Genomic DNA, 56,328 nt, shown 5'->3' with positions numbered 1-56,328 from the left:
CTGGTTCACTTCATCGAAGTGGCCCATGTTGGTAATGAAAACCCGTGACTGCACCACGTACTCGAAGCTGCTGCCCACCTCTTCCAGGACGATGGCCAGGTTCTGCATGACTCGATGGGTTTGTTCGGTAAAGGTGCCCAGCAGCATTTCGTTGGTTTCCGGCACGGTCGGCATCTGGCCGGTGATGAACACCAGGTCGCCCACGCGGCAGGCGTGAGAGAACGGCGCAATGGGCTGTGGGGCGCGGTCGATGAACAGTTTTTCCATGATGACTCTCTGGTGTGATGTGGGGTATTCAGAAGGGCCATGAAAATGGGCCTCAGCTGAGGCCCACGTTACGCATTATGACGCGCTGGCAGTCGAATCAATGCCCCAGAATCTGGCTCAGGAAGAGCTGGGTGCGCTCGGACTGCGGGTTGTTGAAGAACGGCTCTGGAGCGTTTTCTTCGATGATCTGGCCCTGGTCCATGAAGATCACGCGGTCGGCCACGGTCTTGGCGAAGCCCATTTCATGGGTCACGCAGAGCATGGTCATGCCCTCTTCGGCCAGTTCGATCATGACGTCCAGTACTTCCTTGATCATTTCCGGGTCAAGGGCCGAGGTCGGCTCATCGAACAGCATGACGTCCGGGTGCATGCACAGCGAGCGGGCAATGGCGACCCGCTGCTGTTGACCACCGGAAAGCTGGCCGGGATATTTCTTGGCCTGTTCGGCGATGCGTACCCGCTGCAGGTAGCGCATGGCCTGCTCTTCGGCCTCTTTGCGCGGCTTTTTCTGTACCCACATGGGGGCGATACAGCAGTTCTCCAGCACGGTGAGGTGAGGGAACAGGTTGAAGTGCTGGAACACCATGCCAACGCTGCGACGAATCTGCTCGATACGCTTCACGTCCTGGGTCAGCGGCACGCCGCCAACCACGATCTCGCCCTTTTGATGCTCTTCCAGATGGTTGATGCAGCGAATCATGGTGGACTTGCCCGAGCCGGACGGCCCGCAAATGACGATCCGTTCGCCGCGCTTCACTTCCAGATAGATGTCGCGCAGCACGTGAAAATCGCCGTACCACTTGTTGACGCCGCGCATTTCGACCATCAGATCCGAAGTACCGGTGCCAGGGTTATGGGAAGCTGCTTGTGTCATGTCACTATCCTGCTAAAAAATCGTTGATAAAAGCGGCGTTAACGCCTGTGGCCGGTGTGTAGCCTGCGTTCCAGATACTGGCTGTAGCGCGACATGCTGAAACAGAAGATCCAGAACATGAAGGCCGCAAAGACATAGCCTTCCAGCGAGAAGCCCAGCCAGCGCGAGTCGGCCAGTGCCGCTTGCACGATCCCCAGCAGATCGAATAGCCCGATGATCATGACTAGGGTAGTGTCTTTGAACAACGAAATGAACGTGTTTACGATACCAGGAATCATCATTTTCAGAGCCTGGGGCAGTACGATCAGACCCATGCGCTTCCAGTAGGTCATGCCGAGGGCGGCGGCGGCTTCTTCCTGGCCTTTGGGAATGGCCTGCAAACCACCGCGAATGACTTCGGCCATGTAGGCGCTCTGGAACAGCGTCAGGCCGATCAGGGCGCGTACCAGACGGTCCACGCTGACCCCGGTAGGCATGAACAGCGGCAGCATCACCGAGGCCATGAACAGCACCGTGATCAGCGGCACGCCACGCCAGAACTCGATAAAGATGACGCAGAAGCTCTTGACGATGGGCATGTTCGAACGCCGCCCCAGGGCCAGCACGATACCGATCGGCAGCGCACCTACCATGCCCACGGTAGCCAGCAGCAGGGTCAGCATCAGGCCGCCCCAGCGATGGGTCGGCACACGCGGCAGGTCGAAATAGCCGCCGTGCAGCAGCACGTAGGCGATCACGGGGAAGCCGACCAGCGCAAATACGGCCACCCAGCGCTTGAAGGGCAGGCGTGGAATCGCCAGCCAGGCAATCAGGGTGAAGAACCCGGCAAAGACGATATTGGCACGCCAGATTTCCGAGCGCGGGTACAGGCCGTAGATGAACTGGGTGAAGCGTGCGTTGATGAACACCCAGCAGGCGCCTTCCCGGGAGCAGTCTTCGCGGGAGGTGCCTACCCAGTCGGCGTTGATGAACGCCCATTGCACCGTGGGAACCACGAGCAGGTAGAGAATATACAGGCCGATCAGAGTAAAGATCGTGTTGATCGGGCCGTTGAACAGGTTACTGCGTAGCCATGCCACAGGGCCCACGGAACTGCTGGGCGCCGGCTTTGGCTCGATCATCGTTCGGTTGTGAATCATGGGAATGTCCTCGCCAACGGCCTAGCGTTCAACCAGCGCCACACGGGCGTTGAACCAGTTCATGAACATGGAGACCAGCAGACTGATGGTCAGATAAACCGCCATGGTCATGGCAATGACCTCGATGGCTTGGCCTGTCTGGTTCAGCGTGGTGCCCGCAAAGACCGAAACGAGGTCCGGATAGCCAATGGCGGTGGCCAGCGACGAGTTCTTGATCAGGTTGAGGTACTGGCTGGTGAGCGGGGGAATGATGACCCGCAGTGCCTGCGGAATGACCACCAGACGCAGCACCAGGTTACGCGGCAGGCTCAGCGCTTGTGCGGCCTCGGTTTGGCCATGGGAAATGGCCTGAATGCCGGAGCGCACGATTTCGGCAATGAACGCAGCCGTATAAATCGAAAGCGCGAACCACAGCGCCAGGAACTCTGGAATGACGGTGACACCGCCGCGGAAGTTGAAACCGCGCAGCTCGGGGACATCCCAGGTGATCGGCACGCCGGTGGCAAACATCACCAGCAGGGGCAGGCCGAAAATCATCGCGAAGGAGATCCAGTAGGCTGGCAGGCGCTTCCCCGTGGCCTCCTGACGGCGCTTGTTCCAGATCACCAGCGCAATGCTGGCGATGATCGCCGCAATGAAGGTGGCTGGAATCAGCCCGAACCCGGACTCGAATAACGGCTCGGGAAGATACAGGCCGCGCACGTTGAGAAAGATGACCTCACCGAATGCCAGGCTGTCACGGGCGCTGGGCAGCGTACGCAATACGGCAAAGTACCAGAAGAAAATCTGCAGTAGCAGCGGGATGTTACGGAAGGTTTCGATATACGCCGTGGCCAGTCGTGCGATCAGCCAGTTGGGCGACAAACGGGCAATCCCGACGATGAAACCGATGATGGTGGCGGCAATGACCCCCAGTGCGCCCACCAACAGGGTATTCAGCAGGCCCACGAAGAAAGTGCGGCCATAGGTGCTTTGGGAGGAGTAGTCGATCAGACTTTGAACGATCCCGAAGCCTGCGGTGTTGTTAAGAAAACCGAACCCGGTAGTGATCCCGCGAGAGGATAGGTTGTCTTGAACATTACCGACGATATAGAACAGGAACGCAATAACGGCAGCAATGAGTAAAAACTGAAAGATCAGCGCACGCTTTGCGCGGTCTCGCCAGAACGGAGGCTTTTGGCCAACGGGGCGAGCGTTAGGTCTTACGGACATGGATGGCGTCTCCGCTACACGGAAGGTCAATCAAATGGCCCGCCGATACCCTTGAGTGTTGATGGCAAGGGCCGGCGGGCCGGGGTCAAGCGAGACGCTTAGCGAATCGGCGGTGCGTACTGGAAGCCACCCTGGTTCCACAGAGCGTTGACGCCCCGTTCGATTTCCAGCGGTGAATCCATGCCGACGTTACGTTCGAAGCTTTCTGCGTAGTTACCTACCTGGCTCAGGATGTTGTAGGCCCACTCGGCATCCAGACCCATGCCTTCACCGTAGTTGCCGTCCTGACCCAGCAGGCGAGCCACGTCCGGGTTGTCGGAGCCGCGCATTTCTTCGGCGTTTTCGCTGGTCACGCCGTACTCTTCACCGTTGATCATGGCGAACAGAGACCACTTGACGATGTTGAACCACAGGTCGTCACCCTGACGTACCACGGGGCCCAGCGGCTCCTTGGAGATGACGTCGGGCAGGATCATGGCAGCAGACGGGTCGTCCAGCTGAATACGCAGTGCGGCCAGCTGAGAGGTGTCAGAGGTCAGAACGTCACAGCGTCCCGCCTGGAAGCCACCCACGGTTTGCTCGGACGTATCGAAAACGATGGGATCGAATTCCATGCCGTTGGCGCGGAAGTAGTCCGCCAGGTTCAGCTCGGTGGTGGTGCCGGACTGGATACAGATCGCAGCGCCATCCAGCTCGGAGGCGTTGGAGATGCCCAGGTCGGTAGAGACCATGAAGCCCTGGCCGTCGTAGAAGTTCACGCCGGTGAAGTTCAGGCCCAGCGTGGTGTCACGGGTGGTGGTCCAGGTGGTGTTACGTGACAGGATATCGACTTCGCCAGACTGCAGCGCGGTAAAGCGCTCGACGGCGTTCAGGGAAATGTAGTTAACGGCGTCCGCATCGCCCAATACGGCGGCAGCCACGGCACGACATACGTCAACATCAAGACCTTGCCACTCGCCGCTATCGTCCGGCGCGGAAAAACCTGGCAAGCCATCACTAACGCCACACTGTACGGCACCGCGAGAGCGCGTTTCTTCTAATGTGTTCGCTTGCGCGGTAGCGATACCGGCCAGCGTAATTGCACCCGCAGAGGCAAGCAGTACCAGGTGTTTCTTGTTAACCATGTGTGTTCCCCTTCCTCGATTTAATGATGTTATGCATGTCGATGCATGCCTAAAAGCTAGCAAGGAAGGTGCCAAAAAAGATATGTCGGCAAATTCAGCGGTTTTCAACGTAAAATCAGCGAATTTAACGAAAGTATTGGTGCAAAAAAGTGCTCCAGCGGCTACGCGATGCTCCGTTTTGGTGCGTAGCCGTTGGTGTGGGCAGGTGGCCGCAGGCTCGTCGGTCAGCGAATCGGCGGGGCGTACTGAATACCGCCGTCTTTCCAGAGCCCGTTGAGGCCTCTGGCAATGTTGAAGTCCGACCCTGAGCCGACATTGCGGTCATAGACGTCGGCATAATTACCTACCTGCTTGACGACCTGGTAGGCCCAGTCGGCGCTGATGCCCATGGGGCTGCCGAAATCGCCATCCTGGCCCAGCAGGCGCTGTACGTCAGGGTTGTCGCTGTCGAGCTGCTCGTCCACGTTCGCCTGGGTGACTTCCAGCTCTTCGGCATTGAGCATGGCAAACAGCGTCCATTTGACGATATTGAACCACTGGTCGTCGCCCTGGCGCACGGCCGGGCCCAGCGGCTCCTTGGAGATGATCTCGGGCAGCACCACGGCCATGTCGGGGTCGGCCAGCTGCATCCGCTGGGCATAGAGCTGTGAGGCATCGGAGCTCAGCACGTCGCAGCGGCCTGCTTCGAACCCGGCAATCGACTGCTCGGGAGAGTCGAAGACCACGGCGTCGTAGGTCATGCCGTGGATTCTGAAGTAGTCGGACAGGTTCAGTTCGCTGGTGGTGCCCGATTGGGTGCATACCGCGGCGCCGTCCAGCTCCTTGGCACTCTGTACGTTCAGGTCGCTGGCGACCATGAAGGCCTGGCCGTCGTAATAGCTGACGCCGGTAAAGTGCATGCCCAGCGTGGTATCGCGGCTGGAGGTCCAGGTGGTGGTGCGCGACAGGACATCCACTTCACCGGACTGAAGGGCCGTGAAGCGCTCCACGGAGTCCAGCGGCACGAAGTCCACCTTGTTGGCATCGCCTAGCGCGGCGGCGGCAATGGCACGGCAGATGTCGGTATCCAGGCCCCGGTACTGGTCGTCGTCATCCAGTGACGAGAAACCGGGCTGGGCGGCATTCACGCCGCAACGCAGGCTATCGCGATTCTGGACGGTGTCCAGCGTGCTGGCCATGGCGATGGCCGGTGCCAACAGGCTGGCCCCTACTCCCAACCAACGAACACTCTTCATGTGTTATTCCTTGACGTCGAAGCGCGCCGATCTGCGCGCATAAAAAAAGCCGAGCAGCGCCCGGCTTTTCCACTAACGATGCCCGATCTCACGCAAAGGCTTTGCGCATGAAGGGGGGCAGCGTCAGGGCTCCACGATGGGCCTCTGCTGTGTAGTACTGTAGCGGCATTTCGTGGCTGGCGGCAGCTTCTTCGCGGAAGCTTTCAACGCTGGTGCCTTTACCTGCCAACGTCACGCTCCACCAGCCAGAGGGGTAGACCGGTTGGGGGAAGGGCAAAGTGGCCACGCTGTCGAAGCCCGCTTCGCGCATGTCGTTGCGCAGTTCGCGAATGATCGAACCGCTATGGTAAAGCGGCGACTCGCTCTGCTGCACCATCACTCCGCCACTTTTCAGAATACGGTGGCAGCGTTTCAGGAAGTCGGTCTTGAACAGGCCTTCGGCCGGGCCGACCGGGTCGGTGGAGTCGATGATCAGCAGGTCGATGCTCTCGTCGGCCGCGTCATCCACCCACTTCACGCCGTCGGCAAACAGCAGCTCGGCGCGGGGGTCGCCGTTGGCTTCCACGAGTTCGGGGAAAAAGCGCTCGGCGGCCTTGGTGACTTCCTCGTCGATATCGATCTGGGTGACCTTCTCGACGCCCGGATGGCGCAGCACTTCTTTCAAGGTGCCGCAGTCGCCGCCACCAATGATGACCACGCGCTTGGGGTCCTGATGGGTGAACAGCGCCGGGTGGGCGATCATTTCGTGATACAGGAAGTTGTCGCGGTCGGTGAGCATCACGCAGCCATCCAGCACCATCAGGTTGCCGTAGGTCTCGGTGGCGTACACTTCCAGGTGCTGGTAGGGGCTTTGCACATCCAGCAGTTTTTCAGAAACTTTCAGCGAGAAAGCGCTGCCGTGGCTATCAAAGACTTCGGTAAACCACTGGTCGTCGCGTAGGTCGCTCATTGCTTGGCTCCTGGGCATGAGTCGTTCGATTGAGTCGGAATGCCCTGATGGTACTGCGGGCTCAAGTCGTGCAGCGCCTCCATGAAGGCGGTGACATGATCAGGGTTGGTGAACTGGCTGATGCCATGGCCCAGATTGAAAACGTGGCCAGGGCCGTGGCCGTAGCTCTCCAGTACGCGAGCCACTTCCGCACGAATGGCCGAAGGGCGCGCAAACAGCACGTTGGGGTCCAGATTGCCCTGCAGGGCCACCTTGTGGCCCACGCGGGCGCGGGCGTCGGACAGCTCGGTGGACCAGTCGATGCCCAATGCGTCGGCACCGGCACAGGCAATGTGCTCCAGCCACTGGCCACCGTTTTTGGTGAACAGAATCACCGGTACGCGACGGCCATCGTGCTCGCGGATCAGCCCGGAGACGATCTGCTCCATGTAGCGCAGCGAGAACTCCAGGTAGGCCGGTGTGGACAGCGCGCCGCCCCAGGTATCGAAAATCTGTACCGCTTGAGCGCCTGCGCGAATCTGAGCGTTCAGGTAGTCGGTGACCGCTTGCGCCAGGGTGTCCAGCAGCTGGTGCATGGTGTCGGGCGTGTCGTACAGCATGGTCTTCAGGTGACGGAAGTCCTTGCTGGAGCCGCCTTCGACCATGTAAGTGGCCAGTGTCCAGGGGCTGCCGGAAAAGCCGATCAGCGGCATGCGGCCGTTGAGCTCACGACGGATCGTGGAGACCGCCCGCATCACGTAGTCCAGGTCGCGCTCGGCATTAGGCACGGTGAGCGCGGCGACTTCTTCGGCGGTGCGTACGGTCTTCTTGAATTTGGGGCCTTCACCGGTTTCGAAGTACAGGCCCAGCCCCATGGCATCGGGGATGGTCAAAATGTCCGAGAACAGAATGGCGGCGTCGAGCGGGTAGCGCTCCAGCGGCTGCAGGGTGACTTCACAGGCCAGGTCATGATTGCGGCACAGGTCCATGAAGCTGCCCGCATCGGCGCGGCTGGCGCGGTACTCGGGCAGGTAACGGCCCGCTTGACGCATCATCCACACCGGAGTGCGGTCGACAGGCTGGCGCGCCAGCGCGCGAAGAAAACGGTCGTTCTGCAAAGGTGTGGTGGTCATAAACACTTGCTCTTGGAAAATTTGCCCGCATTGTAAGGGAGTCAGCACATCCGACGATAGGAATTGTACGTGAAGTTGGGCAGCGGTGGCGCCTGTTGGCTGGCCAACATCGTCGCACCCCGGCCAATCGTGAGGCTTGCGCCACTTCCTGTTAGACTATGCGCCCACTTGCCAACACTGATGTGGATAACTGGCCTGGTTCATCTGTGAGGTAATCCGTGACCATTCGCTTCATCGCCGCTTCCCGGCTGCCCACCCCTTGGGCCACGTTCACCATGCATGGCTTCGAAGACGATGCCACGGGGAAAGACCATATTGCGCTCACCCTGGGCGATGTGAGCGATGGCGCGCCGGTGCTGGGGCGGGTGCACTCCGAGTGCCTGACGGGCGATGCGCTGTTTTCCATGCGCTGCGACTGTGGCTACCAGCTGCAGGAAGCCCTCAAGCGCATTGCCAGCGAAGGCCGCGGGGTGCTGCTGTACCTGCGTCAGGAGGGGCGCGGTATTGGCCTGCTCAACAAGATTCGCGCCTACCACTTGCAGGACCAGGGGGCGGATACCGTGGAGGCCAACGAGCAGCTCGGCTTCGGTGCCGACATGCGCCGTTATGATCTCTGCGTGCCGATGCTCGAGCATCTGGGCGTCACGGCCCTCAAGCTGATGACCAACAATCCCCGCAAGGTCGATGCGCTCACCCGCGATGGGGTCAACGTGGTGGAGCGTCAGCCCATCACCACCGGCCTCAACCCGCATAACGAGCAGTACCTGGCCACCAAGGCGGGCAAGCTGGGCCACATGATGGCGCTGGATGACTTCACCCAGGCCAGCGATGTGGATATCGAGCGCAAGGGGTGATGTTGGTGGGGCGTCAGAGGTCGGGAGCGCCCCAGTATGAAAGCTGTACGAAAAGAATCGTATGTCGGCGTGGGTGAACCGCCGCTTGAAGAGCAGGGGGAGTTCAGCCCCCTCGAAGAGTGGCTGCACAGCGTTACCCATGGCATTGGTGCGGTGCTCAGCTTGGTGGGTATGGTCATATTGCTGGCGGCGGCCAGCGTAGCTGCTCACGTGGATGCCTGGAAAGTGGTGAGTCTGAGTCTTTACGGCTCAACGCTGCTACTGCTTTACACTGCCTCGACCCTTTACCACGGCATTTCTCATCGCCGCTGGAAGCAGCGTTTTCAACTGCTTGACCATTGTGCGATTTACCTCCTTATCGCAGGCACCTACACCCCCTTTCTGCTTTGCCGTTTATAGCACCGTATTGCCCAACGCTTCGGCGGCGTAATGGTTATTTACTGGCAGCACGGCTGCCCAGGGTCTTGGCAGGCCTGGCGCAAACGGCCATGATCCGGCTGTTGAAGAGTACTGAAGACGATCCCCCTGGATACAGCAGGTGCTGCACTTATGGCTTGCATCCGGGAGGGAAAGTTAGCAGATAAGACTTTTCGTACAAACCCCAAGCCGAAAAACTCACGCTTCAAAATATTAAGCCTAAAGTAGTATTAGGGGTAGCTCCTGTCCTGGATGTAGGTAATGCTGTGTGGCCTGAACAATCACGGCGGGTTGGCATAGCGATGCCTATCGCCACACCCGTAACGACATTCAACAAGATTTTTCCAACAAGAGGATTGTCATGAGCACTGTTAACAACGCCCACGACACGACCATGCCGTCGGTGCTGGGCAAAAAAGACAGTACTGATGAGATGGTGCAGCGCATAGGCCACTTGACGCGACTGCTGCGGGACAGCATGAAAGAGCTGGGCCTGGATCAGCAGATCACCCAGGCGGCGCAAGCGATACCGGATGCCAATGACCGTCTAAACTATGTCGCCTCCATGACGGAGCAGGCCGCAGAGCGGGCATTGAATGCCGTTGAGCGTGCTCAGCCGTTACAAGACGGTCTTGAGGAAGAGGGCGCCGCACTTAATAAGCGCTGGCAGTTGGCGACAGCGAAGCTGGCGACGATAGAGGGTGATCCCAGTCTCCTCGAAGACACCCAGGACTTTTTGAACAACAAACTTCCCAGCGCAACCGGGGCGACGCAAAAAGAGCTGCTTGAAATCATGATGGCTCAGGACTTCCAGGATCTCACCGGGCAGGTGATCAAGAAAATGATGGAGGTCATCAAGCTCATCGAAGAGCAGCTTGTTCAGGTGCTTGTCGATAATGTGCCCCACATCACCGATGGCGTTAAGGTGGAAGATAGCCGAGATGAGCATGCCAAGCTGCGGAACGGACCGCAGGTGAACCAAAATAAGGCAGATGTGGTAGCAGGGCAGGAACAAGTAGACGATCTGCTGGATGAGCTGGGCTTTTAGACCAAGCCAAGCGACATCGAGCCAAAACCATTGCCATGCGTTGCCAGCAACGGTTTTGAAAGCGTTTAGCGATGGATCAATGCTTTGCTGCGGCCTGCTCCTTCTCCGCGGCACGGGCCAGCGCCGGGCGGTTGGCATGGCGGGCGCGGTAGGCCACCAGCGGTTCCGGCAGGCGGTGTTTCATGCTCGCTGCCCAGCTCAAGGTGTGGGTCAGGAAGAGGTCCGCCAGTGTGAAGGTATCGCCCACCAGCGTCTCCTGGCCGTGGTAGCGGCGCTCCAGGGCGGTCAGGGCGCGCTGAAATTCCCAGGCGGCGGTGGGCAGTACGGAGGGCACGCGCTTGTCCTGAGGCAGGGCGAACTTGTGCTTGGCCTGCAGCCACAGCGGCTGCTCGATTTCGGTGACGATGAAGCTTAGCCACTGATCTACCTGGGCGCGTTCCTCTACGCTGTGTGGCAGCAGTTGGCCTTCGCCATACCGTTCGGCGAGATAGCGGCAGATGGGCGCGGATTCGAACAGCGTCAGTTCGCCGTCTTCCAGCACGGGTACCTTGCCATCCGGGTGGCGAGCGAGATGCTCGGCGCTTTGCCCCGCGCCCTGGTCCAGGGCTACGTGGTGGCACTGGTACGCCAGGCCCAGCTCTTCCAGCGTCCAGGCGGCACGCAGCGAGCGGGAGTTGGGGAAGCTATAAAGGGTGATCATGGGGCGGCTCCAGGCAGTACCGTGAAGCCTTCACTGTAGCCACTGCCTGAACGCCTGTCACGGGGCTACTGGCCCCGCGCTGCGCGGATGCGCTCGTAGGCATTGCCAATCTCGCTGGTGCGGGCCTGCGCCACTTCGCGCATGCTCTCCGGAAGCCCCTTGCCCGCCAGCTTGTCCGGGTGATTCTGGCTCATCAGGCGACGATACGCTTTCTTGATCTCGGCATCGCTGGCGTCTTCGGCCACGCCCAGTACGCGATAGGCATCCTTCAGAGCTTCCTCGCTGGCGCCTTGAGAGTTGGCCGCCGCGCCATGCAGCATGGCTTCGATCTGCTGTACTTCGGCCTCGCTGCAGCCAACGCCCCGCGCCACGCGCAGAATCATCTCATGCTCGGCGGGGTGCAGGACCCCATCGGCGGCAATCGCGCTGAGCTGAACCTGCAAAAATACCTGGCGCAAAATGGGCTGACGCTGGGTCAGGCGATTGACCTTGGCCAGCTCGGCCTCCAGGTCGAAGTCGTCGGCACGGCCCCGTTCGAAGGCGGCCCGCGCCTTGGCGCGGTGCTCGCCCTGCAAACGCATCTGATCGAACAGCTTTTCGGCCACGCCCAGCTCACCTGGCGTGACCTTGCCATCGGCCTGGCAAAGGCAGCCCATCACCGAAAAGATCGACTCCAGGAAACCTTCCTGCAAACGCGTGCGGGCGGCATTCAAGCGGCGCCCCAGCTGGCGTGCCAACCACCAGCCCAGACCCGCTCCCACCAGCAGGCCCACGGGGCCGCCGCTGGCAAGGCCAATCAAACCAAACAGAATCATCAAAAAAAGCATAACGGTCTCAACAAGTTAGTCAGTAGGCTCAAGGCGACGGCAGGCGCGAACGAATGGCTGCTTCGATGCCGGCAGCATCCAGTCCGCAGTCGCGCAGCAGCTCGGCGGGGGTGCCGTGCTCGACGAAGCTGTCCGGCAAGCCCAAGTTCAGTACTTCGACCTGAACGCCTTCGCTGTGGAGCAGCTCATTCACCGCGCTGCCCGCGCCGCCCGCAATCACGTTCTCCTCCAGCGTGACCAGCAGCTCGTGTTCGTCGGCGGCGTGCAGCACGGCCTCGCGATCCAGCGGCTTGGTGGAGCGCATGTTGATATGCGTTGCATTGAGCTTCTCGGCCACCTCGGCGGCGGCACCATTGATGCTGCCAAAGGCCAGCAGGGCGATGCGCATGCCGTCGCTGGTGCTGGTGCGACGAACCTCGGCCTGGCCAATCGCCATGGGCTCCAGATGGTCTGGGATGGCCACGCCGGGGCCGGTGCCACGGGGGTAGCGAACGGCGGCCGGGCCCGGGTGGTGGTAGGCGGCGCTGAGCATGGCGCGGCACTCTGCTTCATCGGCGGGTGCCAGAATCACCATGCCGGGCACGCAGCGCAGGAACGACAGGTCCATGCTGCCGTGGTGCGTCGGGCCGTCTTCTCCCACCAGGCCTGCTCGGTCGATGGCGAAGGTGACATCCAGGTCCTGCACGGCCACGTCGTGGATCAACTGGTCGTAGCCACGCTGCAGAAAGGTCGAGTAGATGGCGACGACGGGCTTCATGCCCTCGCAGGCCATGCCTGCGGCCAGGGTGACCGCGTGCTGTTCGGCAATCGCCACGTCGAAATAGCGTTCGGGGTAGGTCTGCGCAAAGCGAATCAGATCCGAGCCCTCGCCCATGGCGGGAGTGATGCCCATCAGGCGCGGGTCGGCGGCGGCCATGTCGCACAGCCAGTCACCAAACACATTGCAGTACTTCTTCTTGGGCGCAGCGGGGGGCTTCACCGGGGGCGCACTGGACGCGGGTACTTTTTCCAGCTTGGTGATGGCGTGATAGCCGATCTGGTCGGCCTCTGCCGGCAGGAATCCTTTGCCCTTGACCGTCTTGATATGCAGAAACTGGGGGCCTTTCTGGTCACGCAGGTTGCGCAGAGTCTGGGTCAGTGCGTCCAGGTCGTGGCCGTCGATGGGGCCCACGTAGTGAAAGCCCATCTCTTCGAAGAGCGTTGCTGGGCTTACCATGCCCTTCATGTGCTCTTCGGTGCGCTTGGCAAACTCCAGCGCGCCGGGCAGATGCGAGAGCACTTTCTTGCCCTCTTCGCGCATTTTCAGGTAAGGCTTGCTGGAGAGCATCCGCGCCAGATAGGTGGCGATACCGCCGACGTTCTCGGAGATCGACATCTCGTTGTCGTTCAGCACCACCAGCATGTTGGCGTTGACGTGCCCCGCGTGGGCCAGCGCTTCGAAGGCCATGCCCGCGGTGAGCGCGCCATCGCCGATGATGGCGCACACGCGGCGCGGGTCGTTTTGTGCCTGGGCGGCCAGGGCCATGCCGAGCGCCGCCGAGATCGAGGTGCTGGAGTGACCAACGCCGAAGGTGTCGTACTCGGATTCGGCGCGGCGGGGGAACGCGGCCAGGCCGCCGTGCTGGCGGATGCCGAGCATGGCCTCACGGCGACCGGTAAGGATCTTGTGGGGATAGGCCTGGTGGCCTACGTCCCATACCAGGCGGTCCCTGGGGGTGTGGAAGGCGTGGTGCAAGGCCACGCTGAGTTCCACCACGCCGAGCCCTGCGCCAAAGTGGCCGCCGGTGACACCGACGCTATACAGCAGGTAGGCGCGCAGCTCGTCGGCCAGCTGCGCCAGCTGGCCAGGACTCATGGCCCGCAGGGCCGCGGGGTGGTCAAAGGAGTCGAGCAGCGGCGTCGCCGGGCGCTCGCGGGGTATCTCGTCGAACAGCTTCATAGGCGGCATGTTTTCATGGGTATGTTGTGAAAGGCATCGTTAGTGGTCGCGCTCGATCATGTAATGGGCAAGATCGGCCAGGGGCGCGGCGGGCTCGCCAAGCGGGGCGAGCGCAGCAATGGCCTCGTCGATCAATGCGTTCGCTTTTTGCTGGGCGCCCGCCAGCCCGAGCAGGCTGGGATACGTGGGCTTGGCGCGGGCAGCGTCGGCACCGGAGGTTTTGCCCAGCGTGGCGGTGTCTCCGGTGACGTCGAGAATGTCGTCGTGAATCTGGAAGGCTAGACCAATGGCGCGTGCATAGCGAATCAGTGCCGCCAGGCGTGGGTCATCGGCCTCGACGGCGATCAGCCCACCCATCCGGACCGCCGCCACGATCAGCGCGCCGGTCTTGTGGGCGTGCATGTGAGCCAGTGCCTCGACATCCGGATGGCCGCCCACGGCTGCCAGGTCCAGCGCCTGGCCTGCCACCATGCCATCGCGGCCAGCGGCCACCGCCAGGGTAGATACCAGTGCAGCCAGGCGCGGGTGCGGGCGGCTGGCCATGACTTCAAAGGCCAGCGCCTGCAGGGCGTCACCTGCCAGAATGGCCGTGGCTTCGTCGTAGGCCTTGTGCACCGTGGGCTGGCCACGACGCAGGTCGTCGTCATCCATGGCGGGCAGGTCGTCGTGGATCAACGAGTAGGCGTGGATCAGCTCGATGGCTGCTGCGGGGGCGTCCAGGGCGTCGTCTTCTGCTCCCAGGGCACGCCCCGCCAGATAGACCAGCAGCGGGCGCAGGCGCTTGCCGCCCACCAGCAGGCCGTGGCGCATGGCTGCCTCCAGGCGCGCCTCGACGGCGGGCCGAGACTCGAACAGCGCCGCCAGGGTGGCATCGACGCGGGCGTTGCTGGCGCGGCGCAGCGTGGCCAGCGGTGTGTCGTGGGCCGTTACCATGGGGGCGTTTCCTCGCTGTCGTCGTGTCCCTGAGCGGCTGACGGCTCTGGTGCGGCATGGAAGGGAGCCACGTCCAGCTTGCCTTCGGGGGCTTCGCTGAGCGCGCGCACTTTCAGCTCGGCACTGTCGAGGCGCTGCTGGGCATCGCGAGTGAGCCGCACGCCCTGCTCGAAGGCGGTCAGGGCATCTTCCAATGAGAGTTCGCCTGATTCCAGGCGTTCCACGATGGTTTCAAGCTCGGTCACCGTGGCAGCAAAATCTTGGGGAGGGGTGCTCATGGTCAATGCCTACCGTTTGTCGTGGGCCCTGTGCTCGGTGCGGGCGGCGAAAGTGGCCGGATGCCAGTCAAATAAACGCACAGTATACACCGAGGCAAGGGGGTGGCGTCTGCCTCCCGCTGGCGGGATTCCCCGACGTGTGCCGGGTTCATCTTCAAAACGCAGACTTTTCATCATCCGGGAGCGCTGAGAAAGGCGGGGGCTGTGCTACCATACGGGCCTTCCGTGAACCGATACACGGCGCCTGCCGCCGACCATAGAGGTTGATTCAGCCATGGCCAAAACGTCCCTGGAAAAGAGCAAGATCAAGATCCTGCTACTCGAGGGCGTCCACCAAAGCGCGGTGGACAATTTTCACAACGCGGGTTACGAAAACATCGAGTCTCTTTCTACATCGCTGGATGAAGAGGCACTGATCGAGAAGATCCGTGATGTTCACTTCCTCGGCATTCGCTCCCGGACGCAGTTGACGGAGCGCGTGTTCGATGCCGCCGAGAAACTGGTCAGCGTGGGCTGTTTCTGTATCGGGACCAATCAGGTCGACCTGGATGCGGCGCTCAAGCGCGGTATCGCGGTCTTCAATGCGCCGTATTCCAACACTCGCTCGGTGGCCGAGCTGGTGCTGGCGGAAGCCATCATGCTGCTGCGTGGCATTCCCGAGAAAAACGCGCTGGCGCACCAGGGGGGCTGGTTGAAATCGGCCAAGAACTCCCATGAGGCGCGCGGCAAGACGCTGGGTATCGTGGGCTATGGCAGCATTGGCGCTCAGCTGTCGGTGCTGGCGGAGTCACTGGGCTTCAACGTGATCTACTACGATGTGATCACCAAGCTGGGCATGGGTAATGCCAGCCAGGTCGCCAGCCTGGAGGAGTTGCTGGGTCGTTCGGACGTGGTCAGCCTGCACGTGCCGGACCTGCCCTCTACCCGCTGGATGATGGGTGCGAAGGAAATCGCTGCCATGAAGGATGGTGCGATCCTGATCAACGCCGCCCGTGGCAGCGTGGTCGAGATCGAAGCGCTGGCCGACGCCGTGAAGGCTGGCAAGCTGAACGGTGCTGCCATCGACGTCTTCCCGGTCGAGCCGAAGGGCAACGATGAAGAGTTCCAGAGCCCGCTGCGTGGCCTGCACAACGTGATCCTGACGCCGCATATCGGCGGCTCGACGCTGGAAGCGCAGGAGAACATCGGTATCGAAGTGTCCGAGAAGCTGATCACCTACTCGGATAACGGCACCACGGTGACGTCGGTCAACTTCCCCGAAGTGGCGCTGCCTGCCCACCCGGACAAGCACCGCCTGCTGCACATCCACGACAACGTGCCCGGCGTGCTATCGCAGATCAACCGCGTGCTGTCGGAAAACGGCATCAACATCTCCGGCCAGTACCTGCAGACCAACGACAAGGTGGGCTACGTGGTCATCGACGTCGACAAGGCCTACGGCCCGCAGGCGCTGGAGGCATTGAAGCAGGTAGAGCACACGCTGAAGATTCGTGTTCTCTACTCGGCGCAGAACAGCTGATCTCGCCCCTTCGTGCAATAAAAAACGGCCCCTCTGGGGCCGTTTTGCCTATCAGGCCAGGTCGAACAGCAGTACTTCGCTGGCCTCGGTGCACGCCAGCGCAACGTCCTCGCTGGGGGTGAAGGCCGCCGCGTCTCCGGTGCGCAGGGTTTCTCCGTTCACTTCAACGGCCCCTTTCACCACATGCAGCCAGGCGTGGCGGGAAGGTGGCGCTGCCAACTGATCACCCGCGCTCAGCAGGCTGGCATACAGGTTGACGTCCTGATTGACGCCCACCGAGCCGTCGCGGCCATCCTGAGAAGCGACCAGGCGCCACTGGCCCTGGCGTTCGGCCGTGGGGAACGCCTTCTGCTCGTAGCTGGGCGAGATGCCCCGCTGGGCCGGTTCGATCCAGATCTGCAGGAAGTGCAGGCCGTTTTGCTGGGAGTGGTTGAACTCGCTGTGCAGCACCCCGGTACCCGCCGACATGCGCTGTACGTCGCCAGGGCGCATGACCTCGCCGTTGCCCATGTTGTCCTTGTGCTCCATCTCGCCTTCGAGCACGTAGGAGATGATCTCCATATCCCGGTGGGGGTGAGCGCCAAAGCCGTGGCCCGGGGCGACACGGTCTTCATTGATGACCCGCAGGGCACGGAAGCCCATGTGCTCGGGGTCCATGTAATTGGCAAACGAAAAGGTGTGATACGAGCGCAGCCAGCCGTGGTCTGCATAGCCGCGCTCGTTGGAACGACGAATCTTCATGAACGGTACCTCGTTATTCAGTCAGGTTGTTGCCTTCTATATGTCTCCTACTATACGACCGAGTGCGCCTGGCGTGGGGTGAAGCTTTCTCAATGGTGGCGTCGAAATAATCGACGATTGAGGGCTGTCAGGAGGGTGGCTGGCAGGTGCGTGCAGATGCACGCGCGGCGCGCTTTTTGCTATCATGCGCGGGTTTATTCACCCGGTCCGCCCTTTACGAGGGCGACTACCAGGAGCACTTCATGACGACCCCCACTTCCACGCCGCCCATCGTGGTGGCTGCGCTATACAAATTTGTCACCCTGAACGACTTCGAAGCGCTGCGCGAACCGCTGCGCCAGACCATGCTGGCCAACGACGTCAAAGGCACGCTGCTGTTGGCCAAAGAGGGCATCAACGGCACCGTGGCCGGCAGCCGTGAAGGCATCGATGCGCTGCTGGCCTGGCTGACCGCCGACCCGCGCCTTGCCGATATCGACCATAAAGAGTCCTTCTGCGACGAGCCGCCGTTCTACCGCACCAAGGTGAAGCTGAAAAAGGAGATCGTGACGCTGGGCGTGCCGGGCATCGACCCCAACGACACCGTGGGCACTTACGTCGAGCCGGAAAACTGGAACGACGTGATCTCCGACCCGGAAGTGCTGGTGATCGATACCCGTAACGACTACGAAGTGGCGATTGGCAGCTTCGAAGGCGCGGTCGACCCCAAGACCACCACCTTCCGCGAGTTTCCCGAGTACGTGCGCCAGCACTACAACCCGGAGCAGCACAAGAAGGTGGCGATGTTCTGCACTGGCGGTATTCGCTGCGAGAAAGCCTCCAGCTTCATGCTGAAAGAGGGCTTCGAAGAGGTGTACCACCTGAAGGGCGGCGTGCTCAATTACCTGGAAAAGGTGCCGGAAGCGCAGTCGCTGTGGCGCGGCGAGTGCTTCGTGTTCGATAACCGCGTCACCGTGCGCCATGATCTCACCGAGGGCGAGCACGAGCAGTGCCACGCCTGTCGCATGCCGATCTCTCAGGAAGACATGCAGTCGTCGGCCTACGAGCCCGGCATCAGCTGCCCGCACTGTATCGACTCGCTGCCCGAGAAGACCCGCGCCGCTGCCCGCGAACGCCAGCGCCAGATCGAGCTGGCCAAGGCCCGCGGTGAACCCCATCCGCTGGGCTACAACCCTCGCCAGGCGGCCCACGACAAAGCGTAACCCGACCCCGTGGCCGCTTGCCCTGCAAGAGGCCACTTTGGTCGTAGTGAGCGATCAGCGCGTCGGGCAGGCGCTAGACTGAGCAGCACGTTTTGCTCAGGAGTCTGCCATGCCCTCTTCACACGTTGCTTCCCTCGACGACTGCCTGCTGCGCACCGCGCAGGACGGCGTCGTTACCCTCACGCTCAACCAGCCGGAGCGCTTCAATGCGCTTTCGGAAGCCATGCTGGAGGCGCTGCAAACGGCGCTGGACGAGATCGCCCAGGATGACCAGGTACGCTGCGTGGTACTGGCTGCCAATGGCCGAGCGTTCTGCGCGGGGCATGATTTGAAGCAGATGCGCGCGCACTCCGAGCAGGCCTATTACCAGGCGCTGTTCGCTCGCTGTGGCAAGGTAATGCAAACCATCGTTCACTTCCCCATACCGGTGATTGCCAAGGTGCAGGGGATCGCCACCGCCGCGGGCTGCCAGCTCGTTGCCAGCTGTGATCTGGCCGTGGCGGACAGCAGCGCGCGTTTTGCGGTCTCTGGTATCAATGTCGGCCTGTTTTGTTCGACCCCTGCCGTGGCGCTTTCACGCAACGTATCACGCAAGCGAGCCATGGAGATGTTGCTGACCGGCGACTTCATCAATGCTGACCAGGCGGCGGAGTGGGGGTTGATCAACCGCGTCGCAGAAGAGGGAACGCTGGACTCGGCAGTGGAGGCGCTCACATCGAGCATCTGTGCCAAGAGTGCGGTGGCGGTGCGCACCGGTAAAGCCATGTTTGCGCGCCAGCTGGCGATGCCGTTGGAAGAAGCCTACGCCTTTGCCGGAGACACCATGGCCTGCAACATGCTGGCTGAGGACGTGGCCGAGGGTATCGATGCGTTTATCGAAAAACGCCCGCCGGTCTGGCGGCACCGCTAGCGATCCATTGGTGGAATTTGTTTCCGTAAACGCGACATGGCCGCCGGGCCGCGTTATCCTGCTGATTTATGAATGTTAACGCGCCCTCAGGAGAGTGCCAGGTGAGTGAAGTCAAGCGCAGGTCAGTCGGACGTCCGGCGGGAGCCACCAAAGCCAGCGGCGGGCATAGCCAATCGTTGGTACGCGGCCTCACGCTGCTCGAATACCTGGCGGCCAGCCCGCTGGGGATGGCGCTCTCGGAGCTTTCCGAGCAAGCGGACCTGGCACCTTCCACGACCCACCGGCTACTCCAGGCACTGCAAAGCCAGGGGTTCGTCACCCAGGAGAGCGAGCAGGGCCTGTGGCGAATCGACGTAAAAACCTTCCGCATCGGCAACAGCTTTCTGGAAGCGCGTGACGTGGTGGCGAAAAGCCGTCCGTTTTTGCGCCGCCTGACGGCAGAGACCGGCGAAACGGCCAACCTGGGCATTCGCGATGGCGCCACGGCGGTGTTCCTGGCCCAGAACGAATCGCCGCAAATGATGCGCATGATCACGCGGTTGGGGTCGCGGGCACCGCTGCACGCCTCTGGGGTAGGCAAGGCGCTGCTGGCCTGGATGAGCGAGGAGGAGCGCGACGCGCTGTTGGCGGGTGGGTATGAGCTGGCGCGCGTCACGGAAAACACGCGCTATCAGGTCGATTCGCTGTTGGCAGAAATGGCCGCCATTCGTGCTCAGGGCTTTGCCTGTGACCGTGAAGAGCATGCCATTGGCCTGCACTGCGTGGCCGCGTGTATTTTCGACGAGCACACCACTCCCCTGGCGGCCATTTCCGTTTCCGGGCCCATGGCGCGCATTCCGGAAGATCGCCTGCTGGCGCTGGGGGCGCTGGTGCGCCGCACGGCGGATGACATCACCCTGCAAATGGGCGGCCAGCTGCCTCGTTAATTGCCGATGATTGCTCATGTTTAGTCTGTTTTGGGTGGCGCTTGCCAGTGCCACCCTGCTGCCGGGCGGCTCTGAAGTGTGGCTGGCCAGGCTCTGGTGCCTGGGTGAGCCCGCGCTGGGGCTTTGGCTGGTTGCCACGGTGGGCAATACGCTGGGTAGCATGATCAACGTGGCCATGGGGCGCTATGCGCGCCAGTTCCAGGATCGCCGCTGGTTCCCCGCCTCGCCCCAAGGATTGGCCCGCGCAGAGCGCTGGTATCACCGCTTTGGCGAGTTCAGCCTGCTGTTGTCATGGCTGCCGGTCATAGGCGACCCGCTCACCGTTCTGGCAGGCGTCATGCGGTTGGCCTGGTGGCGGGCGCTGCTCTGGATCGTGCTGGCCAAGGGCACGCGCTATGCGCTGTTGATCGTCATGGCCCAGCAGTGGCTGGCCCCTTACTGCCAATAAGGCACTGCTATGCGATTGCCTGAAAACTGCGCGAGGATGTCTTCGTTGGCGCACCAAAAGCAGTCGCGATAACGTCTCTGACAGTCAGGCATGTTACCCTAGCGTATGTTATGTCAGGTTTGCATTCCTGATGGATGCACTATTCTGTGTGGACGTGTCTGTGTGGGCACGCATAGACAGGTTCTTGGCGAGTCGCAGGATCGCAAAAACTCACCCAAAGGGAGGTTATGGTGTGACGTCACTACGTTTACTACCTTGGCTAGGCGTCTGGATGCTGACGCTGTTCGCCTTGCTGGCCGGGCCAGCCATGGCGCAAACCACGCTAGGCGCTGACAATGAAGCGTCGAATACGAGTGCCGAGCAGCCGCCCTCGTATTCGGCGCTGGCGGATCTGCTGGAAGACGAACAAGCCCGTCAGGAGCTGATCGAACTGCTGCGCCATCAGGCATCGGCGCTACCTCCCGCACTGGCCAACGAGCTCTCCCCGGAAGCCGCGGCTGCCGGTGGAAACGTCTCTCCTGAAGACGTCTCGCTGCCGCGCCAGCTGGCCGAGTTGACCAGCCGCACGGTGAGCGATGTGGGTGGGCAACTGGAGCAGGCCGTCTCGATCGTGGGCAACCTGTTCACGGGGCAAGGTGGCGGCACCTTCAACATGGCCGACTTCACCAATGCCGCGATCAATCTCGGCATCGTCATCATTGCCACGTTTGCCCTGTTCTTCACCTTCCGTCGTCTCGCCAAGACGCTGTTTACCAAGCTCAGCGCCTGGTCGCTGGCCGGTGGCAGTTTGACCCCGGTGCTGCGTCTCGTGCTGTGCGTGGCGTTGGCCACGGTGGTGGATGTGCTGCTGGTGGCGCTGGCCTACGTGGGCGGCAACCTGATCGCCACGTTCGCGGTGGGCGAAGCGGGCGAGCTGTCTACCCGGGCCTCGCTGTTCCTGAACGCGTTCCTGATCATCGAGCTGCTCAAGGCGGCAGTGCGCATGCTGTTCTCCTCCCGCTATGAGGGGCTTCGGCTGCTGCATATTTCTGCCCAGGAAGCCTCCTACTGGAATCGCTGGATCGCCCGTCTGATCGGTATGGTGGGCTATGGCCTGATGGTGGTCGTACCGCTGGTCAACTATTACCTGGCCCCGACCTTGGGGCAGGCCGTGGGCACCTTCATCATGCTGCTGGCCTTCGTCTATGCCGTGGCGGTGGTGCTGAAGAACCGTGTTCGACTGCGTGATAACTTGAACCTGATGGGCGACCGTTCGACGCTCATGGCCAGCCGCGTGTCGCTGCACCTTTTTGCCCGTACATGGCACCTGTTTGCCCTGCTGTACTTCCTGATGGTGTTCGTGCTGACCCTGACGCGCCCAGGCGACGCACTGCCCTTCGTGCTCATGGCCACGCTGAAAACGCTGGTGGCGGTGGTGGTCGGCCTGCTGCTCTCCACCTTCCTCACCCAAACCATCGGCCGTCGTATTCAGCTGTCGGATGACCTGCGTCGCAAGCTGCCGCTGCTGGAAACGCGCCTGAACAGCTACGTGCCCAATGCCCTGCGCGTGCTGCGCACCATCATTGTCGTGGCTGTGATCATGGTGGTGCTGGATGCCTGGGGAGCGTTCAATCTCGCCGCCTGGTACGCTTCCGAGCGCGGTGCCAACCTGGTGGGCAACCTGATCAGCGTGGCGGTCATTCTGATCGTATCGCTGGGCGTATGGCTGGGGCTGGCAAGCCTGATCGAGCACAAGCTGAACCCCGAGACGGGCGACGGGGAGCCCTCGGCGCGTGCCAAGACGCTGCTTAGCCTGTTCCGCAATGCACTGGCCATTGCCATGGTGACCATTACCGGCATGATCGTGCTGTCGGAGATCGGCATCAACATCGGGCCGCTGATTGCCGGTGCCGGTGTGCTGGGTCTGGCGATCGGTTTCGGTGCCCAGAAACTGGTGCAGGACGTCATCACCGGTGTCTTCATCCAGGTCGAAAACGCCATGAACACCGGCGATGTAGTGACCGTGGGCGGCGTTACCGGCACTGCTGAGCGGTTGAGCATACGTTCGGTGGGTATTCGTGACCTGGCGGGGGCTTACCATATCGTGCCGTTCTCCAGTGTGGACACGGTCTCCAACTACATGCGTGAGTACGGTAATCACGTGGGCGAATACGGTATTGCCTACCGCGAGAACATCGACGATGCCATTGCCCAGCTCCAGTTGGCCTTCGAAGACCTCAAAGCCAGCACAGAGCACGGTCACAAGCTGCTGGCAGACATGACCGTGGCGGGCGTTACTGCGCTGGCCGACAGCTCGGTCAATATCCGTGTGGTCATCAAGACCACGCCGGGTGACCAGTGGGGCGTTGGCCGGGCATACAACCGCCTCGTCAAGATGCGCTTCGACTCGGCGGGTATCGAGATTCCGTTCCCGCATACCACCCTGTACTTCGGGCAGGACAAGTCCGGCTCTGCGCCGCCTGCCAACCTGCGCATCATGCAGCAGGACTTCACCATCGATGGTAGCCCGGCAGGGCAGCCCAAACGAGCAGAGCTCGAAGTGGATGACCGCCATCGCCCTCGTCGTGGAAAATCACCGAGTGAGCAAGAGGCTGAGCACCACAAGCCTGACGATGAGGAAGTGTGATCCTCGATGCATCAACGACAAGGCCGCCTTCGGGCGGCCTTGTCGTATGCGCAGAGTCTGCCAGGCTCACTCGCCCGGATAGTTTTCGGAGTGACGCCCCACCAGGTTGATGGACTCCCCACCGTCCACGAACAGCACCTGCCCCGTGACGAACGCATTGTCCAACAAGTAGTACAAAGCTTGTACGAGATGCGCTGGGTTCCCCTGATGATCGACAGGAATGCCTTCGATCCGCCACTGGACATAGTCACTGCTGCGCTGCGATGCGGGCAGCACGACACCAGGGGCGATGCCATTGATACGCAGGCGAGGTGCAAACTCCAGCGCCGCCATGCGCGTCATGTCTGCCAGGCTTTTCTTGGACAGCAGGTAGGCCGCATAAGGGTACTGATGGTAAGCCACCTTGTTGTCGATGATATTGATGACCTGGCCGTGTTCGACCACCTCGGCAAAGTGGCGCGTCAATAGCAGCGGGGTAAACATATTGACCCGAAACTGAGTCTCCAGCATCGCCAGGTCTGTCTGGGCGATAGGTGCAGGCGCGTAGGCACTGGCGCTGTTGAGCAGTACGCAAAGCCCTGGGAAACGAGCCTTGGCGTGGGCAATCAACGCGTCCAGCGGGTCTTCCAGAAAGTTGCAGGGCAAGATCTCGCAATCACGCCCCTTGCTCCGGATGCGTTCCGCGACCTCTTCGGCCTCGGTTCGCGAGCTGTTGACATGCAGCGCGATATCGAAGCCCTTGTCGGCCAGCGCTTCGGAAAAGTGGCGGCCAAGGCGGGTGGCGCCACCGGTGACGAGTGCAGCAGGGTTTCCCATGGGTTGCTCCCTATACGGAAGATTATTATTGGGTGGTCAGCTGACTTTCTGCGTGTAAGCAGCGTTTGTCAATAACTTATACAGATGTTGAACATAATGCTGAAAACGCTAGGCTTGGAGGGTGCCGCTCGTTTCCCGTGGGCAAGTGGAAAAAGGCGGCGGGTACGTTTCAACAGAAACCGTCTTTCTGCTCAAGTCCCGAGGGCTTGCCATGACAGCCATAGCGTCTCATGAGTGCATCATTTCGTTAGGAACCAACATCGAGCCAGAACACCATTTTGCGCAAGCGCTGGAAATCTTGAGCCGCGAGTGTGAGCTGGTGGCCCGCTCCGAAGCTGTACGAACAGCGCCCGTGGGGTTTCAGCAGCAGCCTGACTTCCTCAACGCTGCGTTGGTCGTTCGCACCTCGCAGACCCGTGATGCCTTCAAAGCTTATCTGAGGGATGTCGAGCAGCGTCTGGGACGTGTGCGAGGACCGATCAAGTCAGGCCCGCGTACCATGGATCTGGATATCGTGGCGTGGGATGGTGAAGTGGTCGACGAAGGCTATTTCCAATATGACTATGTACGTGGACCCGTGGATGCCGTATTGGCTTCCTGCCATCGCGCTTTGGGAGGGCAAGCGCCCCAGCAGCCGTGAGGGGAGCAGTGTTGCAAGCCTTGTGGTCGTTTTGTTGCTGGACGCGCTCATGTATTGGCCAGGTCGGCCGATAATAACGTTACCCCGTACCTGTTTCGTTGACGCCTGAGGTCACGCCCTTGCTTAGCCTTGCGACCAACATCACGTCGCTGTTGGTGATGAACAATTTACGTACTAGCCAGCAGGCCATGCAGACCTCCATGCAGCGCCTGTCGTCTGGCTTGCGTATCAATAGCGCGAAGGATGACCCCGCCGGTCAGGCCATTGCCAACCGCATGGGCGCGCAGATTCGAGGCATGAACCAGGCCATTCGTAACACCAACGATGGCATCTCCATGGTGCAGACGGCGGAAGGCTCGCTGAATCTGATCAACGACAACCTGCTGCGAATCCGTGAGCTGAGCGTTCAAGCCCTCAACGGCACCAACTCTTCCGAAGACCTTGCTTCCATCCAGCTGGAAATCGACCAGCGCCTGGAAGAGATCACCCGCGTCACCGAGCAGAGTAACTTCAACGGTATTTCCCTGATCAATACGGATCAGACCCTGAACATCCAGGTAGGCGCCAATGCGGGCGATGTGATTGGCATTCGTTTTTCCGCCATGGGGCTTCAGGCGCTTGGGCTGGAAGGCTTTAGCGTGCTGGACGACGGCTCGGCCACCGACAAGCCCATGGACGTGGTGGATGAAGCCATGAAGCTGGTCGACCGCCAGCGCAGCTACCTGGGCGCCGTGCAGAACCGCTTCGAAAGCGTGATCGACGGGCTCAATACCAACATCATCAACACCTCTGCCGCCCAGTCACGCATCCAGGACGCCGATTACGCGCAGGAAGTCTCCAACCTGATTCGTGCCCAGCTGTTGCAGCAGGTCGGCATCTCCATGCTGGCTCAGGTCAACCAGCAGCCGCAGGTGATTCTGCGGCTGCTGCAAGGCTTGTAAGTCGAGATCAGTCGATGAGCCCTTGCTCTCGCGCCATGGCGTAAGCCGCTTGCGGGCCGTTCCAGAGTGACGGCAGCAGGATCAGCGAGACGGGAATCGCGGTAATCACGATGAACTGCTGCAGCGCGCCAATCTGGCCTGCGCCCATGTACAGTAGAACCGCCGCCATCATTGCCATGGCGATCCCCCAGAACGCACGCATGTAAGGGCTGGGCGCATCGTGCCCCGCTCCTACCACGGCAATGGCATAGCTCATGGAGTCGCCAGTGGTGGCCACGAAGATGGTGGTCAGCAGCAAGATGGCCATGGCCATCCAGGTGCCGCCCGGCAGTGCCTGGGCCACGGTGAGGGTAGCCACGTCGAACTGGAAGTTTTCGAGTGCCTCGGTGATATCGATCACGTCGGTCAATTGGTAGTAAATGCCGGTACCGCCCAGCAGCGTGAACCAGATGGTCGTCGCCAAGGGGGCGAGCACCGCCACCGCCAGAATCATTTCGCGTATCGTGCGCCCTCGGGAAATGCGCGCCACGAAAATCGCCATCAGCGGCGCATAGCCGATGAACCAGGCGAAGAAGAACACCGTCCACCACTGCATCCACCAGGCGGGCGCGGTGTCGGCGGTCATGGTGGCCATGGTAAAAAAGCCGCTGACATAAGCGCCCATGCTGGCCATGTAGCTATTCGTCAGAAACAGCGTGGGGCCAAAAACCACAATCACGGCACCAATCGCCAGTGCCAACAGCACATTGAAGCGGCTGAGCAGTTGGATGCCTTTGTGTACCCCACTCATGGAGGAGAGCACATAGATGGCCCCCAACACGGCCAGGATGATCAGCTGGCCTGTGTAACCTTCCGGCAGGCCGAACAGCTCATGCAGGCCGAAACTGACCTGAGTCGCCAGAAAGCCAATCGGCCCCACGGTTCCCGCCACGACACCGATCACACAGCAGGCGTCCACCACGCTGCCCAGCGGGCCGCGCATCAGGCGCTCACCGAACACCGGGTAAAGGAGCGTTCTGGGTTGAAGCGGCTGGCCCTTGACGTAATGCGCATGCGCCAATACTACCGCCGTGAGTGAACCCAGGACCGCCCAGGCCATGAACCCCCAGTGGGTAAACGACTGGGCCAAGGCACCTGCCACTGCCTCGGCAGTGCCGGGTTCGGTATCGAAGGCGGGGGGCGTGACGACAAAGTGATAGATCGGCTCGCCTGTGGCAAAAAACACCCCGCCACCGCCCAGCAAAGCGCACAGAATGATCGATACCCACTTGAAGGTGCCCATTTCTGGTGCATCCAGATTGCCGATACGCGCCTTGGCTGCCGGCGTCAGCGCCAGGCCCATGGCAATCAGGAAGGTCATCAACAGCAGCAGTTGAAAGTAGCTGCCCAGCGTAAGCGCCGTCCAGGCAAATCCTTGGCTGATGGTGCTGGCAACCCGCTCGATGTCATACAGCGAAAGTGACAGGAAGGCCACGATGAAGCCAATGCTGAGCGCCAGCACGATGGGGTCTCCAAAGGGTCGCCGTGTGGCTTCCTCGGTGGGGCGAGAAGAGTGCGTCATGTCGAATACCTGTTCGGGATCGAAGGGGGAGTAGGCAGGGCAAGAGCATGGCTTGAGCGTGCTACGGAGCAAAACCTCGGCACAAAAAAAAGCGCCATTCAATGAATGGCGCGAGGACAGGAAACTGAGCACAGTATACCGTTGGGTTAGACCAAAGTCTAACGGTTTGGCCAAAAATGTTTTCTAATGGTGCGCGGCCAATGCGTGGTGCACCATTTTGGCGCTTTCGAGGGCGCTGACTGATCCATTTGCAGGCCTAAGCTCATGAATGAAAAGTAAAAAGCAAAAGATGGCAGTGTTGCTGCAAAGCCTCTTCAATTTTGTATACAAGGTGCTCACTGCCATGCCGACTCGCTCCCGTACTGTCCGTTCCTCTTTGTTTCCGCTAGCGCTATTTGGCGCGGTGCTGATGATGCCGCTCGGCGCTGCTGCCGAGACGACCTCGATTCGCTTCCAGCTGGACTGGCGTTTTGAAGGTCCGGCAGCACCGTTTCTGATGGCAGCCGAAAAAGGCTACTTCGCCGAAGAAGGTCTGCAGGTTCAGATCGATTCGGGAAGCGGCTCTGCAGGGGCGGTGAACCGGGTGGCCTCGGGCGCCTATGAGATGGGCTTTGGCGATCTCAACGCGCTGGTCGAATTCCTTGCGGAAAACTCGGAAGGCCCCGGCATCAAGGGCGTCTATATCGTCTATGACGGCACGCCCGCGGCGGTATTTGCGCGCAAGGAGAGCGGCATCGAGAGCCCCGCTGACCTAACAGGCAAAACCATCGCCGCCCCGGCCTTCGACACCGGCTATCGCGCCTGGGGCATCTTTGCCGCTGCCAATGGGCTGGAGGCCGACGCAGTGGCGTGGCAAAACGTCGACCCTGCGCTACGCGAAACCCTGCTGACCCGGGGCGATGTCGATGCCATCACCGGCTTCTACTTCACCAGCCTGCTCAATCTGGAAGAGCGCGGCATGAGTGAAGACGAGCTGACCATCATGCCGTTCCCCGACTACGGCGTCCCGCTGTACGGCAACGCGATTCTGGTCAGTGATGCCTTTGCCGATGCCAACCCCGAGGCCTTGAAGGGCTTTCTGCGCGCCTTCAACCGTGCGCTGGGAGAGACCCTGGCAGACCCCGAAGCGGCCATCGAGTACGTGCGTAACCGCGATGGCCTGATCGATGTCGAGATGGAGACTCGCCGTTTGAAGCTGGCGTTGGAGAGCGTGGTGGATACCCCCGATGCCCGTGAATATGGCGTGGGCGGTGTGGATGACGCGCGGCTGAGCCAGGCGATTCAATTGGTGGCGGATGCTTACGATCTGCCCACGTTGCCATCCCCCGATCAGGTCTTTGACTCCCGCTACCTGCCGCCGGTAGAAGAGCGCATGCTGCTGCCGGAGGCGGAGTGATGTCGGCAGCGTTCGTCCGCTTCGATGACGTCAGCCTGGCGTACGACGGCTCGGGCAACGCCATCGAAGATATCGACCTGTCGATCCACGAAGGCGAGTTCGTCGCCTTCGTAGGGCCGTCAGGATGTGGCAAATCCACTTTCATGAAGCTGTGTACCGGCCTGCATGCCCCTACACAGGGAAGCATTCAGGTGGATGGGCTGCCCGTGACCGGGCCTTTGAAAATCACCGGCATGGCGTTCCAGAATGCCAACCTGCTGCCCTGGCGTACCACTCTGGACAACGTGCTGCTGCCGCTGGAAATCGTCGAGCCCTATCGGAAGCAGTTTCGCAAGCGCCGGGAAGAGTTCAAAGGCTGGGCTCGGGCGCTGCTCGAGACGGTGGGCCTGGCCGAGCATGAAAACAAGTACCCTTGGGAGCTGTCGGGGGGCATGCAGCAGCGGGCGTCCATCTGTCGCGCGCTGATTCATCGGCCGCGCTTGCTGATGCTGGACGAGCCCTTTGGCGCGCTGGATGCGTTCACCCGTGAAGAGCTCTGGTGCGTCTTGCGTGACCTGTGGGAGGCCCAGCGCTTTACCGTGGTGTTGGTGACCCATGACCTGCGCGAGGCCGCTTTCCTGGCCGACACCGTCTATGTCATGAGCCGTCGTCCGGGGCGCGTGATCGAGCGGCGCACCATCGAACTGCCTCGCCCTCGGGCGCTGGAAACCACTTACCAGAAACCGTTCATTGACCTGGTGCAGTCGCTGCGCGCCCAGATCGGTGAAGTGCGCAGCGCCTGAAGGAGTGCCCATGACCCATAATCGCAAGCTGGCCGAGCGGCTGGCTCCCTGGATCGCCATGGCGGGGCTGGTGGTGATCTGGGAAGTGACGGTACGCCTGTTCAACGTGCCCAGCTTTATTTTTCCCAGCGCGCTGGACACGGTTCAGGCGCTGGTGACCTACGCCGGGCCCATCGGCAAGCACTCCTGGCAAACCTTCTGGACCACGTTGATTGGCTTTGGCCTGGGCGTTGCCGTGGGGCTGTTGCTGGGCTTCATCATCGGCTCGTCGCGCTTTTTGTACAACGCCTGCTACCCGCTGCTGGTGGGGTTCAACGCCATTCCCAAGGTGGCCTTCGTGCCCATTCTGGTGGTCTGGTTCGGCATCGGCTCGGTACCGGCGATACTCACCGCTTTTCTGATCTGCTTCTTCCCCATCGTGGTGAACGTGGCCACCGGCCTGGCAACCCTGGAGCCTGAGATGGAAGATGTGTTGAGAGTGCTGGGCGCACGGCGCATCGATGTGCTGCTCAAGGTGGGCTTGCCGCGTTCGCTGCCGTACTTCTTCGCCTCGCTGAAAATCGCCATTACGCTGGCCTTCGTGGGCACGGTGGTGTCCGAGACCGTGGCCTCCAACCAGGGCATTGGCTACCTCATGATGAGCGCGGGCTCGCAGATGCGCATGGGGCTGGTATTTGCCGGGCTGCTGGTGATCAGTGCCATGGCCATGGTGATGTACGAGCTGTTCTCGCTGCTGGAAAAGCGCATGACCGCCTGGGCACACCGCGGGCAGCAGCGCCAGTAGCCGGTCAGGCTACCAGCGGTAGAGAAGCGACGCGCTGGTGGTATGGTCGGTACGCTCGCTGGCCTCTTCGGGGGGCTGGGAGTTGCGCTTGATCTCATGAGACAGGCGCAGCGACAGCCGCGAGTTCAGACGTGCCGTGAGGGCCGACAGCGAGCGCGAGGTGGTGTTCTCATGGGTGTACTCCACCGACATCTCCTGGCGTAGATCCGCGAACTGGGAGAACTCCCAGCGGTAGTCCAGCGCCGAGTAGGCCACGCCCAGCCGCTCGTTCTCATCGTCACGCAGCCGGTCATGGCGATAGCCGGGCCCTGCTTCCAGAGAAAGATAGTGGCGCTCGCCATCCACGATCTGCCGACCATAGCCGCCAATGGCGGTGAGCTGCTGATCGTAGCCCGCAAAGCGGTCTTTTTCCCAGCGGGCAAACCCAAACAGATAATGCGGGCCGTTGAAGTCATAGCGCTCCCGCCCCGCCACGAGGTACTGCTCCGCGCTGGTGTTGCCATCCTTGCTGACATTGCGCACTTCTGCCCGAAACGAGTGGGTGAAGTCGCCGGTCAGCCAGGTGAGCAGTGTTTTGCCGATCAGCGTGCGGCTGTCGGTATTGCCGGAGAGCTGGTTGAAACCAAGCTCGGCGTCGCCGCTGAAGATGGGCGCATCTTCCTGGGGCGGCGGTGGCGCATAAAAGGGGTTGGCTGCGGCAGCCCCCGCCCAGAGCGGGCAGCTGGCCAGTAACAGGTAGCGTGAAAGGTGTCGCACTTTTCTCCTCCTTGAGTGTTGCGGTGGGCAGGGAGTATATAAGCCGCTGGGTGAAAAAGCGCAAAGCCTAACGCCGCCTGGCGGTGCGTGCCATAATGACGCTCTTGCGCATCACGAGTTCCCTTATGACCGAGCCCCGCCCACGCACCCTGGCCGAACTGCAGCGCTGGCGTCGCACGCGCGCCAAGCGACGCTGGTACAAACGCAGCTTTCGCTTACAGGTCATGATCCTGGTGGGCCTGCTGCTGGCGGGTATGCTGCTGGCCCAAGGGACCTACCTGAACTACCGTAAAGCCGACATTATCACCTATCAAATGGGCGAGCGGGCGCTGGCGGTCGCCAAGACCGTGGCGGCCATGCCGCAAATCGTCGATGCCTTCTCCACGCCCGAGCCTTCCCACTTCATTCAGCCGCTGGCCGAGCGGGTGCGCCAGGAGACGGGCGCGCGCTATGTGGTAGTGGGCAACGCTCAGTCGATACGCTACTCCCACCCGGTGCCCGAGCGCATCGGCGAGCGCATGGTGGGGGATGATAATGATCAAGCGCTGATCTATGGTCAATCCTACGTGTCCGAAGCCACCGGCACCCTGGGCACCGCCATGCGCGGCAAAACGCCGATTTGGGATGAAGAGGGCAACATCATCGGCGTGGTTTCCGTCGGCTTCATGCTCGACCGCGTGGACATGGACGTGGCGCGCTACACCAAGCTGGGCTGGATACTGGTGGCCATGATGATCGTGCTCGGGTTTGCCGGCGCTTATTGGCTGTCGCAGCACCTCAAGAAGATCATTCTCGGCCTCGAACCCTACGAAATCGCCCGTCTCGCCATGGAAAAGGAAGCCATCCTGCAATCGATTCACGAAGGTATTCTGGCGGTCAATCGAGACGGCCACATTACCCTGGTGAACCAGCAGGCGCGCCGCTTTTTAGAGCTGCCCGACGAGCACGTGCTGTTGGGGCAGCCCATCCGCGAGGTAGTGCCCAATTCCCGCCTGCTGGAAGTGCTCAGACACGGTGAGCAGGAGTTCGACCAGGAAATGTGGCTGGGGGATCACCCGGTGGTGGTCAACCGCGTGCCCATCATTCACGAGGGCGAAATCGAAGGCGCCGTGGCCACCTTCCGTAGCCGCCGAGAAATCATCGACCTCTCCCAGGCGCTGACCCAGGCCAGCCGCGACGTGGACATGCTGCGCGCCCAGGCCCACGAGTTCTCCAACAAGCTCTACACCATTTCCGGGCTGCTGCAGTTGCAGCGCATCGAGGAAGCGCTGGCCCTGATTCATCAGGAAACCGAGCGTGCCCAAGCACAGATGAACTTCCTGATGCGCCATGTGGCCGATGCGGTGCTGAGCGGCACGCTGCTGGGCAAGCTGACCCGCGCCCGTGAACTGGGCGTGGTGCTGGAAATCGACGAACAAAGCTCGCTCTCCTGCCCGCTGACGCCAACGGGGCAGGAGGTCATGATGAGCGTGGTGGGCAATTTGCTGGATAATGCCTGCCATGCGGCACTGAATGGCCCCCACGCCAGCGAACCCCGGGTGCGGCTGTTCTTCACCGATTTGGGCGAACAGCTGTTGGTCGAGGTCGAAGACAATGGGGCGGGGGTCCCCGCGGAGCACGCCGGGTCGATCTTCAAGGAGGGTTTTTCGACCAAGACCGGCAAGCACCGAGGCATCGGCCTGGCACTGGTGGAACGGCTGTGTCGTCAGCACGGTGGCGCGATCACCCTGGAAGAGAGCGAGCTGGGGGGCGCCTGTTTCATTGCCGTGCTGGACCGCTCGCTGTGCGCCAGCAGCGATGGGCCTCGGCTGCCAGGCTAAGCGGTTCACGCTCATAATAACGAAGTCAACAAGAGGATGACGCATGTCTGCGACGCAATACGGCATTCTGGTCGTCGAAGACGATTTCCGCATCGCCGATATTCACCGCGCCTTCATCGAGCAAAGCGACGGCTTTTATGTGGTGGGCATGGCGCGCAACGGCAGCGAAGCCAAAGCGCTGATGGCCGAGCACGCCTCGCAAATACAGCTGATTCTGCTGGATGCCTACCTGCCCGACGTGGAAGGGCTGGAGCTTTTGTGGTCGATTCGCCGCGACCATGTGCACGTGGATATCGTCATGGTGACGGCGGCCCGTGAGGTGGAAACCATCAGCGAGGCGCTGCGTGGCGGGGTGTTCGACTACCTGATCAAGCCCATCGAAGCGGCCAGAATGAACCAGATGCTGGCGCGTTTTCGGCGCGAACGGGAGGCGCTGGCCAACCGCGCCGAGCTGAACCAGGACGAGCTGGACCACGTGCTGGCCCGGGTGACGCCCAGCGAGCCTGCACGGGCCCCTCAGCGCAGCTTGCCCAAGGGCATCGACCGCTTGACCCTGCGCCGTGTGGTGGAAGCCTTGGCAGCAGACAGCGGCGCTCTGACCGCCATGCAGGTGGCGCGTACCATGGGCGCCAGCCGCTCGACGGCACGCCGCTACCTGGAGTTTCTCGTGGCCGAGCAGGCCGTAGGCGCAGAGCTGGGTTACGGGGATGTCGGGCGACCCGAGCGGCGCTACCGCCTATTGAAGGGAGATCACGGCTGGCTCGGTACGTGAACAAAATGAACAAAACGCTCATAAAGAACAATTTGTCGTTTATGGTCACAAGCTTGTGGTGAGGAGTGGCTTTCTTCTAACGTTCGCGGTGTAACCACAATTGCCGCGTGTCGATCACCGCGCATAACAACATAATTGACTGTGGAGAACGCCCATGACCTCGCTTTCCTTCAAGCGCGCCGCTGTATTTGCTCTGCCTCTGGCAGCCCTCGCCATGACCACTGGCGTACAGGCCCAGGAGTGGACACCAAGCCGTTCCATCGAATTCGTCGCGCCTGCCAACCCAGGCGGTGGCTGGGATACGCTGGTGCGTACCGTTTCTCGCGTGTTGCAGGAAGAGCAGCTGGCAGACCGTAACTTTGCGGCCATCAACGTGCCTGGCGGCGGCGGTGCCGTGGCATGGGCGCAAATCGCCCGTGACAGCGGTAACCCGCACAAGCTGTTCGCCACCAGCCCGCCCATCATCCTGGTGCCGCTGGCAGGTGCTTCGCGCTACGACCACACGGCGTTCACGCCGGTGGCGCGTCTGATCACCGACTACTCCATCATTCTGGTGTCAGCGGATTCCGAATATCAGACCATCAATGACCTGTTCGACGCGCTGAAAGAGAACCCGCGCCTGAGCGTGGGCGGCGGCAGTGCGCCGGGCTCGATGGACCATATTTCGGTGGCTGGCCTGGCATCTGCGGCGGGTCTCGATGCCTCTACGGTGAACTATATTCCCTTCTCGGGTGGTGGCGATGCCATGACCAACCTGATGGGGGGGCATATCGAGGCGGTCATTACCGGCGCGGGTGAGTCCGTAGGTCAGCTCGGCGAAGGCAGCCAACTGCGTGCACTGGGCGTATCTGCCCCTGAGCGCCTGGGCGGCGCCCTGGCCGACGTGCCCACGTACCAAGAGCAGGGTGTGGACTACACCTTCGATATCTGGCGTGGCGTGATGGGCACCCCTGACATGCCTGCCGAAGCCGTGGCCTACTACGAAGACCTGTTTGCAGAAATGCTTGAAACCGATGGCTGGCAGCAGGCGCGTGACCAGTTGGGCTGGATCGATGCCTACCAGGACAGCGAAGAGTTTGGCGCGTTCCTGGATGAGCAGAAAGAACAGTTCAGCAGCGTCCTGAGCGACCTGGGCTTGCTGGCTCAATAACCCCCGCTTCACCGTGCTGCCCCGGGCCAGCCAGGCCCGGGGTCACTGCCTGTGACCGTAAGCGCAACCTGCGCCTTCGGAGAGACTCCCCATGACTCGATTGAACACTAACCAGTGGCTGGCCCTCGTGCTGGCGCTTCTAGCCGCCGCCTATCTAGCAATGGCCTGGCAAATTCCAACCTTTCCTCTGCCGCGCCCGGTGGATTCAGACCTGTTTCCAAAAGTGCTGGGAATTACCTTGTTATTGCTAGCAGGGCTGCTCTTCTTTGAAAAACCGGTACCGCTGGCAGGCGCTGACGAGATCGACGAAGAGGCCACCAACGGCCCGCTGCTGTTCACGCCTTGGGCGCGGGTCGTGATCACCGCCGTGGCCATCGCCGCCTATGCCTTCCTGCTGGTGCCGTTGGGCTTCGTGTTGGCATCGACGCTGCTGTGCACGGGGTTGACGGCCTATTACGGCTACCGTCGTCATGGCATCAACCTGGCGGCTTCCCTGGGGGTGGTCCTGGCGCTGTATCTCACCATGACGCGCGTCATGGATGTGTACCTGCCCACTGGCCTCTTGCCGTTCTGAATACGCCGTGCCCACGCACCTGTCGTAGTTTTTTAAGAGAGATACGCCCATGGATGCCTTGAACAACTTGATGTACGGCTTTGGCATCGCGCTCGAGCCCATCAATATCGCTTACGTCTTTGCCGGTGTGTTTGCCGGTACCATCATCGGTATGTTGCCGGGCCTTGGCCCGATCAGTGCCCTGGCGCTGATGATTCCGATCACCTTCTCTATGGACCCTGCGTCGGGCCTGATCCTGATGTCGGGCGTCTATTACGGGGCCATTTTCGGTGGCTCGACCTCTTCCATCTTGCTCAACGCACCGGGGGTGGCAGGCACGGTCGCGACCTCTTTCGATGGCTACCCCATGGCCAAGCAGGGGTTGGCGGGCAAGGCGCTGGCCATTGCCGCCTACGCGTCGTTCATTGGCGGCACGGTCTCGGTCATCTTCTTGATGCTGGTGGCGCCGCTGCTTTCCAAGGTGGCGGTCAGTTTCGGGCCACCCGAATATTTCGCGCTCATGGTGCTGGGCCTGACGGCGGTCGTCTCGCTGTCGGACAAATCGCTGGTGAAGGGCCTGATTGCGGCGGTGATCGGCATCATGATCTCGATCGTCGGTATCGACATGCAAACCGGCACCGAGCGCTACACCTTTGGCTCGATTCAGCTGCTCGACGGCATCGACTTCCTGGTCGTGGCGCTGGGTATCTTCGCCCTGGCGGAAGTGTTCTACATGCTGCTGCGCGGGGGCGGTGGCAAGGAAGTGCCGCGTAACGCCATCGGTTCGCTCAAGCTGAGCGGCAGTGAAGTGAAGCAAATTGCAGGCCCCATCAGCCGTAGCTCGGTACTGGGCTTCTTTACCGGCGTACTGCCGGGGGCCGGTGCCACCATTGGTTCTTTCCTGGGCTACAGCATGGAAAAACGCCTGGCCAAGGATGGTGACACCTTCGGCAAGGGCAACATCAAGGGCGTGGCAGCTCCCGAAGCGGCCAACAACGCCGCCTGTACCGGCTCGTTCGTACCACTGCTGACCCTGGGTGTGCCTGGCTCGGGCACCACGGCGGTGCTGCTGGGTGCGCTGCTGGTCATGGGCGTGACGCCTGGCCCCATGATGCTGGAGCAGCGCCCGGACGTGTTCTGGGGGGTCATTGCCAGTATGTACATCGGTAATATTTTCCTGCTGGTACTCAACTTGCCGCTGATTCCGCTGATCGCCAAGATTCTCGATATGCCGCGTCCGCTGCTGCTCTCGATGATCCTGATCTTCTGCATGATCGGTGTCTACGGCATGAGCTTCAGCGTCTTCGACCTGCTGCTGCTGCTGGGCTTCGGTTTGATCGGCCTGGGCTTGCGCCTGTTCGGCTTCCCCACGGCGCCGCTGATTCTGGCGCTGATCCTGGGCAGCCTGATGGAAGAGTCCATGCGCCGCGCACTGCAGATTTCCGGCGGTGACTGGTCCATCTTCATCGACAAGCCCATTTCACTGTCGCTGCTGATCATTGCGGCCCTGTCGCTGGGCATGCCGCTGCTGAAAAAGCGCCGCAAGCAGAAGGCCATGGCCGCCAAATAAGCGATTGTCTGGTGGTGTGATGGAGTGAGTTTTGGCGTTGTCAGCGCCCGGGGGAAACCCCGGGCGCTTTTTTGTGTGCGTGCACCCCTCTTTGGTGCAAGGCGCTTTGGTGGTGCATGACAACTGTGCATGGCGCCTCTCTGCTTGCCCTGAATTAGTGCGCCTGGCGCAATGCGAGTTTTTTTGAGTATCGCTAACTGTCTGATTGTCATTGTCTTAATAGGCTTTGATTCAATCTGGCGCACCCCTTGCAGTGTGAAAGGTGGATTAGCCCACGGCGGGTGAATGCCCGCTCAACGCGCCTATAACAAGCCCCTTCCAAGGGGTGCAAGGAGGTTCAAGTGACCACATCGCAACGCAAGATACACCCTCGTACCCTTGGCCGTTTCGCCACGGCCGCCCTGGCCGCCGCCATCATGGGCGCCAGCGCCCAGGCCGTTGCCCAGGACAACGACCCGATCAAGGTGGGTATTCTGCACTCCCTCTCCGGCACCATGGCGATCAGCGAATCGACCCTGAAAGACACCGTCGAAATGCTCATCGAACAGCAGAACGAAGCTGGTGGCCTGTTGGGGCGTCAGTTGGAAGCCGTGGTGGTCGACCCCGCTTCCAACTGGCCGCTGTTTGCCGAGCGTGCCCGCGAGCTGCTGGCCCAGCATGAGGTAGACGTGGTGTTCGGTAACTGGACCTCGGTATCCCGCAAGGCGGTACTGCCGGTGTTCGAAGAGCTGAACGGCCTGCTGTTCTACCCGGTACAGTACGAAGGGGAAGAGTCTTCCGAGAACGTCTTCTACACCGGCGCGGCACCCAACCAGCAGGCCATTCCTGCGGTGGAGTACCTGATCAACGAAGTCGGGATCGAGCGTTTTGCGCTGATCGGCACCGACTACGTCTACCCGCGTACCACCAACCGGATTCTGGAAGCCTTCCTGAAGGATGAGCACGGGGTGGCCGAAGAAGACATCATGGTCAACTACACCCCGTTCGGCCATTCGGACTGGCAGAACATCGTCTCTGAAATCCGTCGTTTTGGTGAAGAGGGCAAACCCACGGCGGTGGTCTCCACCATCAACGGCGATGCCAACGTGCCGTTCTATCGTGAGCTGGCCAACCAGGGGATCGATGCTGCGGATATTCCCGTCATTGCCTTCTCGGTGGGTGAGCAGGAGCTGTCCGGTATCGATACCGGGCCGCTGGTGGGCCACCTGGCCGCCTGGAACTACTTCATGAGCGTGGACACCGACGCCAACTACGACTTCATCGACGCCTGGATCGACTGGACAGGCGATGAAGAAGCGGTCACCAACGACCCCATGGAAGCCCACTACATCGGCTTCAACATGTGGGCCGAAGCGGTGCGCAAGGCAGGCACCACCGATGTGGACGCGGTGAAAGATGCGATCATCGGCGTGACCGTGCCTAACCTTTCCGGTGGCTATGCCGCCATGATGCCCAACCACCACATCACCAAGCCGGTGTTGATCGGTGAAGTGCAGGATAACGGCCAGTTCGACATCGTCTGGCAAACGCCGTCCACCGTGGCAGGCGATGCCTGGTCGGACTTCCTGCCGGGTTCTCGCGACCTGATTGCTGACTGGCGTGCACCGATGCGCTGCGGCAACTTCAACGTCGCCAACGGTTCGTGCGGTGGCAGCACCGCAGCAGAAGAAGCCGAAGCGGCACTCGCCGAGTAACACTCTTCCCTTGCTGCGACCCGTCGCAGCAAGGGAGCACGCTACCTCTCCCCATTGATGATGACCAAAGGAAGAACCCCATGAGGCGTTTCCTTTCTGGGGTGTTGTGTCTGTTGCTGCTCAGCATGGCGACGTTGTCGCAGGCACAAACCCCCACCACACCTTCTGATGACGACGCGGCACTGGCGCTGCTGGAAGCGCTGGACGTGGAGAACTTCCGCGCAAAAGGCGACGCGATTACGGCCATTTTGCAAAGCGACGACGAGCGCGCCAGAGATTGGCTGCAAGCCTTGCTCGATGGCCGCCTGCAGCGCACCAGCGAGGGTCGCTTCGTCGTGGTGTTGAACAACACCGGGCGTGACTGGCCCGTGGCCGATGCCTTGACCGAAGAGCCGCTGGGCGAGATGTCCCGCCGCGACCTCAACCGCATCGGCATCAACAACGCCCTGCGCAACCAACTGCGCAGCGCCATCGCCGTGGTCGACCTCTACTCCCCCAACGTGGAACGCCGCCGTACCTCCGCCGAGCGCCTGTTGGGCGAAGTGGACGAGACGCTGGCCGAGCCTCTGGAAGCGCTGATTGCCGAAGAAGAGGATAGCCAGGTGCAGCGCCGGTTAGCGCAGGCACTGGCCATTTATCAAACCGAAGCGGGCCAGATGGAAGGCGTGGAAGCGCTGCGTGGCAGCCTGCATCCGCGTGCCCGTGTGGCGCTCAATCGCGCGGCCAATGGCGATGACCCGGTGGTCGCCGACGCGGCCAGAGAGGCGCTCCTCAGCATCGAGCAAAACCTCAAGCTCAATCGTGGCCTCGAAACGCTCTACTTTGGCCTGAGCCTGGGGTCGGTACTGGTGCTGGCGGCCATCGGCCTGGCCATCACCTTTGGTGTCATGGGCGTGATCAACATGGCCCACGGCGAGCTGATGATGCTGGGCGCCTATACCACCTGGATGATGCAGCAACTGCTGCCGGGCCAGCCGGGGCTGGCGCTGATTCTTTCCATTCCGGCGGGCTTCATGGTGGCTGCCCTGGTGGGCATTGCCATCGAACGGGGCGTGATCCAGTTCCTCAAGGGCCGCCCGCTGGAAACGCTGCTGGCCACGTTCGGCATCAGCCTGATTCTGCAGCAGCTGGTGCGCACGGTGATCTCTCCGCTCAACCGCACCGTGGTGACGCCCGAGTGGATGAGCGGCTCGCTGGTGATCAACGATGCGCTCTCGCTGACCCTCAACCGCATGTTCGTGCTCGGCTTTGCGCTGGTGGTGTTTGCTGGGCTGATGCTGATCATGCGCCGCACGCGGCTGGGGCTCGAAGTGCGCGCCGTGACCCAGAACCGCGCCATGGCACGCTCCATGGGCATCCGGGCCACTCGGGTGGACATCATGACCTTCGCGCTGGGTTCCGGCGTGGCGGGGCTGGCCGGTGTGGCGCTGTCGCAGCTCACCAACGTCGGCCCCAACCTGGGCCAGAACTACATCATCGACTCGTTCATGGTGGTGGTGTTCGGTGGCGTGGGTAATCTGTGGGGCACGCTGGTGGCGGGGCTTTCACTGGGTATCATCAACCAGGTGCTGGAGCCTTGGGCGGGTGCCGTGCTGGCCAAGATCATCGTGCTGGTGTTCATCATCCTGTTCATTCAAAAACGCCCGCGTGGACTCTTCCCGCAGAAGGGCCGGGCTGCGGAGGGCTAACCCATCATGATGACATCATCTTCTCAACGGTTCTGGCTGCTCCGCCCGTTCGGCGAACGGGCCACTCAGCTCTTTCTCGGCGTGCTGCTGGCCGCCCTGGTGCTGGTCACCGTACTGCACGTGGCAGTGCCGCAAGGGCATCCGCTGCATGTCAACGCCTACACCGTGAACCTGTTCGGCAAGTACCTGAGCTATGCGCTGCTGGCCGTGGCGGTGGACCTGGTGTGGGGCTATCTGGGCATTCTGAGCCTGGGCCACGGGGCGTTCTTCGCCATTGGCGGCTACGCCATGGGCATGTACCTGATGCGCCAGATTGGCGACCGTGGCACCTATGGCCATCCGGTTCTGCCCGACTTCATGGTGTTTCTGAACTGGGACAGCCTGCCCTGGTACTGGCTGGGCTTCGATATGGCCTGGTTCGCCTTTGCCATGGTGCTGCTGGCCCCTGGCCTGCTGGCGCTGGTGTTCGGCTTCCTGGCGTTCCGTTCGCGGGTGACCGGGGTGTATCTGTCGATCATCACCCAGGCGCTGACGTTTGCCCTGATGCTGGCTTTCTTCCGCAACGAGATGGGCTTCGGCGGCAACAATGGCCTCACCGATTTCCGTGAGCTGCTGGGCTTCAACCTGCGCAGCAACGACACGCGGCTGGGGCTGTTCATTGCCACTGGGGTGGCGCTGGCGCTGGGCTACATCCTGTGCCGTGCCATTGTCACCAGCAAGCTGGGCCGCGTGTGCGTGGCCACCCGCGATGCCGAAGCGCGTACGCGTTTCATCGGCTACCGGGTCGAACGCTTCCAGCTGTTCGTGTTCGTGGTCTCGGCCATGCTGGCGGGCCTGGCGGGGGCGCTTTATGTGCCTCAGGTAGGCATCATCAACCCTAGCGAATTCTCGCCGCTGTTCTCCATCGAAATCGTGCTCTGGGTAGCACTGGGTGGGCGAGCCACGCTGTACGGTGCCGTCATTGGGGCGATTCTGGTCAACTACGCCAAAACCGTGTTTACCGGGGTCATGCCGGACGCCTGGCTGTTTGCCCTGGGCGCGCTGTTCGTACTGGTCACGGTCTTCCTGCCCAAGGGCGTCGCGGGTCTTTTGAGCCACGTGAAGCGCCGTCGCAAAGCCGAACAACCGCCTACGGAGGCTGCAGCATGAGCCTGATACAATCGCTGAAAGCACGCGACCGAGTGTTCGACTTCATGGCGGGGGAAGCCTCGCCGGTGGACGTTCGCCACGGCCCGATTCTGTACATGGAAGACGTGACGGTGAGCTTCGATGGCTTCAAGGCCATCAATAACCTCAACCTGACCATCGACGACGGCGAATTGCGCTGCATCATCGGCCCCAACGGGGCCGGTAAAACCACCATGATGGACATCATCACCGGCAAGACCCGCCCCAACCAGGGCAGCGTCTGGTTCGGCAGCCGCCATAACCTGCTGCAAATGAACGAGCCGGAAATCGCCAGCCTCGGCATTGGCCGCAAGTTCCAGAAGCCCACGGTGTTCGAAGCGCTCAGCGTGTTCGACAATCTGGAGCTGGCCATGGCCGCCGACAAGCGCATCTTTCCCACGCTGACCGCCCGCATGACCAGCGAGATCAGCGACCGCATCGACGACGTGCTGGACACCATCGGCCTGACCGCGCTGCGCTTCCAGCCCGCCGGGATTCTTTCCCACGGCCAGAAGCAGTGGCTGGAGATCGGCATGCTGCTGATGCAGCGCCCGCGCCTGTTGCTGGTGGACGAGCCGGTGGCCGGGATGACCGAGCAGGAGATGGAGCGCACCGCCGAGCTGCTTACGGGGCTGGCTGGCAAACAGTCGGTGGTGGTGGTGGAGCACGACATGGGCTTTGTACGCTCGATTGCGCGCAAGGTGACCGTGCTGCACCAGGGCAGCGTGCTGGCCGAAGGCAGCATGGATCAGGTCTCCAATGACCCGAAAGTGGTCGAAGTGTACCTGGGCGCGGACGAGGAGGAGATGGCCTGATGCTGACCGTCGACAAGTTGAACCAGTTCTACGGCGAAAGCCACACCCTGTGGGATCTGGACCTGGAGGTGCCTGCCGGGCAGTGCACCTGCGTGATGGGCCGCAACGGGGTGGGTAAAACCACCCTGATGAAAGCCATCATGGGGGAAGTGGCGGTGAAGAGCGGCCAGCTGCGCTACCAGGGCAATGATGGCGAGATCGAACTCACCAAAAAAGCCGTGGAGGCGCGCTCGCGCCTGGGCATCGGTTTCGTGCCCCAAGGGCGGCAGATTTTCCCGCTGCTGACGGTGGAGGAGAACCTGCGCACCGGGCTGGCCGCTCGGGGCGACGGGCTGAAGAAAATTCCCGAGCGCATTTACGAGCTGTTTCCGGTGCTCAAGGAGATGAAACACCGCCGTGGCGGCGATTTGTCCGGTGGGCAACAGCAGCAGCTCGCCATTGGCCGCGCGCTGGTGATCGAACCGAAACTGCTGATTCTGGACGAGCCCGGCGAGGGCATTCAGCCCAATATCGTCGCCCAGATTGGTCAGGTGATTCGCCAACTGATCAAAGAAGACGGCCTGACGGTGCTGCTGGTAGAGCAGAAGCTACCCTTCGCCCGCAAATACGCCGATCGCTTCGTGATCATGGACCGCGGCCGCCCGGTGGCCAAAGGCGATATCAGCGAACTCTCCAACGAACTGATCAAACAGCATTTGACGGTTTGAGTTATCCACACCCGGTTTACAGCCGTGGATCGGGTTGAAACGGCAGTTCCTCGGCGCTGGCAACGGCTTGCTCGAACAAGGGGTGGGCCGGGTTGAGCATGTAATTAAGCTCTCTCGGCACCACCACGCTGGGCAGAGCCAGCGCCAGACTCTGGCCGGAGGCTAGCCAGCCATCGCCCAGGTCGGCGGTTTCCGCAGGTGCTGGCGCTTCCCGCCAGTTTTCGGGTAAGTCTTCCGTTCCAACGCTCAAAATGCTCTGCTTGGGCAGCGTCAGTCGCAGCAGCGCATAGGCATTGAGCAGCCGATAGCTTTCCAGATGCACCATGATTTCCAGCAGCGCCAACGACTCTGAGCTGGCTACGTACACACAGGCATTGCCTGGGCTGTTCCAGCGCCCGCCGTAAAGCCGTGCGCCCTCGCCATCAAACGCGCTCTCCTGAAACTTGCGCTTCATCAGCCGGAAAGCGGTGACTTCGCTCATACCGACACCCCGTGCTCCAACCGTCCAATCAGGTTTAGTACCGTTTGGTACTCTGCTGAGGTAGCGCTCATTTCAACGGGGCGACGTCCGCCTAGCCCGGCATTGGGTTTGAGCAGCCAGGCGCGGGCACCCTCCGCGTCCCCCTCGAACAGATCCAGCGCCGCTTTGAAAAGCTCGGCAAAGCGATACAGCCGGTCGCTTTCCGCCATCTTGAAGCGGCCTGACTTGGCGCGGCGGCTCAGTGTGGCGGAAGGGATATCCACATAGCGCGCCAGCGCCTTCTGCTCGATACCGGATACCTTGGCAAGCTTTGGGTATACCCGGTACTCCACCCCCTCATGCAGCAGCTCATGCAGCTTACGCCCTCGGGCAGGCAGGCCAATTTGCTGCCAATAGCCGGAGGCCACGGCTTTGGTGGGTTGATATTGGGAGAAGGTAGCGGCCATCGGGAGTTCCTGTTGATATGTTGCCTCTATATCAAATGGTATATTCGAGGTTGGGCTCCGCGTCAAGGCAGCGCTTGCCTCTGGGGGAGTGAACGATGAAGTTAGCGGCACAAACCGCACCAAAAGGCCCAAAATCCTGCTTTGGGTGCGTATTGACTCACCTTGTTTATGTGTAACATGGTCGTTTTCCGCAAAGGTCATCGGGTGGGGTATGCGCTACAAGGATAAACATCAGCTGGCTGCCGAGTGGCTGACGCTGCTGGAGCGTACGCCGGTGGCGCTGCGCCAAGCCGTCGAGCAGCTGGCCCATGCCCACCAGGCGCCGTTTGCCGAACACTTTTACCGGGTCATGCTGGATGACCCCCATGCCTCGCTCTTTCTCTCCAACGAGCAGGTCGAAAAACGCCTGCATCCTTCCATGCAGCGTTGGCTCAGTGCCATGTTTGCCGTCGAGCACGCGGATCTCGAGGCGCTGGTAGAGCACCAGGAGAAAATAGGCCAGATACATGCGCGCATCGACATCCCGGTAAACCTGGTGCTGAGCGGTGCCCGGCAGCTGAAGCAGGTGTTTTACGAACAGATCAATCGCTCGATCCATGCGCCGCTGTCGGCGGGCGAGGCGGCCGTGTACGTTTCTGACCATATCGACATGGCCATGGAGATCATGAGCCATGCCTATTCGGTGGCCAATAATCGCCATGCGCGCACCGAAGAAGCCTACAAGCTTTTTTCGCTCACCCAGAGTATCGGCGATGAGCGCGAACGGCAGCGGGCGGCGCTGCTCAACTGGGAAAATGCGCTGATGTTTGCCGTGGCGGCGCAGCAGGAGACCAGCGCCTTGCCCCGCTTGGCCAGCTCCGAATTTGGCCTGTGGTATTTGCACAAGGCGTGCCATGCTTTCGAAGGCGCGCCGGAGATTGCCGTCATTTCGCGACATATCCATCTGGTGGACGACCAATGGATGGCGCAGTTGACGGATGGCGACAGCGCACTGCGCCTGGCCGCGCTGAGCCATATTCGGGACGCGGCGCGCACGATCCTGATGCTGCTGGACGATATTCTGGACCGTGCCTCGGGGCTCGAAGCGGGCCGCGATAGCCTCACTCGCTTGCTGAACCGTAAATTTCTGTCGGTGGTGCTGAACCGTGAAATCGAGCTGGCTCGGCGCTCGGAGAAGTGTTTTGCCTTGCTCATGGTGGACATCGATCACTTCAAGTCGATCAACGATACCCACGGCCATGATGCGGGCGATAACGTGCTGCAACAGGTCGCCAGCATTCTGGATCGCTCTACCCGAGGCGGCGATTACGTGTTTCGGATGGGCGGTGAAGAGTTCTTGATTGTTCTGGTGGATACGGACCCGGACGGAAGCCGCCTGTTCGCCGAGCGGCTACGCCAGGCCGTGGCCAAAGAGCCGATGCTGGCGACGGCGGATACACTGCTGAGCGTTACCGTGAGCGTAGGGCTCACGTTGCACGACGGCCATCCGGATTACCAGTATTCCATGCAGCGCGCCGACCAGGCGCTCTATCAGGCAAAACGCAGTGGACGTAACCGTGTGGTATGCGTCAATTGAAAACAGGGAGTTCATCCAATGATACGCCGTTTGACCTTGGGTACCGCGTTGGCGAGTGCCATGATCATGCTCCAAGCCCCTCTGCTTGCGGCGCACCACGGTGGTGAACACCACGAAGTGGCTCCTGGGCATGCACCGGATATGGTGGTCAGCCAGCCATGGAGTCGGGCAACGCCGCCAGGGGCGGGGGCTGGGGGAGGTTTCGTGACGATCACCAATCAGGGCAATGCCGACGATACTCTGGTAAGTGCTTCCAGCCCACTGACCGAGCGGGTGGAAATACACACCATGGAGATGGATGGCGATGTCATGCGCATGGCACAACTGCCTGGTGGCATTGAAATTCCGGCCGGTGAAACCGTCACCCTGGCGCCGGGTGGTCTGCACCTGATGTTCATGGAACTCGCGTCACCCATCGTCGAAGGGCAGGCGATTCCTGTGACACTGGAGTTTCGCCATGCCGAGCCAGTGGAGATCACGCTCGAGGTGTTCCCGGCAGGTGAATCGCCGGAAGGTGGCCACCACGGGGATGGCCACACACACTCGCATTCCCACACCCACTAGGTGCTGGAAACGGGCGTCTCGCTAGCCAGCGCCAGCGAGACGCCGGGCTTGCAACGGCCGCACGATGCACCAGTCGATGACCAGCATCACCAACAGCGACGCGCCAACCAGCGGAAACAGCAGCCCGCCGATGACCAGCAGGGCGATGAGCCCGCGGAACACCCGCGTGTCGGCAGGCAGGGGCGGTACGCCCATGGCCCCCGAGGGGCGGCGTTTCCACCACATCACACCTGCCGCCACGCACATCACGATGATGGCCAGGCAGACGGCCAGCAGGAACAGCTGATTGGCCAGGCCAAACTCCTGACCCAGGTGGACGTTGATGCCGAACTCCAGCCAGCGGCCCAAGGGGCCGTAATCGGCGTAGCTCATGTCGATCAGCGGCTCGCCGCTGTACTGGTCGAGATGGATTACCCGCTGCTGGGCCAGGTCATCCGGATAGATGGAGCCGGTGTAGACCCCTGCCGCAGTCGTGGGCAGGTTGACGACATAGCCCTGCTGTAGCCCCAGCTCATCCAGAATGGCCACGATGCTGTTCAGCCCAAGGCGGGGCGTGGGCGTCGCCGGTGGGGTGGACTCCGGCACCTGGGCCTGCTCCAGCGACCAGCTGGTGGTGCCTTGATCGCTCAGGTAAGCATTGGACATGGGCACTTCCACGCGCACCCCCGAGGGGTAGCCGAAGTTGTTGCCATTGGCCCACTGGTTGACCTGCCCACCCCAGACGCCCGACCACGGCATGCCGGTAATGGCCAGAAACACGATAAACCCACCGATAAAGATCCCCAGCACCGCATGCAGATCACGCCAGAACACCCGGCTTTTGGGTTTGCCGCGCACGCTCACTACGCCGCCGCTGCCCTGGCGCGGCCACCAGAGGTAAATCCCGGTAGCGACCAGCAGGATCGACCAGCCCGCCGCTATCTCGATCAGCTTGCGCGGGGTTTGTCCGAAGAACTTGAAGCTATGCAGGTAGCGCACGGTCCACATCACCGTGCCCCGGTCGTCCAGCGAGCCCAGTACCTCGGCGGTATAAGGGTTCACATAGACCGCCAGGCGTTCGCCAGACAGCGTGTTGACGGTGATCTCTGCCGAGCTGTCAGGCGTGGCGGGGGACGTGTATTTCACCGCCGTGCCTGGGTAGTCCTGCAGTGCCGCACTGACCTGCGCGGCGGGGGGCTGGGTGGCCTCCTGTACTGCTACGCGTTTGAGGTCGGCGTGAATCACGGCATCCAGCTCATCACGAAACAGGTACAGGGCGCCTGTCAGGGAGAGGGTGATCAGAAAGGGCAGTACCAGCAGCCCGGCATAGAAGTGCCATCGCCAGACGGCGCGATACAGATCCAGCGCGGCTTTGCGCGCCGGGGGAGATGCGGAAATAGTCGACATGTGAGTGCTCCAGAGCCGCTGCATAGCGGCGAGCAGCGACACCTCCTGAGGAGGCGTTGCCACTGGGTAGTAGGTGGGCAAGGCGCTAAGAGGGTGTCTACAAACTACTGCGCTAGGCCATGCGGCGTTGAAATCAGCCTCAAAATGCTCATTTACACCTCGTAAACTCCGCTTTTTCGGCTGATTTCGCCTTGCCTGACCGTCGCTCGTGACATTTGTAAACACCCTCTAGGCGTGCCTGCCCCGCGCAGTCATGGGGTTAACTGACCTGCAGCAAGGGGGGAGCACGAGGGCACGCGTGGGGGTAATTGAGCCACACCACCGTCCGTTGAGAGAACGTGTTTGGCAATGGCGACGCGTCAATAAACGCCCTGCTGCCAATGGCTGGGAGGTGGTTGGGTGCCGAGGGTGACTGCTGCCAGACACCGCAGTAATCACACTGGTGGTGCCAGTGCTCCAGTGCGTGTGAAGAGGAGGGGGTAGGGTCGGAGTGGCTGAGACACAAGGCATGCTCGTCATGGTGGGCATGACCTGACGCGTGAGATGCCTGCAGTTGGGAGAGCAGCGGCCCGGCAAACAGCAGGTAGATCGCGACGAACGCCAGATAAAGCGCTGCGCGATACCAAAAAGAGTCTGCTGAGCGGAAGTAATGCATCTACTGGTTACGCATGGTGGGCTTCATGGTCGTTTTGACGAAACAAGGGCGTCATCGTATCGGAAGTCATCGTATCGGGGGTCATAGTATCGGAAAGAGTCCCGTGGTTGACGGACCCTTATGCGGTGAATTGACGCGTCATCCTGTATGTTTCCTGGCGCCAAAAGCTCTACACCACTGCCAAACCCACCGTTACTCAATCGTGTAGTTGGCTGCCCCAAGCCCTGCCTCACTAAAGCGGATTTCGACAGGAAATTCCGAATGGCAGCCCTGAACCACCCACAGCTCTCGCCAATACCGAGCACCCTCACTCCCTTGAGGCATCGCCAGCACGTAAGGTTGAAACGACTCAGGCTGCTGGCAACCCAGCGTGGCCACTTTGGCCGCCACGCCCAGCATCGCATCCTGGATCAACTGCTGGTTAGAGAGAGTGCCCTCCTGAAGCGCGCCACTAGGTAACGATTGTGCGGCGACATGAGTGCTCAGCAGGCCGAATAAAAACGCGGCAGATAGACGAGCGCATAGGGTCATGGTTGTTGTTCTCGAGGGCGCGTAATGGCGAATTAGCTGACTTTACCTCAGCCTTTTATTTTTAAGCAAAGCATGATGGGTATTTTAAGCAAAGAACGATGGGTGACGGGAGGAGCACCTCCAGGCACTTTATTTATCGTCGTGTTGTTCTAATTTGGTGCAAGTCGATCTTTTTGTGATCTCTTTTGGTGCTTTGAGAGGCCGAGTCTCTCCGCAATGTGACGAGCGGGTACCCGCAGCGACTAGGAAGTATCGCTTTTCACCATTTTGGCGCATTCCTTGCATTTGTAAGCCAATGATTTATCCACAAGGAAGCGACAGCGCCCATGATATTGAGCGAACTCGCCCTGCCCGCTGCTGGTTCCGGCCACCGCTTTGACGCCGAGCGCCGCTGGGCCGCCTCGCTGGCCCTGAGCTTTGCCAACCGCGATGGCGTGACCCGATTAGTGCAGGCGCGCCACCAAGGGCCGCTACGCGTGCAGCGCCCCTTCTACCCGGAAGGCAGCCAGGAAGCGTGCCACGTTTACGTGTTGCACCCGCCCGGCGGGCTGGTGAGCGGTGATGCGCTGACCATCCGTGCCCATGTAGAGCGCGGCGCCCACGCGCTGCTCACCACGCCCGCTGCCAACAAGCTTTACAAAGCCGACAGCCAAGGGGTCGCCTGGACCCAGCTCACCGAACTCACGGTGGAGGCGGGCGCTACCCTGGAGTGGCTGCCTCAGGAGACCATCGCTTTTGACGGCTCAAAGGGCCACCAGCGCACCCATATCGCGCTGCACGGTGATGCCCGCTGCCTGGGCTGGGAAGTGATGGCGCTTGGCCGCCCGGCCAGCGATTTACCCTACGTTTCCGGGCAGATCGAGCAGCACTTCCGCCTGACCCTGGACGGCAAGCCGCTATGGCTGGAGCGCCAGCCGCTGGACCCTGCACACCCGCGCTTCGTGGGCCGCTGGGGGCAGGGCGGCGCGACGGTGCAGGCCACGCTGTGGGCCGTGGGGCTCGATGATGCCCCAGCGGCCATCGAAGCACTGCGCGAGGCGCTGCCGGATAACCCCCGCTGGGCAGTGACGGAACGCCATGGCGTACTGCTGATGCGCTATTTAGGTGCATCCCGAAACGAAGCCTGGGCCCTGTGTGAACATGCCTGGCAGCTACTACGCCCGCGCTGGATCGAACGCGATGCGCATACCCCGCGTATTTGGCTAACCTGATTGGCAACACCTCGATGATGCTGGAGACACTCCATGGAACTGACCCCAAGAGATAAAGACAAGCTGATGCTGTTCACGGCCGCCCAGCTCGCCGAGCGGCGCAAGGCGCGCGGCCTGAAACTCAACTACCCCGAGGCGGTGGCGCTGATTAGTTTTGAAATCATGGAAGGCGCACGAGACGGCCGCAGCGTCGCCGACCTGATGAGTTACGGGCGCGAGATCCTCACCCGTGACGATGTCATGGAAGGCGTGGCCGAGATGGTCGATGAAGTGCAGGTAGAAGCCACCTTCCCCGATGGCACCAAGTTGGTCACCGTCCACACCCCTATCAACTAACCGTCCACCGCTAGGAGAGCGCCATGATTCCCGGTGAGTATCAGTTGCACGAAGCGGATATCGAGCTGTGTGCGGGCCGCGAACGCATCACCGTAGAGGTGGCCAACACCGGCGACCGCCCCATTCAGCTAGGTTCCCACTACCACTTTGCCGAAGCCAATCCGGCGCTGGTGTTTGACCGCGATAAAACCCGTGGCTACCGGCTGGACGTCGCCGCAGGCACCGCCATCCGCTTCGAACCCGGCCAAACCCGCGAAGTCACGCTGATTCCGTTCGTCGGCAAGCGGGAAATCTACGGCTTCCGTGGCGATGTGATGGGGCCGCTCGATTAGCCAACGGATTAATAAAGAACAACCGACGGTAGGGCGGTCATCGTCTGGGTGACTGGTCACACAGACGATGACCGCCCAGCACTGGACTCAACGCTTGAGGCAGAGGCAATACATGAAACCGGTAAACAAGATCAGTCGGCGCGCCTACGCCGATATGTACGGCCCCACGGTAGGCGACCGCGTGCGCCTGGGCGACACCGAGCTATGGATTCAAGTCGAAAAAGACGCCACCCACTACGGTGAAGAAGTGAAGTTCGGCGGCGGCAAGGTGATCCGCGATGGCATGGGCCAAAGCCAGCGCCAGGATGCCTCGGTAATGGACACCGTGATCACCAACGCGCTGATTCTCGACTGGTGGGGCATCGTCAAAGCCGATGTGGGGCTGCAAAATGGCCGCATCGCCGCCATTGGCAAGGCAGGCAACCCCGACACCCAGCCCGATGTCGAGATCGTCATTGGCCCCGGCACCGAAGTGATTGCCGGTGAAGGCAAGATCCTCACCGCTGGTGGCATCGACGCCCATATCCACTTCATCTGCCCCCAGCAGGTGGAAGAAGCGCTGATGAGCGGTGTCACCACCATGCTCGGCGGTGGCACTGGCCCCGCCACGGGCTCCAACGCCACCACCTGCACCCCCGGCGAGTGGCACATTGGCAAGATGCTCCAGGCCGTGGACGACCTGCCCATGAACATCGGCCTGCTGGGTAAAGGCAACGCCAGCCTGCCGGAAGGGCTCGAAGCGCAGCTGGAAGCGGGCGCGATGGGCCTCAAGCTGCATGAAGACTGGGGCACCACCCCCGCCTCCATCGATACCTGCCTGAGCGTGGCGGAAAAGTACGATGTGCAGATCGCCATCCACACCGATACGCTCAACGAATCCGGCTTCGTGGAAGACACCCTGGCGGCCTTCAAAGAGCGCGGCATCCACACCTACCACACCGAAGGTGCAGGCGGCGGCCACGCCCCGGACATTCTCACTGCCTGCTCCAAGGAGTACGTGCTGCCGTCCTCCACCAACCCCACGCGGCCCTACACGGTGAACACCATCGACGAGCATCTCGACATGCTCATGGTCTGCCACCACCTGGACCCCAATATTCCCGAAGACGTGGCCTTTGCCGATTCACGTATTCGTCGCGAAACCATCGCCGCCGAGGATATCCTCCACGACCTGGGCGTGATCTCGATGATCGCCTCCGACTCCCAGGCCATGGGCCGTGTGGGTGAAGTGGTCTGCCGCACCTGGCAAACGGCCCATAAAATGAAGGTGCAGCGCGGCCTGTTGCCGGAAGATGAAGCGCTGGGGGCCGACAACCTGCGCGCCAAGCGCTATATCGCCAAATACACCATCAACCCCGCCATTACTCACGGCATCGCCCATGAAGTTGGCTCCATTGAAGTGGGCAAACTGGCCGATTTGGTGCTGTGGAAGCCCGCCTTCTTCGGCGTCAAACCGGCGCTGATTTTGAAAGGCGGCATGATTGCCGGAGCGCCCATGGGCGACCCCAACGCCTCGATTCCCACGCCGCAGCCGGTGCACTACCGCCCCATGTTCGGCACCTTTGGCCGGGCGGCCAGCCAGGTAAGGCTCAACTTCGTCAGCCAGGCCGCCATCGATGCGGGCATCAAGGAGCGGCTGGGCCTGCAAAGTACGCTGTCGGCCTGTAAAAACGTGCGCGGCGTGCGCAAAAAGGACATGAAGCTCAACGACGCCTGCCCAGAGCTCACCGTCGACCCGCAAACCTACGAAGTGCGCTGCGACGGCGAACTGCTCACCTGTGAGCCCGCGACTGAACTGCCGCTGGCGCAGCGGTATCACTTGTTTTGAATGTAAGACATATCCTAGGCGACACGAGAGCCGGGGGCAGCCCGTAGAGAGGGTCTTTTGCCATGGCCGGAAAATGTTCCCTACATTTCCGGCATTTCCTCCATCCATGGAGGTCAGATGGCAAAAGTAGCGTACAGGGAGGTATTTACAGCGCCCTCTCGTAGGGCTGCTCCCGGCGAGCCCCCCAAGGCTATAACAGGACGATATCGATGTTGAAACTGATTGAACGCCTCGGCCCCGTAGATGAGGACACCGCCAGCGACACGCTGACACTGCCCTTCGAGCTGCGCATTCGTGGCCGCTTGAAAGCCGAAAGCGACAGCGGCCAGCCGCTGGGCCTGTTTCTGGATCGCGGCCCGGTACTGCGTGATGGTGAAGGCCTGAAAGCCGAAAATGGCGAGATCGTGCGCGTTTATGCCGCCATCGAGCCTGTGGTGACCGCGCGAGTGAGTACTGGCTTACCCCTGGCACGGCTGGCGTACCACCTCGGCAATCGCCATGTGCAGCTGGCGCTGGGAGAAGACCAGCAGGGCGGCTGGGTGCGTTTCCCACCCGACCACGTTCTCGAAGAGCTGGCCGAGCTGCTGGGCGCGACGCTCGAGCACCACAACGCCACCTTCGACCCCGAGCCGGGCGCCTATAACCAAGTGGGGGGTGGGCATTCGCACGGCCATGGTCATAGCCATGGCCACGGGCATTCCCATGCTCACGACCACGACCACGACCACGACCACGACCACGACCATGGACATGGACATGGACATGGACATGGACACAGCCATGCCCACTAAGCCAAACACCTCGCCAGACACCTCGCCAGACCTGGCGCTGCTGGGCTTGCTGCAACTGGTGAGCCCGGCGCTGCCCATCGGCGCCTTCGCCTTTTCCCAAGGGCTGGAAAGCGCCTTCGAGCTGGGCTGGGTCCGCGATGAAGAGAGCCTGAGCGAGTGGCTGTCCGGGGTACTGGAAGATGGCCTGACCCGCTGTGAACTGCCGGTGATCGACCGGCTATACGGTGCCTTTGCCGCCCAGCAAGGCGGCACGGTTGCCGAGTGGGACCACTGGCTGGCCGCTACCCGTGAAACCGCCGAACTGGCCGCAGAGGATAGCCGCCTGGGCGCATCGCTCACACGGCTGCTGGGCAGCCTGGACCTGTTACCAAACGATGAACTGCTGAAAAGTGAAGACTCACTGACGCCGCTTTTGCCACCGCAGGCGGGTTACGTCACGATGTTCAGCTGGGCAGCTTATCAACGGGGAATTCCCGTTCACCAGGCGCAGCTGGGGTTTGCCTGGACCTGGCTGGAAAACCAGCTGGCCGTAGCCTGCAAGGCACTGCCGCTGGGGCATACTGCGGCACAACGTATCATCGAGCGGCTACGCAGCGAACTGGTCGTGGCCGTCGACCGGGCGAAGCACCTGGACGACGATGCGCTGGGCCCCGTGCTGCCCGGCGTGGCACTGGCCAGCGCCCTGCATGAAACCCAATACTCCCGTTTATTTAGAAGTTAACTGGCATCATTCAGGAGAAGACAATGACTCACTGTTTACGCGTTGGCGTGGGTGGCCCGGTAGGTTCCGGCAAAACCGCGCTGCTCAAGCAGCTCTGTTCGGCGCTGCGCGATCATTATGATATTGCCGTGGTCACCAACGACATCTACACCCGCGAAGACGCCGATTTCCTGCTGCGCCACGAAGCGCTGCCCGCCGACCGCATTCTGGGGGTGGAAACCGGCGGCTGCCCGCACACGGCGATTCGGGAAGATGCCTCGATGAACCTGGCGGCCATTGACGAGCTGCACGCCCGCCACCCCAGCCTGGAACTGGTGCTGGTAGAGTCCGGTGGCGACAACCTCTCCGCCACCTTCAGCCCCGAGCTTTCCGATCTCACCCTGTACGTGATCGACGTCTCCGCAGGCGACAAGATTCCACGCAAGGGTGGCCCGGGCATCACCAAGTCGGACCTGCTGATCATCAACAAGATCGATATCGCCGAGCAGGTACACGCGTCGCTGGAAGTGATGGAGCGAGATTCGAAGAAAATGCGCGGCGAACGCCCGTTCGTGTTCACCAACCTCTACGATGGCGTTGGCCTCGAAGAGATCATTCGCTTCATTCTCGACAAAGGCATGCTGGAAGAGCGGCGCCCAGCGGCAGCAAGCGCCTGATAAAAAGCTGCCCTGACCAGGCGGTAAGCGGTCAGGGCAGCGGAAGAGTGTGGTCAGCGTCGTGCCAAAACGGGCCGTCCCTGGCCACCACTTGGACACAGTGGACTGATAAGTCCCTGATAACCTTAACCTAGGTTATGAAGTCGCCAATCGGCCGTTAATTATTTGTTCGCAAAGTAAAAAAGCGCCGAAAAGTGGCTAAAGATGACACATTGAACCTCCGTCAAGAGCCTCAGTTCCTGTAAATGGCGATGCCATCAACGATGACGCTGGCGCAGGTGGTTGATCACGCCACCTTGCGCTATCAGCTCCCGCTGGCGGGGGCTGAGCCCATGATGCAGCGTCAGCTCGCCCTTGCCGGGGATATGCGCGGTCAGCGTGTCCCCGCGTTCCAGCTGCGCGTAGAGCCCCTCGATCACCAGGCAGTCGCCCTGGGTTAGCCGGGCGCTGTCTTCCTCGCGGGTAAAGGTGAGGGGCAGGGCACCAAAGCAGATCAGGTTTTGCCAGTGAATCCGCGCAAAACTCTTCGCGACCACCACCTGTAGCCCCAAATAGCGCGGCACCAGTGCGGCATTCTCGCGGCTGGAGCCCTGCCCGTAATTCGTTCCTCCGATAATCGCGTGCCCACCCTGGGTGCGAGTGCTTTCTGCGCGCTCGGCATAGTGCGGGTCGACTGCCTCGAAGGTGAAGGGGGCCGAGGCATACACGCTGCTCCAGTAGGGCAGCACCCGCTGCCCGGCAGGCATGATGTCATCGGTGGAGATATTGTCGCCGGTGACCAGGAGCACCGGCACTTCCAGGCGGTCCGGCAATGGGGCGAGCTCTGGCAGCGCCGGGGTGTTGTCGGTCTTCTGCAGCGCTTTCAGCTTTGCTTCGTGGGGGGGTAGCGGCGCGTTGAACAGGGCGCGGTTCACCTCGATTCGGGCGGGCTCCTGGGGGCGGGGGTAGGGCATGTCGAGGGTGCGTGGGTCGGTGATCACCCCGGCCACCGCCGAGGCGGCGGCGGTTTCCGGGCTGCACAAAAACACGCTGTCTTCCCGCGTGCCGGAGCGCCCGGGAAAATTGCGCGGCACGGTACGCAGGCTGTTGAGCCCCACGGCGGGTGCTTGCCCCATCCCGATACAGCCATTACAGCCCGCCTGGTGCAGCCGAGCGCCGCTGGCGACCAGGTCGGCCAGGTAGCCCTGCTCGATGAGCGAGGTCAGCACCTGGCGGGAAGAGGGGTTGATATCCAGCGAAACGCCGTCGGCCACCTGCTTGCCGCGCACGATCTCGGCCACCACGGCAAAATCGCGAAAGCCGGGGTTGCCCGACGAGCCGATGTACGCCTGATGCAGCGGCTGGCCCGCCGCCTCACGTACGGTGACGACGTTATCCGGGCTGGAGGGCAGCGCAATCATGGGTTCCAGCTGGCTGAGGTCGAGCGTCTCGTGCAGGTCGTAGTGGCAGCCGGGCTCGGCAGCCAGCGGGGTCCAGTCGGCTTCTCGGCCTCGGGAGGCCAAAAAGCGCCGGGTCTCGTCATCGCTGGGGAACACCGTGGCCGTGGCTCCCATCTCGGTGCCCATGTTGGCCAGCACATGGCGGTCCATGGCGGAAAGGTGGGCAAGCCCTGGCCCGTAATACTCGATGATGGTGTTCTTGCCGCCCGCCACGCCGTGGCGGCGCAGCAGCTCCAGTACGATGTCCTTCGCCGAGACCCAGTCGGGCAGCTGGCCTTCCAGCTTGATGCCCCAAATCTTCGGCATGGTGATGTACAGCGGCTCGCCTGCCATGGCCATGGCCACTTCGATGCCGCCCGCACCAATCGCCAGCATGCCGAGGGCACCCGCCGCCGTGGTGTGGCTGTCGCAACCGACGATGGACTCGCCGGGCACACCGAAGTTTTCCATGTGCACCGGATGGCTGATGCCGTTACCGGGGCC

55 protein-coding genes and 1 pseudogene (2 of these 56 running past the window's edge) are annotated in these 56,328 nt (G+C 61.5%); 33 read left to right on the top strand and 23 right to left on the bottom strand.

All coding sequences use genetic code 11. The features are described 5' to 3' along the window. From IE091_RS10605 to hemE, 8 genes are all read right to left on the bottom strand, one after another. Positions 1-267: the 5' portion of a RidA family protein gene (locus IE091_RS10605; protein ID WP_039178691.1), read on the bottom strand. The gene continues 126 nt to the left of window position 1, outside the view; 267 of the gene's 393 nt are visible here — the first part of the coding sequence; it begins with the start codon at positions 265-267; the stop codon falls past the left edge of the window. Between the two features lie 97 nt (positions 268-364). Then, positions 365-1,093 (bottom strand): amino acid ABC transporter ATP-binding protein, encoded by a 729-nt coding sequence (locus IE091_RS10600; RefSeq protein WP_039179251.1) that lies wholly within the window; start codon positions 1,091-1,093, stop codon positions 365-367. A gap of 86 nt (positions 1,094-1,179) precedes the next feature. Next, a complete protein-coding gene (locus tag IE091_RS10595) occupies positions 1,180-2,280 on the bottom strand; it encodes an amino acid ABC transporter permease (RefSeq protein ID WP_039178688.1) in 1,101 nt (366 codons plus the stop codon). 21 nt (positions 2,281-2,301) lie between these two features. Beyond that, entirely contained in the window at positions 2,302-3,492 is a 1,191-nt protein-coding gene (locus IE091_RS10590) for an amino acid ABC transporter permease (RefSeq protein WP_189463620.1), read from the bottom strand. A gap of 98 nt (positions 3,493-3,590) precedes the next feature. Next, positions 3,591-4,616, bottom strand: coding sequence for an amino acid ABC transporter substrate-binding protein (locus IE091_RS10585; protein ID WP_039178684.1), 1,026 nt, complete (start codon positions 4,614-4,616; stop codon positions 3,591-3,593). A gap of 224 nt (positions 4,617-4,840) precedes the next feature. Next, a complete protein-coding gene (locus tag IE091_RS10580; protein WP_189463619.1) occupies positions 4,841-5,851 on the bottom strand; it encodes an amino acid ABC transporter substrate-binding protein in 1,011 nt (336 codons plus the stop codon). Between the two features lie 88 nt (positions 5,852-5,939). Next, the gene (gene speE / locus IE091_RS10575) at positions 5,940-6,800 is read right to left on the bottom strand and encodes a polyamine aminopropyltransferase (protein WP_189463618.1); all 861 of its coding nucleotides are present in this window, start codon (positions 6,798-6,800) and stop codon (positions 5,940-5,942) included. After that, entirely contained in the window at positions 6,797-7,912 is a 1,116-nt protein-coding gene (gene hemE, locus IE091_RS10570; RefSeq protein WP_016915400.1) for a uroporphyrinogen decarboxylase, read from the bottom strand. Before hemE ends, speE begins: the two co-directional genes overlap by 4 nt. A gap of 218 nt (positions 7,913-8,130) precedes the next feature. On the opposite strand from hemE, the gene ribA reads away from it, so the two are divergent. The 3 genes and pseudogenes from ribA to cheZ all read left to right on the top strand — a co-directional run bounded on the left by ribA (position 8,131) and on the right by cheZ (position 10,231). Then, positions 8,131-8,766, top strand: a complete 636-nt coding sequence (gene ribA / locus IE091_RS10565) for a GTP cyclohydrolase II (protein ID WP_039178678.1) — start codon at positions 8,131-8,133, stop codon at positions 8,764-8,766. 36 nt (positions 8,767-8,802) lie between these two features. After that, positions 8,803-9,162, top strand: a pseudogene (gene trhA, locus IE091_RS10560) (PAQR family membrane homeostasis protein TrhA); the annotation flags it as partial. A 415-nt stretch (positions 9,163-9,577) separates the two neighbouring features. Beyond that, positions 9,578-10,231, top strand: a complete 654-nt coding sequence (cheZ, locus tag IE091_RS10555) for a protein phosphatase CheZ (protein ID WP_422822528.1) — start codon at positions 9,578-9,580, stop codon at positions 10,229-10,231. Between the two features lie 76 nt (positions 10,232-10,307). Here cheZ and IE091_RS10550 read toward each other — a convergent pair whose 3' ends face one another. From IE091_RS10550 to IE091_RS10530, 5 genes are all read right to left on the bottom strand, one after another. Continuing rightward, entirely contained in the window at positions 10,308-10,931 is a 624-nt protein-coding gene (locus IE091_RS10550; protein WP_039178675.1) for a glutathione S-transferase family protein, read from the bottom strand. A gap of 65 nt (positions 10,932-10,996) precedes the next feature. Continuing rightward, the gene (djlA, locus tag IE091_RS10545; protein WP_189463616.1) at positions 10,997-11,758 is read right to left on the bottom strand and encodes a co-chaperone DjlA; all 762 of its coding nucleotides are present in this window, start codon (positions 11,756-11,758) and stop codon (positions 10,997-10,999) included. A 28-nt stretch (positions 11,759-11,786) separates the two neighbouring features. Continuing rightward, complete coding sequence (gene dxs, locus IE091_RS10540; protein WP_189463622.1) at positions 11,787-13,697, bottom strand: 1-deoxy-D-xylulose-5-phosphate synthase; 1,911 nt, start codon at positions 13,695-13,697, stop codon at positions 11,787-11,789. Positions 13,698-13,736: 39 nt separating this feature from the next. Continuing rightward, the gene (locus tag IE091_RS10535) at positions 13,737-14,630 is read right to left on the bottom strand and encodes a farnesyl diphosphate synthase (protein ID WP_189463615.1); all 894 of its coding nucleotides are present in this window, start codon (positions 14,628-14,630) and stop codon (positions 13,737-13,739) included. Then, positions 14,624-14,908, bottom strand: a complete 285-nt coding sequence (locus tag IE091_RS10530) for an exodeoxyribonuclease VII small subunit (RefSeq protein ID WP_039178661.1) — start codon at positions 14,906-14,908, stop codon at positions 14,624-14,626. The genes IE091_RS10535 and IE091_RS10530 overlap by 7 nt, the downstream gene beginning before the upstream one ends. A 274-nt stretch (positions 14,909-15,182) precedes the next feature. On the opposite strand from IE091_RS10530, the gene serA reads away from it, so the two are divergent. Further along, positions 15,183-16,427: a phosphoglycerate dehydrogenase gene (gene serA / locus IE091_RS10525; RefSeq protein ID WP_081193412.1), complete on the top strand. Its 1,245-nt coding sequence runs from the start codon at positions 15,183-15,185 to the stop codon at positions 16,425-16,427. Positions 16,428-16,478: 51 nt separating this feature from the next. Here the strand turns inward: serA and IE091_RS10520 are convergent, their stop codons facing one another. Beyond that, positions 16,479-17,168: a pirin family protein gene (locus tag IE091_RS10520; protein WP_189463614.1), complete on the bottom strand. Its 690-nt coding sequence runs from the start codon at positions 17,166-17,168 to the stop codon at positions 16,479-16,481. Positions 17,169-17,410: 242 nt separating this feature from the next. Here IE091_RS10520 and trhO point away from each other — a divergent pair, with 242 nt between their 5' ends. The 5 genes from trhO to ybiO all read left to right on the top strand — a co-directional run bounded on the left by trhO (position 17,411) and on the right by ybiO (position 23,280). After that, positions 17,411-18,370: an oxygen-dependent tRNA uridine(34) hydroxylase TrhO gene (gene trhO, locus IE091_RS10515; protein ID WP_096921838.1), complete on the top strand. Its 960-nt coding sequence runs from the start codon at positions 17,411-17,413 to the stop codon at positions 18,368-18,370. A 109-nt stretch (positions 18,371-18,479) separates the two neighbouring features. Beyond that, positions 18,480-19,280, top strand: a complete 801-nt coding sequence (locus IE091_RS10510) for an enoyl-CoA hydratase (RefSeq protein ID WP_189463613.1) — start codon at positions 18,480-18,482, stop codon at positions 19,278-19,280. A gap of 101 nt (positions 19,281-19,381) precedes the next feature. Then, positions 19,382-20,206 carry an IclR family transcriptional regulator domain-containing protein gene (locus IE091_RS10505; RefSeq protein ID WP_189463612.1) on the top strand — a complete coding sequence of 275 codons (825 nt, stop codon included), beginning with the start codon at positions 19,382-19,384 and terminating at the stop codon, positions 20,204-20,206. A gap of 16 nt (positions 20,207-20,222) precedes the next feature. Next, positions 20,223-20,654, top strand: coding sequence for a YqaA family protein (locus IE091_RS10500; protein ID WP_189463611.1), 432 nt, complete (start codon positions 20,223-20,225; stop codon positions 20,652-20,654). A 232-nt stretch (positions 20,655-20,886) separates the two neighbouring features. Then, positions 20,887-23,280 carry a mechanosensitive channel protein gene (ybiO, locus tag IE091_RS10495; RefSeq protein WP_189463610.1) on the top strand — a complete coding sequence of 798 codons (2,394 nt, stop codon included), beginning with the start codon at positions 20,887-20,889 and terminating at the stop codon, positions 23,278-23,280. 66 nt (positions 23,281-23,346) lie between these two features. Here ybiO and IE091_RS10490 read toward each other — a convergent pair whose 3' ends face one another. After that, a complete protein-coding gene (locus IE091_RS10490) occupies positions 23,347-24,096 on the bottom strand; it encodes an SDR family oxidoreductase (protein WP_039178643.1) in 750 nt (249 codons plus the stop codon). Positions 24,097-24,307: 211 nt separating this feature from the next. Between IE091_RS10490 and folK the strand changes: the two genes are divergently transcribed. Both folK and IE091_RS10480 read left to right on the top strand, forming a co-directional pair. Beyond that, complete coding sequence (folK, locus tag IE091_RS10485; RefSeq protein WP_039178640.1) at positions 24,308-24,736, top strand: 2-amino-4-hydroxy-6-hydroxymethyldihydropteridine diphosphokinase; 429 nt, start codon at positions 24,308-24,310, stop codon at positions 24,734-24,736. 119 nt (positions 24,737-24,855) lie between these two features. Continuing rightward, on the top strand, positions 24,856-25,677 hold the full coding sequence (locus IE091_RS10480; RefSeq protein WP_189463609.1) for a flagellin N-terminal helical domain-containing protein: 822 nt from the start codon (positions 24,856-24,858) through the stop codon (positions 25,675-25,677). Between the two features lie 7 nt (positions 25,678-25,684). On the opposite strand, the gene IE091_RS10475 is transcribed toward IE091_RS10480, so the two are convergent. Next, entirely contained in the window at positions 25,685-27,238 is a 1,554-nt protein-coding gene (locus tag IE091_RS10475) for a BCCT family transporter (protein ID WP_039178637.1), read from the bottom strand. A gap of 343 nt (positions 27,239-27,581) precedes the next feature. Between IE091_RS10475 and IE091_RS10470 the strand changes: the two genes are divergently transcribed. The 3 genes from IE091_RS10470 to IE091_RS10460 are packed head-to-tail and all read left to right on the top strand — an operon-like array spanning position 27,582 to position 30,200. Then, positions 27,582-28,634 (top strand): ABC transporter substrate-binding protein, encoded by a 1,053-nt coding sequence (locus IE091_RS10470; protein ID WP_229800814.1) that lies wholly within the window; start codon positions 27,582-27,584, stop codon positions 28,632-28,634. Then, entirely contained in the window at positions 28,634-29,416 is a 783-nt protein-coding gene (locus tag IE091_RS10465) for an ABC transporter ATP-binding protein (RefSeq protein WP_081135912.1), read from the top strand. The genes IE091_RS10470 and IE091_RS10465 overlap by 1 nt, the downstream gene beginning before the upstream one ends. A 10-nt stretch (positions 29,417-29,426) precedes the next feature. Continuing rightward, the gene (locus IE091_RS10460) at positions 29,427-30,200 is read left to right on the top strand and encodes an ABC transporter permease (protein WP_096921845.1); all 774 of its coding nucleotides are present in this window, start codon (positions 29,427-29,429) and stop codon (positions 30,198-30,200) included. Between the two features lie 9 nt (positions 30,201-30,209). Here IE091_RS10460 and IE091_RS10455 read toward each other — a convergent pair whose 3' ends face one another. Beyond that, positions 30,210-30,956, bottom strand: a complete 747-nt coding sequence (locus IE091_RS10455) for a DUF481 domain-containing protein (protein ID WP_081135913.1) — start codon at positions 30,954-30,956, stop codon at positions 30,210-30,212. A gap of 125 nt (positions 30,957-31,081) precedes the next feature. Here IE091_RS10455 and IE091_RS10450 point away from each other — a divergent pair, with 125 nt between their 5' ends. The 10 genes from IE091_RS10450 to urtE all read left to right on the top strand — a co-directional run bounded on the left by IE091_RS10450 (position 31,082) and on the right by urtE (position 42,892). After that, a complete protein-coding gene (locus IE091_RS10450; protein WP_189463607.1) occupies positions 31,082-32,776 on the top strand; it encodes an ATP-binding protein in 1,695 nt (564 codons plus the stop codon). Positions 32,777-32,819: 43 nt separating this feature from the next. Continuing rightward, a complete protein-coding gene (locus tag IE091_RS10445; RefSeq protein ID WP_189463606.1) occupies positions 32,820-33,548 on the top strand; it encodes a response regulator in 729 nt (242 codons plus the stop codon). Positions 33,549-33,702: 154 nt separating this feature from the next. Further along, complete coding sequence (locus tag IE091_RS10440; protein ID WP_039178623.1) at positions 33,703-34,698, top strand: Bug family tripartite tricarboxylate transporter substrate binding protein; 996 nt, start codon at positions 33,703-33,705, stop codon at positions 34,696-34,698. Positions 34,699-34,789: 91 nt separating this feature from the next. After that, positions 34,790-35,272, top strand: a complete 483-nt coding sequence (locus IE091_RS10435; RefSeq protein WP_039178620.1) for a tripartite tricarboxylate transporter TctB family protein — start codon at positions 34,790-34,792, stop codon at positions 35,270-35,272. 49 nt (positions 35,273-35,321) lie between these two features. Then, a complete protein-coding gene (locus IE091_RS10430; RefSeq protein WP_039178617.1) occupies positions 35,322-36,821 on the top strand; it encodes a tripartite tricarboxylate transporter permease in 1,500 nt (499 codons plus the stop codon). 341 nt (positions 36,822-37,162) lie between these two features. Then, on the top strand, positions 37,163-38,515 hold the full coding sequence (gene urtA / locus IE091_RS10425; protein ID WP_189463605.1) for an urea ABC transporter substrate-binding protein: 1,353 nt from the start codon (positions 37,163-37,165) through the stop codon (positions 38,513-38,515). Between the two features lie 80 nt (positions 38,516-38,595). Next, positions 38,596-40,203 (top strand): urea ABC transporter permease subunit UrtB, encoded by a 1,608-nt coding sequence (gene urtB, locus IE091_RS10420; RefSeq protein ID WP_039178610.1) that lies wholly within the window; start codon positions 38,596-38,598, stop codon positions 40,201-40,203. A gap of 6 nt (positions 40,204-40,209) precedes the next feature. After that, positions 40,210-41,352: an urea ABC transporter permease subunit UrtC gene (gene urtC / locus IE091_RS10415; protein WP_016915369.1), complete on the top strand. Its 1,143-nt coding sequence runs from the start codon at positions 40,210-40,212 to the stop codon at positions 41,350-41,352. After that, positions 41,349-42,185 (top strand): urea ABC transporter ATP-binding protein UrtD, encoded by an 837-nt coding sequence (gene urtD, locus IE091_RS10410; protein WP_016915368.1) that lies wholly within the window; start codon positions 41,349-41,351, stop codon positions 42,183-42,185. The genes urtC and urtD overlap by 4 nt, the downstream gene beginning before the upstream one ends. After that, a complete protein-coding gene (gene urtE, locus IE091_RS10405) occupies positions 42,185-42,892 on the top strand; it encodes an urea ABC transporter ATP-binding subunit UrtE (RefSeq protein WP_039178604.1) in 708 nt (235 codons plus the stop codon). The genes urtD and urtE overlap by 1 nt, the downstream gene beginning before the upstream one ends. Positions 42,893-42,908: 16 nt before the next feature. On the opposite strand, the gene IE091_RS10400 is transcribed toward urtE, so the two are convergent. Continuing rightward, on the bottom strand, positions 42,909-43,373 hold the full coding sequence (locus tag IE091_RS10400; RefSeq protein ID WP_189463604.1) for an RES family NAD+ phosphorylase: 465 nt from the start codon (positions 43,371-43,373) through the stop codon (positions 42,909-42,911). After that, positions 43,370-43,819 carry a type II RES/Xre toxin-antitoxin system antitoxin gene (gene parS, locus IE091_RS10395; protein ID WP_189463603.1) on the bottom strand — a complete coding sequence of 150 codons (450 nt, stop codon included), beginning with the start codon at positions 43,817-43,819 and terminating at the stop codon, positions 43,370-43,372. The genes IE091_RS10400 and parS overlap by 4 nt, the downstream gene beginning before the upstream one ends. 211 nt (positions 43,820-44,030) lie before the next feature. Here parS and IE091_RS10390 point away from each other — a divergent pair, with 211 nt between their 5' ends. Together IE091_RS10390 and IE091_RS10385 are read left to right on the top strand one after the other, a co-directional pair. After that, positions 44,031-45,395, top strand: a complete 1,365-nt coding sequence (locus IE091_RS10390; RefSeq protein ID WP_189463602.1) for a diguanylate cyclase — start codon at positions 44,031-44,033, stop codon at positions 45,393-45,395. A gap of 18 nt (positions 45,396-45,413) precedes the next feature. Continuing rightward, positions 45,414-45,959: a copper chaperone PCu(A)C gene (locus IE091_RS10385; protein WP_039178593.1), complete on the top strand. Its 546-nt coding sequence runs from the start codon at positions 45,414-45,416 to the stop codon at positions 45,957-45,959. A 21-nt stretch (positions 45,960-45,980) separates the two neighbouring features. Here the strand turns inward: IE091_RS10385 and IE091_RS10380 are convergent, their stop codons facing one another. From IE091_RS10380 to IE091_RS10370, 3 genes are all read right to left on the bottom strand, one after another. Continuing rightward, complete coding sequence (locus IE091_RS10380; RefSeq protein WP_189463601.1) at positions 45,981-47,345, bottom strand: PepSY-associated TM helix domain-containing protein; 1,365 nt, start codon at positions 47,343-47,345, stop codon at positions 45,981-45,983. Between the two features lie 259 nt (positions 47,346-47,604). Continuing rightward, on the bottom strand, positions 47,605-48,000 hold the full coding sequence (locus IE091_RS18665) for a DUF2946 family protein (protein ID WP_189463600.1): 396 nt from the start codon (positions 47,998-48,000) through the stop codon (positions 47,605-47,607). Positions 48,001-48,192: 192 nt separating this feature from the next. Then, a complete protein-coding gene (locus IE091_RS10370) occupies positions 48,193-48,531 on the bottom strand; it encodes a hypothetical protein (protein WP_096921856.1) in 339 nt (112 codons plus the stop codon). A 326-nt stretch (positions 48,532-48,857) separates the two neighbouring features. On the opposite strand from IE091_RS10370, the gene IE091_RS10365 reads away from it, so the two are divergent. The 7 genes from IE091_RS10365 to ureG all read left to right on the top strand — a co-directional run bounded on the left by IE091_RS10365 (position 48,858) and on the right by ureG (position 54,406). Further along, positions 48,858-49,742, top strand: coding sequence for an urease accessory protein UreD (locus IE091_RS10365; RefSeq protein WP_189463599.1), 885 nt, complete (start codon positions 48,858-48,860; stop codon positions 49,740-49,742). Positions 49,743-49,775: 33 nt separating this feature from the next. Next, positions 49,776-50,078, top strand: coding sequence for an urease subunit gamma (gene ureA / locus IE091_RS10360; protein WP_016915359.1), 303 nt, complete (start codon positions 49,776-49,778; stop codon positions 50,076-50,078). Positions 50,079-50,101: 23 nt separating this feature from the next. Further along, positions 50,102-50,410 (top strand): urease subunit beta, encoded by a 309-nt coding sequence (locus IE091_RS10355; RefSeq protein ID WP_189463598.1) that lies wholly within the window; start codon positions 50,102-50,104, stop codon positions 50,408-50,410. Between the two features lie 112 nt (positions 50,411-50,522). Continuing rightward, a complete protein-coding gene (ureC, locus tag IE091_RS10350; RefSeq protein WP_144981253.1) occupies positions 50,523-52,238 on the top strand; it encodes an urease subunit alpha in 1,716 nt (571 codons plus the stop codon). A gap of 209 nt (positions 52,239-52,447) precedes the next feature. After that, positions 52,448-53,029, top strand: coding sequence for an urease accessory protein UreE (locus IE091_RS10345; RefSeq protein WP_189463597.1), 582 nt, complete (start codon positions 52,448-52,450; stop codon positions 53,027-53,029). Next, positions 53,019-53,750 (top strand): urease accessory protein UreF, encoded by a 732-nt coding sequence (locus tag IE091_RS10340; protein ID WP_189463621.1) that lies wholly within the window; start codon positions 53,019-53,021, stop codon positions 53,748-53,750. The genes IE091_RS10345 and IE091_RS10340 overlap by 11 nt, the downstream gene beginning before the upstream one ends. 23 nt (positions 53,751-53,773) lie before the next feature. Then, positions 53,774-54,406 carry an urease accessory protein UreG gene (ureG, locus tag IE091_RS10335; RefSeq protein WP_039178559.1) on the top strand — a complete coding sequence of 211 codons (633 nt, stop codon included), beginning with the start codon at positions 53,774-53,776 and terminating at the stop codon, positions 54,404-54,406. A gap of 257 nt (positions 54,407-54,663) precedes the next feature. On the opposite strand, the gene IE091_RS10330 is transcribed toward ureG, so the two are convergent. Further along, positions 54,664-56,328, bottom strand: partial view of an aconitate hydratase gene (locus IE091_RS10330; RefSeq protein WP_229800813.1) — the 3' portion only. Its footprint extends 300 nt past the window's final position; the window shows 1,665 of its 1,965 coding nt (coding positions 301-1,965); its start codon lies off the right edge, out of view — the gene reads right to left on this strand; its stop codon occupies positions 54,664-54,666.

The organism is Vreelandella hamiltonii, assembly GCF_014651775.1.
GTDB lineage: Bacteria > Pseudomonadota > Gammaproteobacteria > Pseudomonadales > Halomonadaceae > Vreelandella > Vreelandella hamiltonii.
Note: the sequence above shows the minus strand (reverse complement) of the source record. Positions and strands in the feature narration are given on the sequence as shown.

Coding starts and splice junctions, on each gene's coding strand:
- IE091_RS10600 (WP_039179251.1), bottom strand. CDS start 1,093: ATGGTCGAAATGCGCGGCGTCAACAAGTGGTACGGCGATTTTCACGTG.
- IE091_RS10595 (WP_039178688.1), bottom strand. CDS start 2,280: ATGATTCACAACCGAACGATGATCGAGCCAAAGCCGGCGCCCAGCAGT.
- IE091_RS10590 (WP_189463620.1), bottom strand. CDS start 3,492: ATGTCCGTAAGACCTAACGCTCGCCCCGTTGGCCAAAAGCCTCCGTTC.
- IE091_RS10585 (WP_039178684.1), bottom strand. CDS start 4,616: ATGGTTAACAAGAAACACCTGGTACTGCTTGCCTCTGCGGGTGCAATT.
- IE091_RS10580 (WP_189463619.1), bottom strand. CDS start 5,851: ATGAAGAGTGTTCGTTGGTTGGGAGTAGGGGCCAGCCTGTTGGCACCG.
- speE (WP_189463618.1), bottom strand. CDS start 6,800: ATGAGCGACCTACGCGACGACCAGTGGTTTACCGAAGTCTTTGATAGC.
- hemE (WP_016915400.1), bottom strand. CDS start 7,912: ATGACCACCACACCTTTGCAGAACGACCGTTTTCTTCGCGCGCTGGCG.
- cheZ (WP_422822528.1), top strand. CDS start 9,578: ATGCCGTCGGTGCTGGGCAAAAAAGACAGTACTGATGAGATGGTGCAG.
- IE091_RS10550 (WP_039178675.1), bottom strand. CDS start 10,931: ATGATCACCCTTTATAGCTTCCCCAACTCCCGCTCGCTGCGTGCCGCC.
- djlA (WP_189463616.1), bottom strand. CDS start 11,758: ATGCTTTTTTTGATGATTCTGTTTGGTTTGATTGGCCTTGCCAGCGGC.
- dxs (WP_189463622.1), bottom strand. CDS start 13,697: ATGAAGCTGTTCGACGAGATACCCCGCGAGCGCCCGGCGACGCCGCTG.
- IE091_RS10535 (WP_189463615.1), bottom strand. CDS start 14,630: ATGGTAACGGCCCACGACACACCGCTGGCCACGCTGCGCCGCGCCAGC.
- IE091_RS10530 (WP_039178661.1), bottom strand. CDS start 14,908: ATGAGCACCCCTCCCCAAGATTTTGCTGCCACGGTGACCGAGCTTGAA.
- serA (WP_081193412.1), top strand. CDS start 15,183: ATGGCCAAAACGTCCCTGGAAAAGAGCAAGATCAAGATCCTGCTACTC.
- IE091_RS10520 (WP_189463614.1), bottom strand. CDS start 17,168: ATGAAGATTCGTCGTTCCAACGAGCGCGGCTATGCAGACCACGGCTGG.
- trhO (WP_096921838.1), top strand. CDS start 17,411: ATGACGACCCCCACTTCCACGCCGCCCATCGTGGTGGCTGCGCTATAC.
- IE091_RS10510 (WP_189463613.1), top strand. CDS start 18,480: ATGCCCTCTTCACACGTTGCTTCCCTCGACGACTGCCTGCTGCGCACC.
- IE091_RS10500 (WP_189463611.1), top strand. CDS start 20,223: ATGTTTAGTCTGTTTTGGGTGGCGCTTGCCAGTGCCACCCTGCTGCCG.
- IE091_RS10490 (WP_039178643.1), bottom strand. CDS start 24,096: ATGGGAAACCCTGCTGCACTCGTCACCGGTGGCGCCACCCGCCTTGGC.
- folK (WP_039178640.1), top strand. CDS start 24,308: ATGACAGCCATAGCGTCTCATGAGTGCATCATTTCGTTAGGAACCAAC.
- IE091_RS10475 (WP_039178637.1), bottom strand. CDS start 27,238: ATGACGCACTCTTCTCGCCCCACCGAGGAAGCCACACGGCGACCCTTT.
- IE091_RS10470 (WP_229800814.1), top strand. CDS start 27,582: ATGCCGACTCGCTCCCGTACTGTCCGTTCCTCTTTGTTTCCGCTAGCG.
- IE091_RS10465 (WP_081135912.1), top strand. CDS start 28,634: ATGTCGGCAGCGTTCGTCCGCTTCGATGACGTCAGCCTGGCGTACGAC.
- IE091_RS10460 (WP_096921845.1), top strand. CDS start 29,427: ATGACCCATAATCGCAAGCTGGCCGAGCGGCTGGCTCCCTGGATCGCC.
- IE091_RS10450 (WP_189463607.1), top strand. CDS start 31,082: ATGACCGAGCCCCGCCCACGCACCCTGGCCGAACTGCAGCGCTGGCGT.
- IE091_RS10445 (WP_189463606.1), top strand. CDS start 32,820: ATGTCTGCGACGCAATACGGCATTCTGGTCGTCGAAGACGATTTCCGC.
- IE091_RS10440 (WP_039178623.1), top strand. CDS start 33,703: ATGACCTCGCTTTCCTTCAAGCGCGCCGCTGTATTTGCTCTGCCTCTG.
- IE091_RS10435 (WP_039178620.1), top strand. CDS start 34,790: ATGACTCGATTGAACACTAACCAGTGGCTGGCCCTCGTGCTGGCGCTT.
- IE091_RS10430 (WP_039178617.1), top strand. CDS start 35,322: ATGGATGCCTTGAACAACTTGATGTACGGCTTTGGCATCGCGCTCGAG.
- urtB (WP_039178610.1), top strand. CDS start 38,596: ATGAGGCGTTTCCTTTCTGGGGTGTTGTGTCTGTTGCTGCTCAGCATG.
- urtC (WP_016915369.1), top strand. CDS start 40,210: ATGATGACATCATCTTCTCAACGGTTCTGGCTGCTCCGCCCGTTCGGC.
- urtD (WP_016915368.1), top strand. CDS start 41,349: ATGAGCCTGATACAATCGCTGAAAGCACGCGACCGAGTGTTCGACTTC.
- urtE (WP_039178604.1), top strand. CDS start 42,185: ATGCTGACCGTCGACAAGTTGAACCAGTTCTACGGCGAAAGCCACACC.
- IE091_RS10400 (WP_189463604.1), bottom strand. CDS start 43,373: ATGAGCGAAGTCACCGCTTTCCGGCTGATGAAGCGCAAGTTTCAGGAG.
- parS (WP_189463603.1), bottom strand. CDS start 43,819: ATGGCCGCTACCTTCTCCCAATATCAACCCACCAAAGCCGTGGCCTCC.
- IE091_RS10390 (WP_189463602.1), top strand. CDS start 44,031: ATGCGCTACAAGGATAAACATCAGCTGGCTGCCGAGTGGCTGACGCTG.
- IE091_RS10385 (WP_039178593.1), top strand. CDS start 45,414: ATGATACGCCGTTTGACCTTGGGTACCGCGTTGGCGAGTGCCATGATC.
- IE091_RS10380 (WP_189463601.1), bottom strand. CDS start 47,345: ATGTCGACTATTTCCGCATCTCCCCCGGCGCGCAAAGCCGCGCTGGAT.
- IE091_RS18665 (WP_189463600.1), bottom strand. CDS start 48,000: ATGCATTACTTCCGCTCAGCAGACTCTTTTTGGTATCGCGCAGCGCTT.
- IE091_RS10370 (WP_096921856.1), bottom strand. CDS start 48,531: ATGACCCTATGCGCTCGTCTATCTGCCGCGTTTTTATTCGGCCTGCTG.
- IE091_RS10365 (WP_189463599.1), top strand. CDS start 48,858: ATGATATTGAGCGAACTCGCCCTGCCCGCTGCTGGTTCCGGCCACCGC.
- ureA (WP_016915359.1), top strand. CDS start 49,776: ATGGAACTGACCCCAAGAGATAAAGACAAGCTGATGCTGTTCACGGCC.
- IE091_RS10355 (WP_189463598.1), top strand. CDS start 50,102: ATGATTCCCGGTGAGTATCAGTTGCACGAAGCGGATATCGAGCTGTGT.
- ureC (WP_144981253.1), top strand. CDS start 50,523: ATGAAACCGGTAAACAAGATCAGTCGGCGCGCCTACGCCGATATGTAC.
- IE091_RS10345 (WP_189463597.1), top strand. CDS start 52,448: ATGTTGAAACTGATTGAACGCCTCGGCCCCGTAGATGAGGACACCGCC.
- IE091_RS10340 (WP_189463621.1), top strand. CDS start 53,019: ATGCCCACTAAGCCAAACACCTCGCCAGACACCTCGCCAGACCTGGCG.
- ureG (WP_039178559.1), top strand. CDS start 53,774: ATGACTCACTGTTTACGCGTTGGCGTGGGTGGCCCGGTAGGTTCCGGC.